Origin of the sequence: Pseudoclavibacter sp. RFBB5, assembly GCF_002931555.1 — a bacterium.
Lineage (GTDB): Bacteria > Actinomycetota > Actinomycetes > Actinomycetales > Microbacteriaceae > Pseudoclavibacter.
On sequence record NZ_PSTZ01000007.1, the window covers coordinates 1 to 56,358 of the forward strand.

Sequence of the window (56,358 nt, forward strand, 5' to 3'; positions counted from 1 at the left end):
TCACACACGACCAAGTTCCCTGCCGGCCTGCGCGACTCTCTCATTAGCGCCGGCCCGGGTGGGCTGCCGACGGCCTGCCGTCGACACCAACCCCGGGAGGGCCCTCATGAACAAGATCCAGAACCGCCTCGTGATCGTCGTCCGCGCCGATCCGGTCATCTGCGGGCACTCCGTGGAAGCCCGCAACCTCGCGGAAGCCGCACGCCTGCGCGGCTTCGACGAAGTCCGCATCGTCACCTGGCCCATCGAGCGCCTCCAAGCGGCAGGGCTGCCGCTCAAGCCGCTCGAGACCGTCATGCCATACAGCGACGGCATCTTCGTCGACCGACCAGCACCCGTCGGCGACTACAAGGTGCCAGACGGCCGCTACCTCGCCGGCCTCATCGGGCGCCTCGTCGAGCTCTTCACCGACGGAGTCCCGACCGTGTGCATGTCGCTGTACCTCAGCCCGCACACGCTCGCCGTGGCCGAGGCGCTCACCGTCGCACGCTCGACGGGCCTCCCCGTCAACGTGACCACCATCGCCGAGGCCGTCGGCTCCGACGTCACCAACGTCGTCAAGCACGCCGTCGAGGAAGGCCGCCTCGGGGCCGCCGCCCATATCCTCTCCGCCTACCTGTCGCAGGACGTCTGCGTCGCCGTCTCCGAGTACACGCGCGACCTCATCGTGGGGGAGGCGGCGAAGGTGGACGCGCAGCACGGCACCCGCTACGCGCCCCAGTGCGAAGACCGCATCGAGATCTCCTACCCGGCCATCGACTCGAGCGCCTACGTCGGCCTCGCGGACACCGACGTCACCGCGGCCGTCGAGGCGCGCGGGCTGAAGCGCGACGGCTACGTCATGTTCCTGTCGCGCCTCACCGAGGCGAAGGGCGTCGAGGACCTCATCGCGGGCTTCGAGCAGTCCCGCGTCGCCGACGACCCCGAGATCCAGCTCGTCATCGCCGGGCGCGGGCCGCAGGCCGAGGAGCTCAAGGCCATCGGGGCCGCGTCACCGCTCGCGCACCGCATCCACTTCCTCGAAGACGTCGGCGACGCGGAGAAGCCCTTCCTCATGGCGGGCTGCGCCGCGTTCGTGCTGCCGACGAAGCCGCGCCCGGAGTTCATCGAGACCTTCGGGATCGCGCTCGCGGAGAAGATGCTCGCAGGTGGAGGCCCCGTCATCACGACCGTCACGGGAGGGGTGGGGGAGGCCGTCGGTGACCACGCCATCATCGTGCCCGTCAACAGTCCGTCGTCGATCGCAGAGGCGCTCAACACGGCCGTGCTCGAGACGAGCGCCGCCGAACGCCGACTGCTCGCCGTCCAGGCGAGGGACTACGCACTGCAGTTCGACCGGCTGGCCGTCTTCGACAAGCTCTTCGATCGGCTGCCCCGGGCGGCGCTCGCGGCCTGAGCACCGCGCTTGGCCTCCTCCTCGCCTGACCAGCTTGCGTGATGAAAGCCCCGGACCCGGCACGTGGTGCTGGATCTCGGGGCTTTCAGCACGCAAACCGGCAGGGCCTGGCGTCAGATGCGCGCGTCGGGAGGGCCGTTCACGCGGCGAGGAGCGCGTCGAGCTTCTCGTAGCCGTCCCGCACGCCGTGCTCCATGCCGCTCGCGACCAGGCCGTCGCGCATCTGGAAGGACTCGAGCAGGCTCGTGCTCGTGACCCTCGTGCGGCCGCCCTCGAGTGCCTCGAAGGTGATGGTCTCGAGCAGGACGCCGTCCGGGATCATCTCGAAGGTCTGCGTCTGCACGATGCGCTCGTTCTCGCGGATCTCGTGGAACGAGCCGAAGAACCTCGCGATCTCCTCGCCGCCCTGCAGGTTCACCCAGCGGTAGGCGCCTCCCGTGACGGCGTTCCAGTGGTCGATGTTGGTGGAGACGTCGTGCGGGCCCACCCATTTGGTGAAGAGGTCGGGGTCGATGAACGCGAAGAAGACGCGCTCGGGTGTGGCGTCGAACTCGCGGACGACGGTGATGTTCGGGAGGTCCTCGCCGACGGTGACGACGGTGTCCTTGGCTGAGGTGGTGCTCATGATGGTGTTCCTTTCTCGGGTGCTGCTGCTGTGGGTGGGGTCTGGTCGGTCTGGGACTCGAGGAGCGCGTCGAGTCGGCGGAATCTGGCCTCGGCGGTCGCCTGGTAGCGCTCTATCCATGTGGTCATCAGGCTGAGGACCTCGGCTTCGAGGTGGCGGGGAGCGCGGACCGCGTCGCTCGTGCGGGAGACCAGTCCGGAATCCTCGAGAACGCGGAGATGCTTCGAGATGGCCTGCACGGAGACGTCGTAGGGGGCGGCGAGCTCGCCGACCGTCGCGTCGCCATCGGCGAGCCTGGCGATGAGGTCTCGTCGAGTCGGGTCGGCGAGTGCGGCGAAGACGGGGGAGAGCGCGTCGTGGTCCATGGCTCCTCGGGGTGTTTTGTCAACCAGATGGTTGATGGCCCAAGTCTGCGACCGAGTTGAACGCTTGTCAACCACTGAGTTGATGAATCTCAGAGAGGTCACTGGATCAGGTGCGGACGGCGGCGCGGACGGCCTCGAGTGCATCCGTCGCCGCGCGGGTGTCGACGCGCGCGATGGTCAGCACCCCGACGACCGCTGACGTCACGAGGGAGCCGGTCTCACGGGGGTGGCCAAGTGCGGCGGTGCCGCGGAGGATCGCCCGCTCGAGTGTCGCGCGATAGTCGGTGATGGTGTCGCGAACCGCGGGGTCTCGTGCAAGTGAGCTCGCGGCGGTGGCGAGGAGGAGGCAGCCGCGCACGTCGTCTCGTTGACCCTGTGCGGCGACGGCTGCCGAGAGTCTCGCGAGGTAGTCATCGAGGGCGGACGCGGAGACGGGTTCGGCGAGCAGCGGTGCGAGCAAGGGATGCACGACGTCGTCGAGGTAGCTCTGCACGGCGGCGTCGAAGAGTCCTCGCTTGCTGCCGAAGGTGTTGTAGATGCTCGACCGACTCAAGCCGGTTGCGGCCTCGATGTCGCTCGTGGATGCAGAGTCGTAGCCTTGGCGCCAGAAGAGCGTGCGCGCCCCTCGAGTTGCGTCATCCTGCTCGAAGTTCTTCGTGCGTGCCATCTGACCTCCGATACTGTAACGTTCGTTTCAGAATACACCGATCTAGGAGCATCTCGTGCTTGTCGCCGCCCTCGTCCTCGCCGCTCTCGCGGCCCTCGTGCACGTCTACATCTTCATCCTCGAATCCCTCCGATGGACGACCGAATCGACTCGGAGAACGTTCGGCATCCCGTCGCTCGAGGTCGCCGAGACCACGAAGTCGCTGGCCTTCAACCAGGGCTTCTACAACCTGTTCCTCGCGATCATGGCCGGCCTGGGGGTCGTGCTCACGGTCGCAGGTCACCCAGCGATCGGGGCGACGCTGATCTTCGCCGGCGCCGGGTCCATGCTGCTCGCCGCCCTGGTGCTCGTCACGAGCGACCGCACGAAGCTGCGCGCGGGCAGCATCCAGGGGAGCTTCCCCCTCCTCGCCGTGGTGCTCCTCGGCATCGCCGCAGCGACCGGCGCGCTCGCGGCCTGAGCAGGGCTTCCCCGCGAGCCGAGCAGGTACGCTCGACCCATGCAGGAAGCGTCCCTCGAGCGGCAAGCATCGAACGAAGAGCAGCAGGCGACGATCGCCGTCATCACGGTCTCCGACCGCTCGGCTCGGGGCGAGCGCGATGACCTCTCCGGTCCCGCGGCGGTCGACGCACTCGCGAGGCACGGCTACACCTCCGTCGCCCTCTCGGTCGTCCCGGACGGTGCGACCGTCGTGCGCGATGCCATCGCGCACGCAGCGGATGCGGGCGCGCAGCTCATCGTCACGCTCGGGGGCACCGGGCTCTCGCCGCGCGACGAGACGCCGGAGGCCACCTGGCCGCTGATCACACGTGAGCTTCCCGGCATCGCTGAAGCGCTCAGGGCCACAGCCCGCGACCGGGTGCCGACCGCGGTCCTCTCGCGGGGCCTCGCCGGCATCATCGACCGGCCTGGCCGCGGAGCGCCGAGCCTCGTCGTGAACCTCGCGGGCTCACCTGGCGCGGCCCGCGACGGCGTGGCGCTGCTGGCGCCCCTCATCCCGCACATCCTCGACCAGCTGCGTGGCGGAGACCACCCTTCGTGACCGGCACCCCCCTCGCCCGCGTGACCACCGACGAGCTCCTGCTCGCCGAGCATCTCGCCGCCGTCGACGACCCCCGAGCGGGCGCCGTCGTGACCTTCGTCGGGCAGATCCGAGACCACGACCCGGAGGCCGCCGGCCGCGTCGTCTCGCTCGACTACACCGCGCACCCAGACGCCGAGCGCGTGCTCGAGGAGCTCGTCACGGCCCATGCTCAAGACGGCGTCCGAATCGCCGTGAGTCACCGGATCGGGCACCTGAAGGTCGGCGACATCGCACTCATCGCCTGCGTCTCGAGCGCCCACCGCGGCGAGGCCTACGACGTGAGCCGCGCCCTCGTCGAAGACGTGAAGTCCGAGGTGCCGATCTGGAAGCACCAGCACGAGGCTGACGGCGCCGCATCCTGGGTCGGCCTGCCATGAGCGCAGTGCCCGTCACGATCTCGCGCAGGCCACGGCTCGTGGAGCCGCAGCTCGCAGCTGCGCCCGGGGCCCCGCTTGTCGACACGCACGGGCGCGTGCACCGCGACCTCCGCATCTCGCTGACCGACAAGTGCTCCCTGCGCTGCACGTACTGCATGCCGGCGGAGGGCAACGAGTTCCTCGAGAAGGACAGCATCCTCACGACCGACCAGATCGTGCGCATCGCGCAGCTCGCCGCCGCATCCGGAATCACGACGTTTCGACTGACCGGCGGGGAGCCGCTCCTTCGCCGCGACGCCGCCGACATCGTGCGGCGCATCTCCGCGATCGAGGGGCCGAACGGACGCGTGCAAGTGGCGATGACCACCAACGGCATCCTCCTGCCGCGGATGCTGCCGCAGCTCATCGACGCGGGTCTCGACCGTCTCAACGTGTCCATCGACACCCTGCGACGCGACCGCTTCACGTCCCTCACCCGGCGCGACAAGCTCGACGAGGTGCTCGCCGGCATCCGCGCCGCGCAGGCGTCGTCGCTGCGCCCGCTCAAGCTCAACGCCGTCGCCATGCGCGGCGTGAACGACGACGAGATCGTGGAGCTCGTGGAGTTCGCCATGGAGCACGACGCGCAGATGCGCTTCATCGAGCAGATGCCGCTCGACGCCGGCCACACCTGGGATCGCATGCAGATGGTGACCCGGGAGGAGATCCTCGAGGCCCTCGGCGCGAGATTCGAGCTCGCCCCGGTCCCCGGACGCGGCGGTGCGCCGGCCGAACGGTGGACCATCGACGGCGGGCCGCACACGGTCGGTGTCATCGCCTCCGTCACGGCGCCGTTCTGCGGGAACTGCGACCGCCTGCGGCTCACGGCTGACGGGCAGCTCCGCAACTGCCTGTTCTCGACGAGCGAGTACGACCTCATGCCGATCCTCCGCGCCGACCCGAGCTTCGCGCTCGACGCCGACGATGCCGCGCGAGCACGCCACGCGGCGGGGAACTGGACCGACTCGGAACTGGCGGTCGACGCGATGCTGCGTTCGTGCATCCACAACAAGCTGCCCGGGCACGCCATCAACGACCCCAGCTTCCTGCAGCCTGCCCGCGGCATGAACGCGATCGGCGGCTAGCGGGCGACGCGCAGTCGGCCGTTCGCGCCGCGCCTGGCGGTCGGCAGCGATCAGCCGCCAGCGAAGGGCGGGAGCACGTCGACGGATGCTCCGGGCGCGATGGTCGCGCCGGCGTCGGAGGTTCGCACCCCGTCCACGAGGAAGGAGCAGCGCGCGAGGACTTCGGCGATGTGAGCGTCAGCCGACGGGTTGAGCGCCGTCAACAGCGCGCCGATCGAGTCGACCTCGACCGCGAACTCGCTGCCGCCCACGGCCTCGGCGGCGCCGGCGAAGACGCGCACTCGCGACGCCGCGCTCATGCCTGATGCTCCCAGACGAGAGCCCGTTCGGTGACGAGCTCGGCGAGGCGCGCGAACGCCTCGGGGGAGTCTGCGGTAGAGCTCTGCCGCCCCAGCGCGAGCCCGAGCGCGAACGTCGTGAGTGGCGCCGCGGGCCGAGCGACGTTGTGGGCGACGTCCCTGGCGACATCGAGGACGACGGCGACGTCGATGTCGTCGTCGAGCTCGAGCACGCGTTTGGCTTCGGCAAGCCACGCGTCGAGCGCCTCAGGGGGCAGATGCTTGGGCTTCTCGGTCATCGCTGACGGTTCCTTCCTCGTTGTCGGCTGGTCTGTCGGCAGGCCTGGGGAGGCGGAGGCGGCGGCCAGGGCGCGTGCCGCCTCCAGCTGCTCGGGGGTATCGATGTCTGCGGCGGCGCCGGTCTCGTCGAGCACTCGCGCGAGCTCGAGGTGTTCGAGGACCCGGCGGAGAGGGAGGCCGTGCGCGCCCGATCCCGGAGAGTTCGCGAGCGCATGCTTCACCGCCTCGGCGCGGTAGAGCCCAGCGAGCCACTGCACGCGCCCATCCGAGTCGACGATCACAGCACCGTCCGGGCCGGAGGCGTTGTCCGCCTCGCACAGCCCGGCCGGCTGCGACTCGAGGCGCCCGACCAGCAGCGCGACGAGCTCTGCAGCGCGCGGGAGGTCGCAGGCGAGCAGCAGGACACGCGGTGACTCGACGCTCGGGAGAGCCGCCGCCAGCCCAGCCGCCGGCCCGCCGAACGGGTGCTCCTCGCGCACGACCACGGCAGGTGAAGCCACGGCAACCGGACCGACGACGATGATCCGTCTCGCCCCGGCATCCCTCGCGGCGACAACGGCGATGTCGACGAGGCGACGACCGCCGATCTCGAGCTCGCCCTTGCTCACGCCTCCCAGGCGCGAGCCGCGGCCACCGGCCAGGATGACGGCGTCGAACCCGACAGACGCCGTGGGCGCGCCGGGCGACTGCCCTACTGCTCGCGCTTCCACGGCCCGGACTTCCCGCCGGTCTTCGCGATGAGCTTGATGTCGCCGATGGTCACCGACTTGTCGATGCCCTTCACCATGTCGACCAGCGCGAGCGCCGCAACCGAGACGGCGGTGAAGGCCTCCATCTCGACGCCCGTGCGATCGGCCGTGCGCACGGTCGCCGTGATGAGCACGCCGTCGTCGCGCAGCTCGAGGTCGACCGCCGCGCCGTGCACGCCGATGATGTGGGCGAGCGGGAGGAGCTCGGCGCACTTCTTCGCGCCCTGGATGCCGGCGATGCGCGCCACCGCGAACGCGTCACCCTTCGGCACGGCGTCGTTCGTGAGCGCCTCCAGCACCTGCTCGCCGCAGAAGACCATGCCGGACGCCGTCGCGGCGCGCACGGTCGGCTGCTTCTCGGTGACATCGACCATGCGTGCGTGGCCGGCTGCGTCGAGGTGCGTGAAGTTCGTCATGCTCAGAGTCTTGCACCGACGTCCGACATCAGCCGAACGACGTGCACCAGGTCACCCTCCTGCACGCGCTCGACGCTCGCATCGACGATGGCGTAGCCGTTCGCGTCGGCGAGGCTGCCCACGAGGTGCGAGCCGGACCCACGGGCGGCTGCCGGGGAGACCAGGACTCCCGCATCGGTGAGGCGGATGCGTGCGGGCAGGTACTGGCGGCGCCCCGGCGGGGTGCGCCATCCGGTCTCGGCTCGCGCGCTCAGCCGCGGATCCTCGACGAGGGATGCGCCTTGCAGCGCGCGCAGACACGGCCGCACGAACACGAGGAATGAGACCCAGGCGCTCACGGGGTTGCCGGGGAGGCCGAACACGAGGGGGCCGGGCTCGCCCGCTCCGACCCAGGGGTCACCGAGGCGGCCGAAGCCCTGCGGCTTGCCCGGCTGCATGGCGACCTTCTCGAAGCTCACCTGGCCGCCGGGAGAGAGGAGCTCCTTGACGGGGTCGTAGGCGCCCATGCTCACACCACCCGTGAGCACGATGACGTCGCACCGGCCGGCGAGCCGCCGAAGCGCCGTGTCGAGGTCGGCGATGTCGTCGGAGACCCTGACGACCTCGACGAGCTCCGCACCGTGCTCGATGGCGAGCGAGGAGATGAGCAGCGAGTTGGAATCAGGGATCTGGCCGCGGTCGAGCGGCTCGCCAGGGGCGACGAGCTCGCTGCCCGTGGCGATGACGGCGACTCGAGGGCGTCGAGCCACGGCGATGCTGCCGTAGCCGGCGGATGCCAGCGCGGAGAGCACCTCGGCTCCGGCGCGTGACCCGGCCGAGACGAGCGCATCACCCGGCTGGCGGTCCTCCCCAGCCGAGCGGATGTGCACGCCGGGGGCGGCGGGGGTGGTGACGCTCACTCGACGCTCGCCTCCGTCCGTCGCCTCGACGGGCACGATCGCATCGGCGTCCGCCGGGACGGGTGCACCGGTCATGATGCGTGCGGCCTGCCCCGGCGAGAGGGCTGGGTCCGCCGACGCGCCGGCGGGCAGATCAGCGACGACCTCGAGGGTGACGGGGGTGTCCGCGCTCGCGGTGGCCACGTCGGCGGAGCGCACCGCGTAGCCGTCCATTGCGGAGTTCGTCCACGGCGGCAGCGCGTACCTCGAGGCGACGGTCTCGGCGATGACGCGCCCGTGGGCTGCCGCGAGCGCAACGGTCTCGCTCGACAGGGGCCGTGTCTCCGCGAGCACGCGAGCCAGCTGGGTCTCGACCTCGATCATGCGAGCGTCCCGGCCTGAGCTGCGTCGGCGTCCGGCAGTCCGGTTGGGGCCCGGAGCAGGCTGAGCGCCGACGGCTGGACGACGCGCACCTCGTAGCCGTGCGGGGCGAGCAGCAGCGCGGCACGTCGTGCCCGCGTCGCCGAGACGCAGTAGAGGTTGAGCGGTGTGGGGACCTCGGCCTCATCTTCACGCAGGAGGTGGCGCAGGCGAGCGGTCAGAGCCTCTGGCTCTCGCTCGAGGTGGATCAGCTCGCTGAGCGGGAGGGAATGGGCACCGGGGATCGCGTCGACCGCGTACTCGTCCGGCTCTCGCACGTCGACGAAGTGGCCGCGCGCGTCCCGGGTCGGGTCGAAATCGAGCGGGCTCGGCTGTCCTGGTGGGGACGCCGCCGGCTGATCCCGGGCAGCGGTCCGCGCCGAGGGCTGTGCGGGGAGCTGCTGGGGGACCGCGCGCAGCGGCAGCTCGGAGACGCGCATCGTGAGCGCCTCGACCACGACGAGCCTGCCGAGCAGCACCTCGCCGATGCCTGTGACGAGCTTGATCGCCTCGACCGCCATCATCGAGCCGACGATGCCGCAGAGCGCGCCGAGCACGCCGGCCTCGGCGCAGGACGGCACGGACCCGGCGGGCGGCGGCTCCGGGAAGACGTCCCGCAGCGTGACGCCGACGGCGGGGGCAGGCGGCGCCGACCAGAACACGCTGAGCTGCGCGTCGAAGCGAAGCACAGACCCCCACACGAGGGGGAGGCCGAGATGCTCGCAGGCGTCGGCGACGGCGTAGCGGGTCCCGAAGTTGTCTGCCCCGTCGAGCACCAGGTCGTAGCCGCCGAGGATGCGCGTCGCGTTGGACTCGTCGAGCCGCTCGTCATGTTCGATGACGGTGACGTCCGGCGCGAGCTCGCGGAGGCTGCGGGCAGCGCTCGCGGTCTTGCGAGCGCCGACGTCGCCGATGCCGTGGATGACCTGCCGGTGCAGGTTGCTCGGCTCGACCGCATCCGCGTCGATGATGCCGACCGTGCCGACCCCGGCGGCCGCGAGGTACTGCAGGGCGGGGGCTCCGAGGCCGCCGGCGCCGAGCACGGCGACCCTGCTCGCCGCGAGGCGACGCTGCCCGATCTCGCCGAGCTCCGGCAGGCGGCGCTGGCGTGCCGTGCGGGCGAGCTCGTCACCACCGAGTTCAGGGGAGGGGTCGACAAGCGGGGCGAGACGCATGGCGTCACCCTACCGCCGCATCCCGAGCCGCCCGGGACCGGCGTCGTTCCGGTGCAGGTCCGCGTGCGGATGCGCGGGGGCGGCTAGCATGGGCGCGTGGGTCGGATCACGGTGCGGCGAAGCGTCACGCGGCTGAGTCTCGGGAAGCCCCCGAGCCGGAAGGCCGACTTCCTCGCGGCCGAAGAGCCCCTCGAGATCCGCGTCGGAGGCCAGCAGCTCGCGATCACCATGCGCACGCCTGGCAACGACTTCGAGCTCGCGGCGGGTTTCCTCGTCTCGGAGGGGGTCATCGCCCGAGGCGATCAGTTCCGGTCAGCGATGTACTGCGCGGGCGCCGACGGCACTGCCGACGGGCTCAACACCTACAACGTGCTCGACGTGCTCCTGTCGGCGGACACCCCGCAGCCTGACCCCGACCTCGCGCGCAACTTCTACACGACCAGCTCGTGTGGGCTCTGCGGCAAGGCGAGCATCGACGCCGTCGAGCTGACCTCCAGCTACGAGGTGGCGAGCGACCCGGTGACGCTTGATGCGGGGCTGCTCGTGACGTTCCCCGACAAGCTCCGCGAGCAGCAGGCGGTGTTCGAGAAGACGGGCGGCCTGCACGCCGCCGCGCTCTTCGACGCCGCCACCGGCAGGCTGCTCGTGCTGCGCGAGGACGTCGGCCGCCACAACGCCGTCGACAAGGTCGTCGGCTGGGCCGTGCAGAACGACCGGCTGCCCCTCACTGGAACGGTGCTGCAGGTCTCAGGGCGATCGAGCTTCGAGCTCGTGCAGAAGGCCAAGATGGCGGGCATCCCCATCCTCGCCGCCGTCTCCGCGCCGTCATCGCTCGCCGCCGAGCTCGCCGAAGCCGGCGGCATGACGCTGATCGGCTTCCTCCGCGGGGAGTCGATGGTCATCTACTCGCGCCCCGACCGCATCCTGCCCACGGAAGAGGTCAAGGCATGAGCGTCGACGCCTGGGAGAGCTTCTTCGTCGCCACGGTCGGCGCTGGCGCAGCCCTGGCCGGGCTCATCATCGTGGCGATGTCGGTGAACGTCGCGATGATCATCAAGATCAAGAGCATGCCGTCGAGGGCAGGCGCGACCATCGCGTCCCTGCTGCTCATCGTCATCGTCGGAGCGGCCGGCCTCATCCCCGGCATCAGCAACATGGCGTTCGGCGGTGTGACACTCGCCGTCACGCTGGTCGTGGCGGCGCTGTACTGGCGCACGAGCGTCATCGGCTTCAGGAATCCGAACGGGCACCTGCGCGAGCACATCCTCCGTGTGGCGTTCACCGTCCTGCAGCTCCTGCCGATGCTCATCGGCGGAGTCCTCGCGTTCGGAACGTGGGAGGCGCTCTCCTGGGTGGCCGCTGGGTTCCTCCTCACCTTCGCCGGGGCGACCCTCAACGCGTGGGTGCTGCTCGTCGAGATCCTCCGGTAGCGCCGCGAGCTCGCGCTCAGCCGACGATCCTGAGCGCACCTGCGGGTCGAAAGCGGACTCGACGGACGCATCTGCGGTTCACCGTGAGAAGATGCCCCCATGCCAGAACAGCGATACCGCGTCAGCGAGGCAGCCTCGCTCCTCGGAGTCAGCGATGACACCCTGCGACGCTGGGGCGCGAGCGGCCGCCTCGACCTCGAGGGCGAGGCTGGCGCGAAGACGGTCTCCGGCGTGCAGCTCGCCTCCCTCGCGAAGGAGCTCGCGGAGAGCGACGCGCGCGGTGACCTCGTGGAGCTGCCACCCGCATCCGCTCGCAACCGGATGCGCGGCATCGTCACGAAGCTGACGCTCGACACCGTCATGGCCCAGGTCGACGTCCAGGCGGGGCCATTCAGAATCGTCTCACTGGTCTCGCGCGAGGCCGTCGACGAGCTCGGCCTCGTGGTCGGAAGCCTTGTCGTGGCGAGCGTGAAGGCCACCAACGTGGGAATCGAAGGAGTGCACAGTGCGTAAGACGCGGAGACTCGGGATGGTGCGCGCGCTCGCCGCCTCCGCTGGCGCGCTTCTGCTGGCTGCCCTGGCGGGCTGCGCGCCCGCAGGTGGTCCGGCGACACCTTCCGGCAGCGCCGACCCCATGCCATCGCCCACCGAGACAGGCCCGACCGGTACCGTCACCGTCTACGCGGCCGCCTCGCTCACCGAGACGTTCACGCAGCTGGCGGAGGAGTTCGAGGCCGACCACCCCGGCGTCACGGTGACGCTCAACTTCGGTGGCAGCCCGACGCTGGCCGAGCAGATCGTGACGGGCGGGGCGCCCGTCGACGTCTTCGCATCCGCGAACGACACGACGATGAGGACGGTCGTGGATGCGGGGCTTGTCGAGTGGACACCGGCGACGTTCACCCGCAACGCGCTGGTCATCGTGACCCCGGAAGGAAACCCGGCTGGCATCACGGGGCTGAAGGATTTCGCCGATCCCAAGCTCAAGATCGCGCTCTGCGACGAAGAGGTGCCATGCGGCGCCGCCGCGGCGAAGATCTTCGAGCAGACCGACATCGTGCCGAAGCCGGACACCCTCGAGAGCGACGTCAAGGCAGTGCTCACGAAGGTGAGTCTCGGGGAGGTCGACGCCGGCCTCGTCTACGCGACCGACGCGAAGTCGGCGGCTCTCGAGGTCGACCCGATCGAGTTCCCTGAAGCGCTCGACGCTGTCAACAACTACGGCATCGTCCCGCTCAAGGCGGCGCCGAACCCTGAGGCGGCGGCCGCGTTCACCGAGTTCATCTTGACGGCCCGCGGCGTCGAGGTCTTCGAGGAAGCCGGCTTCCTCAGCCTGACATGACCGGGATGAGCCGCCGCCCGCCTGCGGCGCTGACGCCCTTCGCGCTCGTGGCTCTGGCGCTGCTCGCGCTGCCCATCCTGGCCCTCGTCCTCCGCGTGCCGTGGGCTGAGTTCCCGGAGATCGTCGCTCAGCCGGTCGTCGGCCAGGCCCTGTGGCTCTCGCTCTCCTGCGCCGTCGTGGCGACGGCCGTCTGCCTGGTCATCGGGGTGCCGCTCGCGTGGTGGCTCGTCTCGCTCGCGGAGCTGCCAGGTCAGCGCCTCTATCGCGTGGTCCGGGTGCTGGTGCTTGTGCCGCTTGTGCTCCCGCCGGTCGTCGGTGGCCTCGCACTGCTGCTCCTCTTCGGCCGCTCCGGCCTGCTCGGCGCCCCGATCGCCCAGCTCACCGGGTTCAGCCTTCCGTTCACGAGCGCCGCGGTTGTCGTCGCCCAGACGTTCGTGGCCTTGCCGTTCCTCGTCATCGCTGTCGAGGGGGCGCTGCTCGGGGCGGACCGCCGGGTCGAGGACGCGGCGGCGACGCTCGGCGCGACCCGCTGGTTCACCTTCTCGCGGGTCACGCTGCCGATGGTCGGGCCTGCGATCGGGGCCGGTGCGGTGCTCGCCTTCGCCCGCGCCCTCGGCGAGTTCGGCGCGACCATCACCCTCGCGGGCAGCCTCCCCGGGGTCACTCGGACGATGCCGATCTCCACCTACCTCGCCATGCAGTCGGATCCGGATGCGGCGATCGCCCTCGCGCTCCTGCTCCTGCTCGTCTCGGTCGTCGTGCTCTTCGCGTTGCGGGGTCGCTGGGTGTCCGGCGTCGCAGGGACTCCAGCGGTGCTCGGCGCCTCGGCGTCGGTGCGCGCGAGGGGTTCGGGGCGGCGCGGATGAGCGCGGGGCTGGCCATCCGCGCGAGCGTCGCCGTCGGCGGCTTCCACGCGAGCTACGAGCTCGAGGTGCGGCCGGGCGAGGTGCTCGCCGTGCTCGGCCCGAACGGGGCAGGCAAGTCGACGCTCCTGCGCGCGATCGCCGGCCTCGCGGCACTCGAACGGGGAACATTGGAGCTTGGGGGCCGTCTCGCGGAGGAGGCGCCGGGGGGCGTCCGGCTCGGCGCGCGGGAGCGACAGCTCGGCGTCGTCTTCCAGGACTACGTCCTCTTCGGCCACCTCAGCGCGCTCGACAACGTCGCCTTCGGGCTGCGCGCTCGGGGAATCGGCCGCGGCGAGGCGCGCCGAGTCGCCGCCGAATGGCTGGAGCGCCTCGGCATCCACGACCTCGCGTCTCGTCGCCCTGCCCAGCTCTCGGGAGGGCAGGCGCAGAAGGTTGCGCTCGCCCGGGCGCTGGCGACCTCGCCTCGTGTCCTGCTGCTCGACGAGCCCCTCTCCGCCCTCGACGTGGAGTCTCGCTCGGAAGTTCGTGCCGAGCTGCGCCGCGTGCTCGCGGATTTCGAGGGTGCGACCCTCGTCGTCACGCACGACCCGGCGGATGCTGCTGCGCTGGCCGACAGGATCGCGATCGTCGAAGGAGGCGCGATCACGCAGCTCAGCACACCGGAAGCCATCGCCGCGGGGCCGGCGACCGCCTACGTCGCGGCGCTTGTCGGGCGAACCGGGTTCGAGGTGGAGTTGCGGGAGCCGGGGCTCGCGACGCACAGCGATCTCGGTGAGATCCGTGGCCACCTCGTCGGCCAGGCGGGCGCGCCAGGGGAGTCTGACGGGCGGGCCGGACCGGGCGAGCCGCTGTTCGCGAGCATCCGCACTGACCGTCTTGAGCTCGTCCTCCCCGGTGCGGACGATGCTCTGGGGCCTGTCGCCCAGGCCCGGCCGCTCGCCCCGAACACCTGGCACGCTGAAGTCCTGCGCCTCGAGCGCGACCTCGGCTCCGTGACGGCTACACTCCTTCTTGGCGAAGAGCAGACGACGCCCCGCCTCACGGCGCGGCTTCCGCTCGACACCGGCTCGCGCATTCCAGGGGGACTGCGAGAACGCCAGTCGGTGATCGTCCACCTTCCACCCGCTCACGTCGCCTTCGCCGCGACCCGCTGAGCGACGCGCCGGGGAATGCCGCGCGCGCTTTCAGCGTTAGGAGCGAACGTGCGGGCGTGCCCGCACGCCAAGATCTGAACCTCTCAAGGAGTACTGTGACCGACTCGCGCACCGCGACACGCGACGCCGAACCGACCCCAGCCGAGTCCGCATCCGCGGGCTCAGCCGTATCCGCGAGCGAGCCGGGCACCGACCCGCGCACTCGCTTCGTCATCCCGCTCCTCCTCGTCTCGGCGTTCGTCGTCATCCTGAACGAGACGATCATGGGTGTGGCGCTGCCCGCCCTGAACCAGGACCTCGGCATCCCGCTGGCGACTGGTCAGTGGCTCACGACGGCGTTCATGCTCGTCATGGCCGTCGTCATCCCGATCACGGGCTTCCTGCTGCAGCGCTTCCACGTGCGCCAGGTGTTCATGGCCGCGATGATCCTCTTCTCGCTCGGAACGCTGCTCTGCTTCCTGGCCCCGGGCTTCGAGATCCTGCTGCTCGGCCGCATCGTGCAGGCCTCCGGCACGGCCATCATGATGCCGCTGCTCATGACGACGGTGCTCAACATGGTGCCGCCGGAGCGCCGCGGGCGCACGATGGGCAACATCTCCATCGTCATCTCCGTGGCCCCGGCCATCGGGCCGACCGTCTCCGGCCTCATCCTGCAGGTCTTCGAATGGCGCTGGATGTTCGGCTTCGTCCTGCCCATCGCCCTCGTCGCGCTTGTGCTCGGCGCGCTGTTCATCAAGAACGTCACCGAGCCGCGCCAGGCGAAGATCGACGTGCTCTCCGTCATCCTCTCCGCGTTCGCGTTCGGTGGCCTCGTCTACGGGTTCTCGGGCCTCGGCGAGAGCTCGGCAACCGCCGTCATGCCGGCCTTCGTTCCGATCCTCGTCGGCGTGCTCGCGCTCGCCGCGTTCATCTGGCGTCAGATCTCCCGCCAGAAGACCGACTCGGCTCTGCTCGACCTCCGCGTCTTCACGAGCCGCCAGTTCACGGTGTCGCTCGTCCTGCTCGCGGTGAGCTTCATGTCGCTCTTCGGCACGATCATCCTGCTGCCCATCTACATGCAGGAGGTGCTCGGCTACGACACGCTCCGCGCCGGCCTGACCCTGCTGCCTGGTGGTCTCACGATGGGGCTGCTCGCGCCGTTCGTCGGCCGTCTCTTCGACAAGCTCGGCACGAAGCCGCTCATCATCCCCGGTTCCATCATCGTCAGCGCCGCCATCTGGGGCATGACGATGCTCACCGAGAACTCCGAGCAGTGGATGGTCATCGCCGCACACGTCACGCTCTCGGTGGGCCTGGCGCTCATGTTCACGCCGCTCATGACAAGCGCGCTCGGCGACCTGCCCCGCTCGCGGTACTCCCACGGCTCGGCGGTCGTCTCGACGGCCCAGCAGCTCGCGGGAGCCGCAGGAACGGCGATGTTCGTCGTGGTCATGGCGAACTCGACGGTCGCTGCCGCAGGTGAGGGCTTCGGTCCGATCGCGGCGGAGGCGCAGGGCATCCACGCCGCGTTCCTCGTTGGCGCATGCATCTCGATCGTCACCATCGTCGGCGCGTTCTTCGTGAAGGCGACACCGAAGCGTGAAGGCGCCGAAGCGCCGGCCATGCACTAGGCGCATCCGGCGATCGCTGAGCTCAGCGCTTCGCATCAGAAGGGCCCGACATCAGATCGCCTCTGGTGCCGGGCCCTTCTGCGTGCCCGCTCGGGCGCACCTCCCGGCGAGGTTTGCGAAGATGGGGCGTCGAGCATCCACCGCGCTGAGGAGCGACCATGGCTGAAGCCCCAGAGATCGTCGAGAAGTCCGTCACCTTCGAGGCCGCGCCGGAGCGGCTCTGGAGCATGCTCACGGAGCAGGAGTCGTTCGCCAGCTGGTACGCGTTCGGCGGCGCCACGATCGAGGCCGAGCCTGGCGGCGTGCTCGCCGTCCACTGGCCCGAGCACGGGACGTTCCGCGGCGAGGTGATGCTCGTGGAGTCGCCGCGCCGCTTCGGTTACCGGCTCGCGGCCGTGCCGGAGGAGGACCCGCAGCCGCAGAACAGCACGGTCGTGGAGTTCACGATCGAACCGGCCGACGGCGGCTCCGCGCTGACGGTGCGCCACTCGGGCTTCGAGGGTCTCGAGGGTCTTGCCGCCGACTCGACGTCGGCGGAGATCGAGACGATGGCGTGGACCGCGGCGCTGCCGCTGCTGCGCGAGGCGCTCGGCGAGGCACCAGCGGAGGACCTGCCGCTGCCCTAGACGGACGCGTCAGGCGGTGGCCGCCGCCTCGAGTCGCGTGAGGCCGCGCTCGAAGTCGGGGCCGATGAGCTTGTCCATCGACATGAACCGGAAGACGATGGCCGCGACGCCACTGTGCTCGCCCGTCATGAGCCATCGAACGTGCGTGCCGCCGTCGACGGGCTCGAGGATGAACGACGTCGGGTTGTGCGCCTTGAAGGGCTTGTCGAAGTCGATGACGAGGTCGATCCGCTGCGGCGCGGAGGCGACGATCGTCATCGAGCCCTTGCCGGCTTTGCGGTTGCCCTCCCACGCGTAGTGGGCGCCGGGCCCAGCCTGCGGTCCGGAGTGCTCGCGTCGCATCGTCGGGTCGACGTCCTCCCAGGGCGACCATGAGCTCCAGTTGTGGAAGGAGTCGATGAGCGCGTGCACACGCTCGATGTCCGCGGGGATCACGGCCTCGCGCTGCACTTCGTACGTGGTCATGCGTGCATAGTGACAGAAACGTGGCTATGCGTGGACTCAGCAGAAGTTACGGGCCGGAAACATGGGCGTGACGCGCTCGGAAAACAGCGGCCGTAGTTTCGCACTAGACAACGCATGATGTCGTGAGCGAAACTCTTGGAGTCGCAACGACGCGACCACGAAAGGTTTTCACATGACCGACGTCGACCCCACTCTCGAGATGTCAGACGGCGCCTTCCACCGCCTCCTCGGCCCAGAATCAGAGCCGGGCTTCCTCGCCGACTCAGAGCTGCCCGCATACTGGGGTCGCAAATGGGGCGCGCAGGATGAGGTCGGACGGCTCCGCACCATCATGATGCGCCGCCCGAGCGCGGGCCTCGAAGCCGTCGAGAAGGCCGGAGAGTCGACCTGGATGCCGGAGATCGGCGCCTACGTCGACCCGGACCGCCGCTGGTACTGGTCAGGTCGCGAGTTCCCCGACCTCGAGAAGCTGCACTCCGAGTTCGACAGCTTCGTCACGGTGCTCGAGGACAACGACGTCGAGGTGGTCATGGCCCCCGACCTCGCGCCCAGCTTCACCAAGTCGGTGTTCACGCGCGACCCCCTCGTCACCATCCCGGGCGGCGCGATCATCGGACGACTCGCCCCGCGCATGCGCCGCGGCGAGGAGCAGTCCATCACGCAGACGGTCGCGGCCCAGGGCATGCCGATCCTCGGCACCATCACCGGCACCGGCCTCGTCGAGGGCGGCAGCTTCATCAAGGTGCGCCCCGACCTCGCGTTCTTCGGCACGTCGGTGCGCTGCAACGTCGAAGGCTACCGCCAGCTGCGCAACATCCTCGAAGAGCAGGGCATCCAGCTCATCCACTCGCAGATGCCCGGCTACCAGATCCACCTCGATCTGTGCTGCGCCATGCTCGACGACGACCTCGCGCTCGTGAACTCGCGCATCGCGCCGTACGACTTCCTCGACGCGCTCTGGAAGCTGGGCATCGAGACGGTGGATGTCGCGCCGCAGGAGGACTGGGCGTGCAACCTGCTCACCCTCGACCGCCGCAAGCTGCTCTTCCCGTCGCACCTGCCGCGCACAGCCGAGCTCCTCAACTCGAAGTACGGGGTCGAGATCATCCCCGTCACGTACCGGGAGATCAACAAGAACGGCGGCGGGCTGCACTGCTCGACGATGGAACTGCAGAGGGACTGGTAAGCGATGTCAGAGAACGTCACCGGCGGAGAACTCGTCATCCGAACGCTCGAGGCGCTCGGCGCCGAACGGGTCGTCGGGCTCCCAGGGCAGCACGCGCTGCCCATGTTCGACGCGCTCGGCGACAGCTCGCTCGACTACCTCGGCGCGCGCGTCGAGAACAACGCCGCGTTCATGGCCGACGGGCACGCCCGCGTGTCCGGGACCGTGACCCCGCTGCTCCTCTCCGCCGGGCCGGGTGCGCTCACCGCGCTGCCTGGCATGCAGGAAGCGGCAACGGCGAGCTCGCCCGTGCTCCTCATCTCCGCGCAGGTCCCGACCCCGGGGATCGGCGGCCAGGCGCACGGCTACCTGCACGAGCTGCGCGACCAGGAGGCGCACTTCCGCGGCATCGCGAAAGCCACCTGGAGCATCCGCTCGGTCGACCAGATCGTGCCGATGCTCGTCGACGCGTGGCGCACCGCGCAGAGCGCGCCGGCCGGTCCCGTCTACGTGGAGGTGCCGCACGACGTGCAGCAGGCGAGCATCGAGCTCGTCGACGGGCAGCTCGGCGGCATCGCGGCCGAGGCCTACGCGCTCGCGCCGGAGGCATCGGACACGCAGCTCGCCTCCGTCGCGAAGCTGCTGGCCGCGTCGAGCTCACCCCGCGTCTACGCGGGCGGCGGTGTCGTCCGCTCCGGCGCGGGGGAGCTGCTCGAGCAGCTCGCGGAGCAGCTGCAGGCACCGGTCGTCACCACGTACGGCGGGCGCAGCGCGTTCCCGTGGGCGCACCCGCTGTCGGCCGAGGGCTGGATCGAGGACATCGCGACCACCGAGTTCCTCGAGGCTGCCGATGTGCTGCTGGTGATCGGCACGGGCCTCAGCGAGCTCTCCTCGAACTACTTCCGCCTGGCGCCCAAAGGCACCGTCATCCACATCGACGCCGACGCGCGGGTGCTCGGCGCCAACCACGACGGCACGATCACGCTGCGCTCGGATGCAGGCTTGGCGCTGCAGGGCATCCTCGACCGCCTCCGCACGATGGGTGTCGGCGAGCGAGCGGATGCGCGCCCCGCCATCGAGGAGCTGCTCGCCACCGTCCGCACGCGGTTGGATGCGCAGCCCCTCGCCAAGGAACGCGAGCTGCTGGACACGCTCCGCTCGGCGATCCCGGACGACGTCGCGACCTTCTGGGACATGACGATCAGCGCCTACTGGGCATGGTCGGCGTGGGATGCTCGCGGCGGCGTGTACGAGAACGGGCAGTGCGGCGGCCTCGGCTTCGGCCTGCCTGGTGCCATCGGCGCGTCCTTCGCCTCGCGCTCGCGCGAGAACCCCAACGGTGCGCCCGTCGTCGCGATCTCCGGAGACGGCGGCGGCCTGTACGGCGTCGCCGAGCTGTCGACGCTCGCGCAGTCGCAGCTCAGCGTCACCTGGCTGGTCGTCGACGACGGCGGCTACGGCGTGCTGCGCGGCTACATGAACGAGGCGTACGGGCGAGCGACGGCCACCGAGCTCACCGGGCCGGACTACCTCGCCGTCGCCCGAGCCTTCGGCGTCGAGTCGCGGGCCGTGGAGATGGAGACGCTCGCCGAGGAGCTCGCCGACAGCATCCGCACCCCCGGCCCACGAGTGCTCGTGCTGCCCGCCACCCTCGAGCTGTTCGAGGCGACCCACACGCATCGGCCCGCGGTGCACCGATGAGGGCGCTGCCCGTCGTTCCCCGCAACGAGCCGGCCGCCATCGGCGGCAGGCTCCGATCGGTGCGCCAGCTGCGGCAGATGACGATCGAGCAGCTCGCCAGCGCGACGGGGCTCAGCAAGAGCTTCCTGAGCCGCGTCGAACGCGACCAGACGTCGCCGAGCGTGTCGACGCTCGTGCTGCTCTGCGACGTGCTCAACATCGAGGTCGGCGAGCTGTTCAGCGCGCCTGATGCGCAGCTCGTGCGCTTCGAGGACGCGCCGCAGATCAACCTCGGCGGCACGAACGTGTACGAGCGGCTCCTCAGCCCCCGCAACGATCCGCGCTTCCAGGTGGTGCGCTCGCGAGTCGACGCCGGCATGTCGGGCACCGGGGGAGCGGAGCTCTACTCCGTGAACTGCGAGGTCGACTTCCTGCACGTCCTGCGCGGATCGATCACCGTGGTCCTCGCCTCCGAGACGTGGGAGCTCGAGTCCGGAGACTCGATCACCCTCGACGGGCGCGAACCGCACACGTGGCACACACGCGACTCGACTGAGGGGGTCGAGCTCCTCTGGGTGCTCGCTCCCGCAGCGTGGGGAGGCACCACCTGAGCTCCATCCACGCAGTACTGTCGGTTCCCTGGCAGACCGAACGTTCGCTCGGCACGTAACACCCTTGTAAACCCTGCGTGACTTGGCCCATCCAGCGGCAAGTTGCCTCCTAGATTACGCATGTTGCCTACAGATGATCACCGCTGGTGATCGAGAGAAGGAGAAATTCACATGGCATCCAAGAAGCTCATGAAGGCGGGCCTGGCTGGCGCCTCGTTCGTCGCCCTCACCGCACTGCTCGCAGGATGCTCGTCAGGCGATGCACCGGAGGCGGACGTCTCCGAGGTCGCCGTGGACGAGGCCGCAGTCGCGCTCCTCCCGCAGGAGATCGCTGACGCCGGCACCCTCACGGTCGGCACCGAGGCGTACTACCCGCCCTACGAGTACCTCGACGCTGACGGCGCGACCGTCATCGGCCTCGACATGGACCTCATCAAGGCAGTCGGCCAGAAGCTCGGCCTCGAGGTGCAGATCGAGAACGTCGCCTTCGACACGCTCCTCCCGTCGCTCGACACGGCCCGCTACGACGTCGTCGTGGCAGCCATGACCGACACCCCGGAGCGCCAGGAGAACTACGACTTCGTCGACTACTTCAACGCGGGCCAGGGCATCGTCGTCGCAGAAGGCAACCCCGAGGGCATCACCGCAGAGGCCGACCTCTGCGGCAAGGCGGTCTCCGTGCTCCGCGACTCCGCTCAGCAGGGCATCCTCGAAGCCTTCAACAGCGACATCTGCGCCTCCAGCCCCATCGAGATCTCGGCGCAGGCCACCGACAACGACGCCCTCATCCAGGTGCAGTCCGGCCGCGCGGCAGCGTCGGTCAGCCAGTACCCGGTCGCGAGCTACAACGTCGAGCAGGCCGGCGGCTTCGAGCTGGCCAACGAGGAGCCCTTCCAGCCTGAGCCCCTCGGCATGGCAGTCGCGAAGGACAACGAGCTGAGCGCAGCCATCCAGGCCGCACTGCAGTCCCTGGTCGCCGACGGCACCTACACCGACATCCTCGCCGCCCACGGCCAGGAAGGCGGAGCCGTCGAAGAAGTCACCATCAACGGCGCCGAATAGCGCCCGCGGAGCTGACGAACAACAACGGAGCTGAAGAACAGTGAACACCTCGACCGGCCCCTCCACGGGCGCGACGGGAGCGGTCACCACCGCCCCCGCCGCGCCCGCGGCCGACGCCCCCAAGATCGTCCCGCTACGGCACTACGGCCAATGGATCTTCGCCGCCATCGTGCTCCTCTTCCTCGCGAAGCTCGTCTACGACGTCGCGACGGGATCGAGCATCCGCTGGGAGAAGGTCGGCTCGAGAGTCTTCGCAGAGGCCATCATGCAGGGCCTCCTCATCACCATCATGCTGACCGTGGTCAGCATGATCCTCGGCATCATCGGCGGCATCACGCTCGCCGTGATGCGCATCTCCAGCAACGCCGTGCTCCGCGCCATCTCGAGCGGCTTCGTGTGGATCTTCCGCGGGACGCCGATCCTGGTGCAGATCCTCATCTGGTTCAACCTGGCGCTGTTCTTCCCGCAGATCGACCTCGTGTTCGTGCAGCTCGACACCAACGCGCTCATCCTGCCGCTCACCGCGGCCGTGCTGGGGCTCGCGGCCAACGAGTCCGCCTACATGTCGGAGATCATCCGAGGCGGCATCATCTCCATCGACCCAGGTCAGAAGGAGGCGGCTGAGGCGCTCGGCATGACGCAGGGCAAGATCATGTTCCGCATCATCCTGCCCCAGGCGCTTCGCTCGATCGTTCCCCCCATGGGCAACGAGCTCGTCACGCTCCTGAAGGAGACCTCGCTGGTGTCCGTCATCGGCGCAGGCGACCTCCTCACCAGGGCGCAGCAGATCGGCGCCGCCGACTTCAGCCGCATGGAGATGCTGCTCGTCGCGAGCATCTGGTACCTGATCCTCACCTCGATCGCGAGCATCGGCCAGGGCTTCCTCGAGCGCAAGCTCGGCAAGTCCCGCGGCTTCGCGACCCCCGAACCCGTGTGGAAGCGAGTGCTCAACTCGATTCTGCCCAACCGCAGGTCTGTAGGAACAAGCAGAGAGGGACTCCGCTGATGCCCGTATCCACTGGGTCCGCCCCGATGATCGAGCTGCGCAACGTCGCCAAGTCGTTCGGCAGCGTCGAGGTGCTCAAGGACATCTCCCTCGACGTCCACGCGGGCGAGGTCGTGAGCATCCTCGGCCCCTCCGGTTCAGGGAAGTCGACGCTGCTCCGCTGCCTCAACCACCTCGAGACCGCCGACCGCGGCGTCATCCGGGTGGCGGGGGAGCCCGTCGGCTACAAGGAGAAGAACGGCAAGCTCTACGAGCTTCGTCCGAACGAGATCGCCAAGCGTCGGCGCGACATCGGCATGGTGTTCCAGCGCTTCAACCTCTTCCCGCACATGACGGCCATCGAGAACATCATCGAGTCGCCCGTGCAGATCCTCGGCCACAAGAAGTCGGCGGCCATCGCCGACGCGAAGGTGCTGCTCGAGCAGGTCGGCCTCGGAGACAAGGGCGACAACTACCCGTCGCAGCTCTCCGGCGGACAGCAGCAGCGCGTGGCGATCGCCCGCGCGCTCGCCATGAAGCCGAGCGTGCTGCTCTTCGACGAGCCGACGTCCGCGCTCGACCCGGAGCTCGTCGGCGAGGTGCTGCAGGTCATGACGAAGCTCGCGAAGGAGGGCATGACCATGGTCGTCGTCACCCACGAGATCGGCTTCGCACGCGACGTCTGCGACCGCGTCGTGTTCATGGACGGCGGCGTCATCGTCGAGGAGGGTGCCCCGGAGGACGTCATCCAGAACCCGCAGCACGAGCGCACGAAGCGCTTCCTCGCACGCGTCCTCAAGTGAGAGAGCTGACATGACACGTCCCCTCGTCATCTTCACCGACACCACCGACCTCTCGCAGGAGCCTGCAGTCAGGCTCCTGCGAGAGGCGGGGTACGCAACCGCGCACCTCGAGCTGCCGACCTCGCCCGGACTCGACGCGGTCGTGCCGCGCGAGCACCTCGACGCGGTCGCGGCCATCGTCGGCTACGCGCGCATCACGGCGGATGTGCTCGCGCAGCTCCCGTCGCTGCACCTGCTCGCGACGAGCTCCGTCGGCACCGACATGATCGACGCGGATGCGGCTGCCGCCCGAGGCGTGAAGGTCGTGACCCTCGCCGGGGTCGCGACCGAGGAGGTCGCGGCGCACGCGCTGACCCTGCTGCTCGCCGCCGAGCGCTCGCTGCTCCGCAGCCTGCAGCTCGTGCGCAGCGGCGAGTGGACCGACGAGGCCACGGCCCGCCTCCAGGTTCCGCGCCGCCTCAGCTCCCTCACCCTCGGACTCGTCGGCCTCGGTCGCATCGGCGGCAGGCTCGCCGAGATCGCTCGACCCAGCTTCGGGCGCGTGCTCGCCTTCGACCCCTACGCCAAGGGGGCACCGGCGGGTGTCGAGCTCGTCGACTCGCTCGAAGACCTGCTGCGGGAATCCGACTCGCTCAGCCTCCACCTGCCGCTCACCGCCGAAGCGCGTGGCATCCTCGACGCAGCCGCCCTCGCCCTGCTCCCGCACGGCGCGGTGGTCGTGAACGTCTCACGGGCGGGCCTCGTCGACGAGGCCGCCATCCAGGCTGCCCTCGCGAGCGGTGCGCTGCGCACCTACGCGGCCGACGTCCTCGACGGCGAGCCGCCGCATCCGAGCGACGCCATGCGCACCGACCCCGGCACCCTCATCACCCCGCACACCGCCTGGTGGTCGGATGCGGCCCTCGCCGGCTACGAGGCCCAGCCGGCACTCAACATCATCGCCGAGCTCGGCGCACCCGCCGACCCCACCTGGAGTCCCTCATGACAGACAGCAGCATCCTCCTCTCCGACGCGCACGAGCGCTTCCTGCGCGACTTCGACACGATGGGTGACTTCGGGGCCACCGGGCACGGGGGCGTCGACCGGCAGGCCGCGAGCGACGCCGACAACGAGCAGCGCCGCTGGTTCCAGGGCCTGCTCGAGGGCCACGGCTTCACGGTCGAGTACGACCGGATCGGCAACCAGTTCGGGCTGCTCGAGCTGGTGCCCGGTGCGCCATACGTGCTCATCGGCTCGCACATGGACTCGCAGCCCACGGCAGGCAAGTACGACGGCGCCTACGGCGTGCTCGCCGCGGCCCACGCGGCATTCCGGATCGCGGATGAGGCTGTCTCCGGCGGGGTCGCCGGCGCCAGGTACAACGTCGCCGTCGTGAACTGGTTCAACGAGGAGGGGTCGCGCTTCGTGCCCTCCATGATGGGGTCCTCCGTGTACACGGGCGTGCTGCCGCTCGAGGATGCCCTCGCCGTGCGCGACAAGGCGGGCATCAGCGTCCAGCAGGCGCTGCGCCCGACCGGATTCCTCGGCGAGGGCAACGGCCCCGTCGCCGCGCTCTGCGCCGAGATCCACATCGAGCAGGGGCGCCTGCTCGAGAACGCCGGCACGACCATCGGCCTCGTCACTGCGACCTGGGCCGCGAGCAAGTACCGCGTCGTCGTCAAGGGCGAGCAGGCGCACTCCGGCGCGACCGTCATGGAAGACCGCCAGGATGCGCTCTACGGCGCCTCGCTGCTCGTCGTCTTCGCGCGGGAGCTCACCGACCGCTTCCCCGGCAAGCTGCACACGGCCGTCGGGCAGCTCGACGTGTACCCGAACTCGCCCGTCGTCGTCGCCAGCGAGGTCACGCTGCTGCTCGACCTGCGCAGCGACGACGAGGAGCTGCTCGCCGAGGCCAACGCCCTCCTGGACGCGCGCTTCGCGGAGATCGAGGCCAAGGCCCGCGTCGAGATCGACCGCACCCTCTCGCACTCGTGGGACGTCAACCCGTACCAGCCCGCCGGCGTTGAGCTGGCGCGCTCGGTCGCCGAGGAGCTCGGGCTCTCGAACGACGAGATCATGACCGTCGCCGGCCACGACTCGACGAACATGAAGGAGCTCGTGCCCACGGTCATGCTCTTCGTGCCCTCCGTCGACGGCATCTCGCACAACGAAGGCGAGTACACGAAGCCCGACGACCTCGTCTCAGGGCTCGACGTGCTCACCGAAGTCGTCCGGCGCCTCGTTCGGGGCGAGCTCTCCTAGGACGCTGATCGCTGCCAGCCGGTTGGCCGCATCCGCTGCCGGTGTGGGCGCATCCGTTGCCAGTGCGGCCGCATCCGCTGCCGACGGGCCGAATCGCTGCCAGCCAGATGGCCCCTTCGGCTGGCTCTGCCACGATCGCTGCCAGTCAAATGGCCCTTTTCGGCGGTTCTGAAGGGCGCTTCGGCTGGCAGTGATCGCGATTGTTTGGGTGAGACCCGTGCATGAGCGGGCCGTGCTCGCTGGTCGCCGCCGGCCAGGTGGATGCATCCGCTCGCACATCGCCCATCACTGCCAGCCAATTGGCCGCTCCGGCTGACTCTGCGACGATCGCTGCCACCCAATTGGCCCTATACGGCGGTTCTGAAGGGCGCTTCGGCTGGCAGCGATCGCGGTCGCGAGCGACACAGCCCGGGCATTGCTGGTCTCTGCTGGTCCTGGCTGGGCTTGGTCGGGCGCGGGGGTGGATGCGCAGAATCACGGCCGTCGGCACCGGTCGGGACGAGATCGCCCGGACGGGTGCGCTTTGCACCGGCAGTTGTAGGCGACGGTGCAAAGCGCGCGCATCACGACAGGCCACCTTCGCTAGCTTCGACTGAGAAGCACGCGGCAAGGAGGCCCCACAGTGAGCAACGATTTCTTCTGGACGAACCCGCCTCGGGTGACGCAGAACGGCAACATCGGACCGACGGACTCGGCGCAGGTTCCGCGCTTCGCGGGCCCCGCGACGTTCGCGTTGCTGCCGCGTGTCGACGAGGTCGAGCAGCTCGACGTCGCGATCCTCGGCGTTCCCTTCGACAGTGGCGTCTCGTACCGCCCCGGAGCCCGCTTCGGTCCGGCGCACGTGCGCCAGTCGAGCCGCCTCCTCCGGCCGTACCACCCGACGCTCGATGTGTCCCCGTTCGCCGCCCAGCAGGTCGCGGACGCGGGCGACGTGCCCGTCAACCCGTTCGACATCGAGGAGGCGCTCGGCACGGTCGAGGCAGCAGCCAAGGCGTTGAGCGACACGGGCGCGAAGATCGTCACCATCGGCGGCGACCACACGATCGCGCTGCCGCTGCTGCGCAACATGGCGCGCATCCACGGCCCCGTCGCGATGCTGCACTTCGACGCGCACCTCGACACGTGGGACACCTACTTCGGGGCTGCCTACACGCACGGCACGCCGTTCCGTCGCGCGTTCGAGGAGGGGCTGCTGGACACGGATGCGCTCAGCCACGTCGGCACGCGCGGGCCGCTCTACGGGAAGCAGGACCTCGAGGACGACGAGCGCTTCGGCTTCGGCATCGTCAGCTCGGCCGACATCTACCGCCGTGGAGCTGACGCCGTCGTGCAGCAGCTGCGCGAGCGCATCGGCGACCGCCCCCTCTACATCTCGATCGACATCGACGTGCTCGACCCGGCGCATGCGCCGGGCACAGGAACGCCGGAGGCAGGCGGCATGACGAGCCGCGAGCTCCTCGAGATCCTGCGCGGACTCGCTGACCTCAACGTTGTCGGCGCCGACGTCGTCGAGGTGTCGCCGGCCTACGACCACGCGGAACTCACCGGCGTCGCCGCGGCCCACGTCGTGTACGAACTCGTGTCGATGTTCGCAGTGCGCAGCTAGCGCGTCCACCGGCGCGCGCTCGCCGCGTTCGCTGTCCAACATCAGTGCAATATCGGGCCCGATCGACGTTCTGGAGGCGGTTTCGGCCGATTTCGCACTGATGTTGGACACGAGGCGCGGCAGGGCGCGGCGGGTTGCCGTTCCGAGCCGCCCGGACGCCCCCGGTGAGCCAGAGGCTGCGACGTCCTAGGCTTCAGGCATGGGAAGCACTGCGTGCGGCATCGTGTCCGACCTGGTGAACGAGCGATGAGCAGCTCCGGGGTCGTAGCCAGCAGCGCACTGCAGGAAGCGGCCTGGAACGCGGGAGCCGTCGCGCCGCTCGAACTCGTCCGGGACGGAATCTGGACCGTGGGCATTCCCATGCCACCGGGGCCGACGCCGGGCGGGCGCATCCCGTGCACGATCGCATCGGTCGTCGCCGATGATGCGGGCGGGGTGCACGTCGTCGATCCAGGCTCAGACTCCGATGAGAACCTCGGCGTCCTCACCACGGCCATCGCGGCCACCGGACACCGGCTCGACCAGGTGCGATCGATCATCGTCACGCACCTGCACCACGATCACCTCGGCTTGGCCGAACGGCTTCGGAATGCGACGGGGGCGCCGATCGTGCTGCACCGGGCCGAACAGGCGGCACTCGACCGGCTCGCGGCCGACCGCCCGAACGTCGCCGCCGAACGCACGCGGCTCACCGCGTGGGGAGTGCCGGTTGAACGCCACCCCGAGATCCTCACGCTCGTGGGGCGGTCGGCGACGCCCGTGTCGTTGCAGGCCGACGTGCTCGTCGATGATGCTCAGCTGCTCGACGTCCCTGGGCGGCGGATGCGCGCCGTCCACACGCCGGGACACACGCCGGGCCACCTCTCGCTCGTCGACGACGACGCTCGCCTGGTCTTCACCGGCGACCACGTCTCGCCGGTGCTGCACCCCGGGCTTGGTCTCGGCGGTGACGACGGCACCAACCCGGTGCTGCAGTACCAGCGCTCGCTGCGGCGCCTCGGCGGCCTCGGCGTCGACGAGGCTGTGCCGGGCCACGGCTACCGGTTCACGGGTCTCGCGCAGCGGTGCGTCGAGCATGCGCGCCACCACCAGCAGCGCACCGATGAGGTGCTGGACGCCCTCGCCGCCCTGCCGGAAGCCTCGATCTTCGAGATCGCCTCGCGCCTTACGTGGTCGGCCGGCTGGGAGAAGCTCGCCGGTTTCTCGCTGCGCTCGGCGCTCCAGCAGACGGCGATGCACTCTGACACGGTGCGAACCGGCTCGGCGTGAGCGCAGCCTTGCCCGGGCTTCCGTCGGCGGTGCGCCGGACCGCCGGTACGCCGGACTGCTGGAGCGTCACCGTATGGCCATACCAACGTTCCTGACAGATGCGCGGGAGCGTGCGGAGCGAACGCGGAGCGACGACTGGTTGGCTGGGTCGCGAGCGCTTTCACGGGAGCGCGACCGGAACGCGAGCCACAATGTCGAACACCGGAGGTCGATATGAACACCAGGACCGAACGCCGCTGGATTCTCGCGGGCCTCGTGCTGCTGTCTGTACTCGTCGTCGCCGCGTCCTTCCAGACCGGGGACCTGTTCCATCGCATCTTGCTGATCCTGCCGACGACGCTCCTCTGGGTCGTCTACCGTGAGGCGGCCCGCCGGCGACGCGACGCACAGGTCTCGTCGGGTGAGGGCGGCGACCAGGACACCGGCCGCCGCTGATCGCGGAGGGATGCACCGCCAGCGCTGGCGCGCAACCCCTCGGGGCCACAGATCTTCGTCGCGTAGCGTCCGGGCCATGACCAATGAGCCAGCAGGTGCCGACACGTCCGACGAGGGTCCAAGCGCAGCGGAGGCGGCCGAAGCTGCCGAGCGCGACGCGCTGAGAAGCGTCCGCGCCGTGGGCGAGGACCGCGGCGACCCGGACGCGGCCCGAAACGAGAGCGTGCCCACCCCGCCGAGCGAGGTAAACCCTGAAGCCGGCACGGATGCCGACGGCTTCCCGGTGGAGAATCCCTCCGGCTGAGGCCTCGTCGCTCGCGCTCCGGCTGAAGCCCACCCGCTCCGGTTGAGGTCCACGCCTCCGGGTGAAGCCGACCCCTCCGTCTGAGCCCCACCGCTCGCCCTCCGGGGCCGCTCAGGTCGTCTGCCAGAACACCATCGGCTGACCAGGGGCCCCGCAGGCCTCGGGCGCATCAGCCGGCGCGCTCCCGTACCCGTCGCCTCCGTCGATGGTGTCGCCGGCGCCGACGGTTCCGAAGCCCGGCACGTCGATGCTCTGCCCGCCGGGCGCGAGCACCGAGCCGAAGGGGAACTGCACGAAGGTCTGCTCATCGCCCGTGCCCACGACCCAGCATCCGCCCTCGCTGAGCGCGAGCGTGCCCGTGACTCTCGCCTCCATGACGGACGTCGGTTCGCGGCCAGCCGCGTAGAGGATGGTCGTGTCGGTGGTGTTCGTGCTCGCGGGCCCCGGCGCTGGCCAGATCGTCTCGCCCGGTTCCGATGGCTGCGCGGTCGGCGCACACGCGGTGAGTGCCCCTCCGAAGGTGATCGCGACGCCGAGCGCGACGCCGAGCACGACGCTGACCCCGCGGCGTCGTCTCGCCGCCGGCGCCCGGCCTGCCTCGGTTCGTCGTGCCCTCACGCGCGCTTCGCTCATGAGCGCGATGCTACTGAACGTGAGGATCACCTCCGAGAAGCCTCTCGACCGCGCCTGACCAGCAGGGACCTAGGTCCCTTCCGCGCCCCGCACTCGTCCGCGAGTCTGTTTCCTGAGACGCCACACGCCCCCGACGCGTCTCAGGGAACCTCGACGAATGAGGAATCATGCCGACGCACCAGGCTCCACACCGAACCTCCCGAATCCTGCCGCTCGCGGCGCTGACGACCGTCCTCGGCCTGCTGGTGAGCGGATGCACGAGTGCCGGCGGTGACGGCGGCGGCAGTTCCGCAGACCCGGCCTCGCCGCAGGTGACCAGGTCGGGCGCCCCGGAGGGCGAGCTGCCCGCTGAGCTCCAGGACGAGCTGCGGGCAGCGCTCGACGAGGTCATGGCCGAGTACGACGTTCCGGGCGCTGCTGTCGGTGTGTGGATTCCGGGCCAGGGCTCGTGGACGACCGCTGCCGGCCTCGCGAACGTGGAGGCGAACACACCGACGACAACCGACATGTCGTGGCCCATCCGAAGCATCACGAAGTCGTACACGGTCTCGATGATCCTGCAGCTCGCCGACGAGGGCGAGCTGAGCCTTGACGACACGATCGACCAGTACGTCGATGGCGTCACGAACGGCGACAAGATCACGCTGCTGCAGCTGGCGAACATGTCGAGCGGCAACGCCGACTACGTCACCGAAGCCTTCCAGGACAAGTTCCTGGCCGACCCGACGAAGGTCTACACGCTCGAGGAGCTCAACAGCTTCGTCCTCGACCAGCCAGCTCAGTTCGAGCCCGGCACCGAGTACGTGTACACGAACGCCAACACGAACCTGCTCGGCGCGGTCGTCGAGAAGGTCACCGGCGCGGCCTACGCTGACGCCATCCAGGAGCGCATCCTGACCCCGCTCGGGCAGACCGGCACGACGTACATCACGGACGTCGACGACTGGGCGCAGCCACATCCCACCGGGTACGTCATCGACGGCGAGCCGATGCCGATGGAGGAGAACTCCTCGATCCTCGGGCCGGCCGGTTCGCTGTTCTCGACCCTCGAAGACGGCAGGGCGTGGGCCGAGACGCTCGGCACGGGCGCGCTGCTGAAGCCGGAGACGCAGGAGCTGCGGGAGATCGGGCACAAGATCCCGAGCCCGCCCTACGACCTGTACGCGGTCGGCATGGGGGAGACGAACGGCTGGTTCGGGCACAACGGGGAGGGCCTCGGCTTCACGGCCGCGACCTTCCACGACCCGGCGACCGGGGCGAGCATCGTCGTCTACATGAACGTCTCGAACAACCCGGATGCGCATCCAGCGGATCAGGGCTTCCGCGCGCTCGCCGAGGTTCTCGCGAACGGAACGGGCGCATGATCTTCGGCACAGCGAACCCAGGCGAGCGCGCCGGGCGGATGCGCCGACCAGAGTTCGGCCGCGGCGCAAGCGTTCTGACGGCGGGGGCCGTCGCGATGCTGCTGCTCACGGGGTGCGTCGCGGCCGACGCGAACGACGCGGAGGTCCCGGTGTGGGACGGGACGACGCTCGTCTCGGTTCCCGGGCTCCCGGATGAGGCGCTGGAAGTGATGAACCAGCCGCAGTTCGCGAGCGGTCGCTGGTCGATCTCGGTCGAGGACCTCGACACGGGGGAGACGCTCATCGATCTCGACGGTGGGAAGCTCGCCGAGCCTGGCTCGTTCGTGAAGACGTACAGCGCAGGAGCTGCGTGGGTGAAGTGGGGGCCGGACCACACGGTCACGACGCCAGTGAAGCAGTCCGGTGAGGTCTCGGCGGGCACCCTCGATGGCGACCTCGTGCTCGTCGGGCAGGGAGACCTGACGATGGGCGGGCGCACGAAGGACGACGGCACGGTCAGCTTCGCGAACCTCGATCACAACGACGCCAACCCGCTGCCGGGCGCGACGCTCACCCCGGAGGACCCGCTCACGGGCCTCGACGAGCTGGCCGGGCAGGTGAAGGCGTCCGGCATCACGACGGTGAACGGCGACGTGATCATCGACGACCGCCTGTTTGAGGGGACGCTCGCCGAGCAGCCCATCACCCCGATCGTCATCAACCAGAACCTCCTCGACGTGCTCGTCACGCCGGGCGAGGCGGGCCAGCCTGCGACTGCCGCGCTGACGCCAGCCGTCGGCAAGTGGACGCTGGACCTGCAGGTGGAGACGGTGCCTGCGGGCGAGGAGTCCAAGGTCTCCGCGCCGAAGGTATCGGCGAGCGACCCCAACACGCTTGTCGTGTCCGGCACGATCGCCGCGGATGCTGACCCCGTGCTGCGCGTTTTCGAGTTCGACGACCCGTCGACGTTCGCCCGTACGGCCTTCATCGAGGCGCTCGAACGCGCGGGAGTGACGGTCAGTGCGGACCCGTTCGCGGAAAACCCGACGTCGGCGCTCCCCGAGTGGGATGCCGTCGAGGCGCTGCCCGCGGTCGCCGAGCTCGAGTCGCTCCCACTCGCCGAAGAGATCACCTACGTCATGAAGGTCAGCTACAACCGCGGCGCTCAGACCCTCATCTGCCGCCTCGCGGTCGACGCAGGCAAGAACGACTGCGACGAGGATGGCATGGGCGTCGCGCAGGCGATCTGGGCCGAGGCCGGCCTCGATACGACTGGCGCCTCGCTCGTCGACGGCTCCGGCCTCGAGGGCAACTACATCACGCCGAAGAACGCCGTGCAGATCCAGTCGCTCATGGCCGAGCGGCCGGATGCCGAGCGGTGGCGCGACACGATGCCCATCCTGGGCGTCGACGGGTCGCTCGCCGACGTGCAGAAGGACAGCCCCGCCGCGGGCAGGGTGTACGCGAAGACGGGCACGCTCGTGGGCGGCGACGCCTTCAACGATCGGCTCCGCCTCGCAACCAAGACCCTCGGCGGCGTCATGCAGACCGAGTCCGGCCGCAACCTGGCCTTCACGATCATCGTGAACCAGGGCTTCTACGAGGGCATGCCGGGCGTCTTCGAGGCGAACGACAACGTCGGCCAGGTCGCGGCGATCATCCAACAGGCCTACTGACCGACCAGGATGCACGCGCACGAACCAGATGAGGAGACAGGACATGTCCACGATCGCGAAGCGCACGACGGTGACCGCCGCAGCACTGGTGGCCCTTCTGGGGCTGGCGTCCTGCGCGGCTGAGACGCCGGCAGCCTCGGCACCCGCATCCACGCTCAAGCCGTTCGACGAAGCCGCGGTCACGGCCGTCTTCGAGGAGACCGCGGAGGCGCTCGGGCAGCCGGGCGCCGTGATGCTGCTGCGCACGCCGGAGGGGGAGTTCACGGCGACCTACGGTGTGACGAAGCCGGGCGGCAGCACGCCCGTCTCGGTCGCCGACCACATCCGCATCGGCTCCAACACGAAGACGTGGACGGGCACCGTCATCCTGCAGCTCGTGCAGGAGGGCAAGATCGCGCTCGAGGACCCGGTGTCGAAGTACCGCCCAGACGTGCCGAACGGCGACAGCATCACGATCGAGCAGATGCTGCTCATGCGCAGCGGGCTCGCCAACTACACGGAGACGCTCGAGCTCAACACGGCACTGGATGAGGAACCCGACCGGGTGTGGCAGCCGGAGGAGCTCATCAAGTTGGCGTTGCCGTTGCCCGTGGACTTCGAGCCGGGCACTGACTACCACTACTCGAACACCAACACGATCCTGCTCGGCCTCATCGCCCAGGACCTCGACGGGAAGCCCCTCGCCGAGATCTACCAGGACCGCATCTTCACGCCGCTTGGCCTCGACGAGACGTCGTTCCCCGAGATCGGCGACAGCAGCATCCCGTCACCGCATTCGGACGGCTACTTCTGGTGGACGAACGTCAACACGCTCGGCTCGTCGAAGCTGCCGCCGGACCTCATGAAGCAGGTCGAGGAGGGCACGTTCACGCCCAACGACGGCACCCTCGACAACCCGTCGTGGGCGTGGTCGGCTGGCGCCGGCCTCTCGACCGCGGGCGACCTCGCCGACTGGGTGGAAGCGCTCGGCGGGAAGAGCGGCGACATCCTCGAACCGGACATGCAGCAGGCGCGGATGGACAGCTTCCAGCCGACCAGCAAGAACCCGGCCGACCCGTCGTACGGCTACAACATCGCGCACTTCGGCCAGTTCTACGGCCACACGGGCGAGCTTCCCGGCTTCAACTCCTTCATGGGCTACGACCCGGAGGCCGACGTCACGCTGGTGGTGTGGGCGAACCTCGCCCCGGCGGCGAACGGCGCGGGGCCGGCCACCGAGATCGCGAAGGCGCTCATCGGGGCGCTCTACAGCAAGCCGGTGGAGGGCTAGCGTCCGCACGCGCACGCGCCCGCGCCCGCGCCCCCGCAATTGGGTCGTTTTCACCCCTCTTGGGGCGGTCGAATGGGGTGAAAACGACCTATGGCACCGGACGTGTCGGCGTCTTGAAGAGGTTGGGGCCGGCGCGTCACGAGGTCACGTGCCAGAACGCCATCGGCTGCGCCGGTCCGCCGCAGCTCTCCGGGGTATCAGACGGGGCCGATCCGACTTCACCGGTCCCATCGATCGCGACGCCTGCGCGCACGGTGCCGAGCCCTGGAACGTCGACGCTCTGGCCGTCGTCGCTCAGGACGGAACCGAACGGGAACTGCAGCAGCGCCCGGCTCCGGCCATCGACGAGGTACCAGCAGCCGGTGTCACTCAACTCGAGTGTCCCCATCACCTGGTTGTACATCGGGCGCGTGGGCGAGTGCTCCGGTGTGAGCAGCACGGTCTCACCGGTGGTTGTCGCCAGGAGTGACGGGAGCGTCGGCCAATCCTCGTAGCCGTTGGTGAACGTCGTCACGACCTCGCCAAACGAGTTGCAGAAGAGGTTCCATTCGGCCTCAACTTGCCGCGTTGGAACGAGGGTGATCTGCCATTCGCCGTCCACGACGTTCGCGATGGCCTTGTCGTTCACGTAGGTGGCGTTGTACCGCTCTGGTGACTGGATGGACGGATCTGGTCGCCACGCCTCGACGCATCCGGCAACAGCCTCGGCTTCGGTCAGCTGCGGCTGTTCTGCGGGCGCGGGCGTCGACGGTGACGGCTCACTCGTCGCGTCCGGCGTGGTGCCGACGACGGGGCCCGGGGCGCCGAGATAGGTGGTCGCGGCGAACACGAGTGCTGCCACGGCTGCGCCCGTCACCGCGACGAGGCCGACGCTCCACGCGAGGCGCGAGCGAGTGCGTGCGCGGCCTCTGCGAGAACGGGCGGAGGGGACCGGCTGCGCTTCACTCTCGAGAGGGGTGGCGAGGATGCTCGCCTTGCCCGTCGCGGCTCGTGCCCGCTGGTTCTCGGTCAGGGTCGTGAACGGTGCAGCGTCGAGCTTGCGCAGCTGCTTCAGGGTTTCGTCGTCGACGTTCATGCCTGGTGCTCCGTGACGGTCGAGGGGGAATGCGGTGGTGGTGTCGGCTCTTCGAGGTGCTGACGCAGCGCGGCTCTGGCGCGGTGCAGGCGGACGCGGTAGCTCTGTGCGCTGATGCCGAGCACCGTCCCGGCGAGGGAGGAGGGGAGCTGCTCCCAGATCGCGAGCGAGAGGACCTCCTGGTGGCTCGGGTCGAGTCGGCTCCACGCGGTGGCGAGGTCGAGGCGGGTGTCAGCTGCCCGCGCCTCGTCGCTGAACGGCAGCGTCTGCTCGGCGTCCGCGATCCGCACGCTGAGGTCGTTCCGCTTGCCCCTCTCGCGCCACTCGCGCAGCAGGCAGTTGCGCGCCGTGCCGAACAGCCAGGCGCGCGCCTCGTCGCGCAGTGGCGGCACGTCGTCGAGGCGGCGCCACGCGGTCAGGAAGACCTCGTGAGCGACGTCCTCGGCCGCGTGGAGAGACGTGCGGCGGGCGAGGAATCGCAGCACGTCGACGTAGCTGTCGTCGTACAGCGCGGAGAATCGCTCCGCGCGGTGGTTCTCGAGTCTGTTCGGGCTCACATCTCCTACATGCCCAGAAACGCGCGACTGTTACAAATCCGCGCAGATCGCGGTCGACGGACACGCGGGTGCGTTCAGTGGATGCCGGCTCCGCCATCCAGGTCGCCCGCCGCCGCCAGGTAGCGGACGACCGCGAGCACGCGGCGGTGGTCGTCGGCGGCGACGGGAAGGCCGAAGGTGTCGTAGATGTTCGAGGTGTGGTGCACCACCGCTTTCTCGGACGACCCGAGGCGCGCGGCGATGTGGCTGTTGCTGCGCCCTTCGGCCATGAGGCCGAGCACCTCGAGCTGCCGGGGCGTGAGGTCTCCGACGGGCCCGCTGAGCTTGCTCGCGCGCGCGACGAGCACGGCGACCACGTCGGGGTCGAGAACCGTGCCGCCGGCCTGCACGTGGCGCAGGTCCGCGGTGAACGCGCGCACATCCGCGATGCGCTGCTTGAGGAGGTAGCCGACGCCCCCGTCGCGCTGCCCGATGAGCTCGCTCGCGTATCGCCGCTGCACGTGCTGCGAGAGCACGACGACCGCCACCTCGGGGTGGGCTTGGCGGATGCGGAGCGCCGCGACGAGACCCTCGTCGGTGTAGCTCGGCGGCATCCGGATGTCGGTGATCACCAGGTCGGGGACGTGCCGCTCGACCTCGACCTCCAGCTCGACCGCCGTCCCGACCGAGGCGACCACCTCCAAGCCGTCGTTGGTGAGGACATGCCCGAGCCCCTCCCGCAGCAGCACCTCATCCTCACCGATCACGACTCGCATGGCAGCTCCACTCGTACTTCCGTTCCCGACCCGACGGGGGAGATCAAGGCGAAGGACCCGCCGAGGGTGTCGATGCGGTCGACGAGCCCCTTCAGCCCGGAGCCGCCCTCGAGGCGCGCGCCGCCGCGTCCGTCGTCGCGCACCGAGACGCTCAGCAGGCTTCCCGTCTGCGTGATGCGCACCTCCACTGAGCGCGCCTCCGAATGCTTGACGGCGTTGGTGAGGGCCTCGGCGACGATAAGGTACGCCGACTGCGAGGTGGCGGAGGGCAGAGCGGCGTCGTCGGCGTCGCTCACGAGCCTGGCGGGGATCTCCAGCCGGTCGACGAGGTCTTCCGCGGCCGCGGTCAGGCCGCGTTCCACGAGCGCCGACGGCAGTACGGCGTGCACGAGGCTGCGCAGGTCGGCGGCGGCGACGTCGATGCGGTGCCGCAAGGCGGTCGCCTCGGTCACGGTCGACGGATGCGCGTCGGCGGAGTTCGCGATCTGCTGCGCTTCGAGGGCGAGCAGCACGAGCTGCACCTGGAGCCCGTCGTGCAGGTCACGGGCGATGCGGCCGCGCTCGCGGTCGGCGGTCTCGACGATGCGGAGCCTCGACTGCTGCAGCGCTTCGTTGCTGGCGAGGAGCGCCGCGGTGAGTCGTTCGCGGTCGAGTGCGATGGCGAGCACGCGACCGGCCCGGCGCACGCTCTCCGGGTCGGCGATCATCCGCCCGTCGTAGCTGATGGCACCGACCAGTCGGGACTCGACGTGCACCTCCTGCCAGCGGCGCGGCTCGGACTGGGCGCGCACATCCACGTCGAGCCCGTCCTCGTCGACGAACGCCTCCCGCTCGTCCGCCCAGTACGCGACACGCAGCGAGTCGTCACCGAGGGAACGGGCGAGCGCCGGGCCGACGACCGTGCGCGCGGAGCCGGCGAGGCTGAACCAGGCGCTGAGCGCCTCCGCCTCCACTGTCTGCGCGTAACCGCCGATGAGCACACCGAGGAGGAATGCGACGGGGATGCCCGCGATGACGACCAGTTGGATGGAGCCGATCACCTCGCCCGGAGCGCCGAGGACACGCAGCACGTTGGCGGAGAGGGGAATGCTCAGCACCGCCAGGATCCCGTACAGGTACAGGGGGAGCAGCACCCGCAGGTTCTTCGGGTCGGCGGAGCGGAGGCGGCGGATGAGCAGCGCGGCGGTGACGCCCATGACGCTGAGTCCGACGGCCGCCTGCACCCAGACGGCGATGACGTGCGAGGTGGAGTCGGGCGGCAGCGCGTAGAGCGGGATCTGCAGCAGGAGCGTCACCCCGTAGCCGACGGACACCGTGGCGATGCAGAGCCGCCCCTGGAGCCGTCCGGAAGGAAACGCGAGCAGCAGGTGCACGGTCACCGAGAGGATGAGGGTGGCGAAGACGGTGCTCAGCTCGACGAGCACGGGCAGGCCGAGGTTGCCGACCCCGCCAAGGAACATCGCGATCGCGCCGACGAGCAGCAGACCGCCGACCATGCTCAGCGGCCGCCGCCACCACGCGATGACGCCGGCGGCGGTCCAGACGAAGAAGACGACGGTGAACGCGACCGGCACCCAGAACGGGGCGGGCGCATCCACGCCGACGGCGAGCTGCATGCCGCCGAGGGCGATCGCGAGCACGGCGATGAGCAGCAAGGCTGGGCGCAGGGCATCGCCTCGCGTCGCACGGAGGGGGACTCGTGCTGCTCGGGCATCGGTGGATCGGGTCACGTCGAGCTCACCTCGGCTCAGGCCACGAAATGCAACGGTGCGTCCCGCGAGCGCTCGTCTCGCGGAGATGCGGTGCTGCGCGCTGGGGGAGCGTGGACGAAGCTTATCCCCGCGGTGTCGCGCGGGCTACCCTGGTGGTTTGCTCGTGCGGGCGGCTGCTCGCCGTGGGCGCGGGTGACGGAGTGGACCGGTGCTGGGCACTCGCGGCGGGTTGGGCGGAGGAGACGCGTGTCGGTACGGGCTGGGCGGTGGTTTCTGGTGGTGGCGGCCGTCGCGTTTATCGCCGGCCTCGCGTGGTTCGCGCTCGTCGAGGCTGTCGCGGGGCCGTGGGCGAAGGGTTCGACGGGTGGCGCGGTGCTGGCGCTGCTCGGGGCCGTGGCGCTCAGCGCGGGCGCGGTGCTCTTCGGTCGGTTCGTCGAGGCGAGGGTCGAGGGGGCCGGTCTCGTGATCAGGTCCGTGCGGCGAAGGGAGCGGGTCATCCCTGTCGACGTCATCGACGAGGTCGTCGTCGTCGAGCGCCTGCTGCTTCCGACGAGGACGGGCCCGGGGACTGCCGCGCGAGTGATTCTGCGGCGCGGTGACGACACGATCGCGGCGTTCACGCCGCATGGTCTCCGGGTCGTGGACGCGCTCTTGGCGGCGGGGTGCAGCGTCACGCGCATCAGCGAACCGCTCTCGCCGATGCGCGTGCGGCGCCGGTACCGGGGCGGGGCGAGCGTCGGCGAGGTTCTCGTGGCGGGAGCGCCGGCGTTCGCGATCGTCGTCGCAGCGCTGGTGCTGCTCTGGGCCTTGACCGACTTGCTCGCCGGCTAGCTATTCGACGTAGTCGAGGGCGATGACGAGTTCGGCGCGCACGCGCGCGTCGTCGAGGTCGAGACCGAGCAGCCCCCGCAGCTGATCGATGCCGCGGCGCACGCTGTTGCGGTGGATCCCGAGTTCGCGACCGGTCGCGTCCCAGTGCCCGTTGGCGTGCAGCCAGGCTCGGAGCAGCGCGAGCTTCGCATCCCGCGCGACGGCGTCGAGGGCGAGCAACGGTTCGAGGCGCCGGTCGGCGAGCGCCCGGCCTGAGGCTGTGCCGATGAAGGAGTGCACGGGGGCGAGGTCGGCGCCGACGCGCACCACTCCACCGTCTTCGCGCGCGCGACGCTCGAGGGCGCGGACTTCGGCGGCGGATGCGCGCAGCTGCTCGGGTGCGACGGGCCGCCCGACGACGAAGCTCCAGCCTTCGTCGACGAGGGATGAGAGTCGTCGTTCGGTGACGTCGAGGCGCGTGATGAGCGTCACGGTGGCGTGCTCGGCGGAGATCGTGACGAGCTTCGTGTCGAAGAGGCTCCGCCAGCGGTGCAGCTCGCTGGTGCCTTTCGCGGCGGATGGTGCGCAGGCGACGACGACCCGAAGCGTCCGGGCACGCGCATCACCGCCTGCGGCCTGCGCGAGCAGCTCGCGCCAGAGCTCGCCGTCCTGGCCGACGTTCGAGCGCGCGAAGACGTCACCTTCTTCGAGGAGCAGCGGCACGAGCAGCTGCCCGGGCGCGACGCTGCCGGAGGTGCGCTGTCGGGCGATGAGCTCGAGCATGCCGTGGGCCGTCGTGAGGAACGCGTGGGCTGTCGAGCCGGCCGGGGGAGCGGCCTCGACGAGCAGGGTGCCGAGGGACGCGCCGCCAAGGCTGCGCAGCGGGTAGATGGCGTGTCCGCTCTTGGTCGGGTCGGCGGCCTCCGCGAGGGCGCCGAGCACGGGCGCCGGCGGCACCTGTCCCGCCCGGGCGCGCACGGTTCCGCCCTGGCCGACGACGGCGGCCCACGAGTGGAGGCGTTCGGCGAGGGCCGCTGCGACGGCGGTCTCCGGCTGGTCGGCGGATGCGGCGCGCAGGAGCCTGCGGGTGGCGTCGGCGAGCGTGCGCAGCGCATCCACTCGCCGCAGCTCGGTCATCTCGGCGAAGGTGCGGGTGACCGCGACGAACGGGGTGTCGCTCGGGATGCGGATGAGGGTGAGGGCGTGCGCCCGGCACGCGTCGACGAGCGCGGGGGGAACTTCGGTGAAGACGGGGTCGATGCCGAAGCCGATCGCCACGACGCCGACCCGGACGGCCCGCTCGATGTAGCGGGCCAGGCCGGCTTCGTCGAGGCCGCGCAGGCCCACGCCGGCGGTCAGCAGGAACTCTCCGCCGAGAAGGTACGGGGTCGGGTCGGGGAGGTCGCTCGAGGCGACCCAGCGGATGCTCGTGTCGAGGGACCCGTCGACGAGCGCCTCGAGGTGCAGCTCGGGGCGTGCGAGCAGCTGGGCGATGGTGACCTGGCCGTGCGGTGACGAGGGTGATGGCATGCGAGCTCCCGTGCATTCTGTCGCATCTTCGCGACGAACCGAGCATATCGCCCGTGTCTGCGCTGCTCGGTGCGACCATACGATGGCCACGCTCAACAGAGCTGATCGATCCCTGATCAAGAACGGAACCGTCAATGGCGACATCACCCACCACGACCGGCAGGTCCCGCACGCCGCTCGGCGCGCAGCTCCTGCGCCGCAAGCCGCTGGAGCAGCTCACCGACGAGTCGCTGACCGAGTCTGGCGAGGGCGGCCTGAAGCGCACGCTCGGCATGTGGCAGCTGACGATGATCAGCGTCGGGGCGACGCTCGGCACGGGTATCTTCGTGATCCTCGGCACCGCGGTCCCGCTAGCGGGCCCCGCCGTCTGGATCGCGTTCGCGGTCGCCGGTCTCGCGGCGCTCCTCTCCGCCCTCTCCTACGCCGAGATGGCGAGTTCCGTTCCCGTGTCTGGCTCGAGCTACTCCTACTCGTACGCGACGATGGGCGAGGGAGTCGCCTGGGTGTGCGGCTGGTGTCTCGTGCTCGAGTACGGCGTGTCCGTCGCGGCCGTCGCGGTCGGCGCTGGCCAGTACGTCAACGAGACCCTCGGTGTCTTCGGCCTCGCCCTGCCGCCGGCCCTCGCGAACCCGATCGGCCTCGACGGCGGCTTCTTCAACCTGCCGGCCGCGGCCCTCGTGATCGTCGCGATGCTGCTGCTCGTGCGCGGCGCGAAGGAGAGCGCCTGGGTGAACACGGTCATGGTCGCCATCAAGGTCATCGTGCTGCTCATCTTCGTGTTCATCGCCTTCACGGCGTTCACGACGCAGAACTTCGAGCCGCTCGCCCCCATGGGCGCCGCCGGTGTCGCGGCCGCCTCGAGCCGCCTCTTCTTCTCGTACATCGGCTTCGACGCCGCCTCCACGGCGGGTGACGAGGCGAAGAACCCGCAGAAGGACCTGCCGCGCGCCATCATCCTGTCGATGATCATCGTCACGGTCGTCTACATCCTCGTCGCGGTCGCCGCCATCGGCGCGCTCCCGTGGACCGAGTTCAACGACGGGGAGGCCGCGTTCGTGCGCATCCTCACCGACATCACGGGCCAGCCGGCGCTCGCCCTCATGTTCTCGGTGGGTGCCGTCATCGCCATCGCGAGCGTCGTGCTGACCGTCTACTACGGGCAGACGCGCATCCTGTTCCGCATGTCGCGCGACGGCATGGTGCCGAAGATCTTCGGCCGCGTGCGCCCCTCGACCGGCACCCCGGTCGCCGGCACGGTCATCGTCGGGACGATCATCGCGATCGTGGCCGCTTTCATCCCGCTCGGCGAGCTGGCGGATGCGACGAGCATCGGCACCCTGTTCGCGTTCGCGCTCGTGAACCTCTCGGTCATCTACCTGCGCCGGGCACGCCCCGAGCTGCCACGCAGCTACAAGGTGCCGTTCTTCCCCGTCGTTCCCATCCTCGGCATCGTCATGTGCCTCGGCCTCATGGTCACCCTGGGCGGCACCACGTGGATGGTGTTCGGTCTGTGGATGGTCGTGGGCGTCGCCCTGTACTTCGCGTACGGTCGGAAGCACTCCATCGTCGGCGCCATGAGCGAGAACGACTACGTCAACGCGGCAACGGCCGCGACCCCCGTCATCATGAAGGAGCACAAGTGACCATCGCGACCCCGATGCCGAGCGGCCCCCAGCGCGCTGAAGGCGCATCCACGCCGCAGGACCCGCAGCCGGTGACCATGCTCAACCCGGACTTCCCGTTCAGCTACGACGAGTTCCTCGCGCACCCGGCTGGCCTCGGCTCGGTGCCGGAGCACCGCCACGGCACCGAGGTGGCCGTGGTCGGCGCCGGAGTCGCAGGTGTCGTCGCCGCGTACGAGCTCATGAAGATGGGGCTCAAGCCCGTCATCTTCGAGGCTGACAGCATCGGTGGGCGCCTGAAGACGCGCTCGTTCGACGCCGCTCCGAGCGTCATCGCCGACCTGGGTGGGATGCGCTTCCCCGAGTCGGGGCGCGCGTTCTACCACTACGTCGATCTGCTCGGGCTCGAGACGCAGGCGTTCCCCAACCCGCTCGCGGAGGTGACCCCGTCGACCGTCATCGAGCTCGCCGGGAGGTCGTTCTACGCGGAGACTCCCGCCGATCTGCCCCCGTTCTTCACGGAGGTGGCGGAGGCGTGGAAGCGCGCGCTGACGGAGGAGGCTGACCTGGTTCGCATCCAGGACGCCATCCGGGCGCGTGACACCGAGACCCTGAAGGCCGCCTGGAACGAGCTGGTGGGGAAGTTCGACAACCGCTCGTTCTACGGTTTCGTGGCAGAGAGCGCGGCCTTCAGGGATCTCAGCTTCGAGCACATCGAGGCCTTCGGGCAGGTGGGCTTCGGCACGGGTGGATGGGACACCGACTTCGGCAACTCGATCCTCGAGATCCTGCGGGTCGTGTTCACGAACGCCGACGACGCGCACCGCCGCATCGTGGGTGGTGCGCAGAAGCTGCCCGTCGACCTCTGGCACCACGAGCCGACCGAGCTCGAGCACTGGCCGGAGGGTACGAGCCTCGCGAGCCTTCACGGCGGCGTGCCGCGCGGCGCGGTCGCCGCGATCAGGCGCGGCGCGAACGGCGGGGTCAGCATCACGGAGAAGTGGGGGCGCACCCAGGAGTTCGCGTCCGCCATCGTGACGTGCCAGTCGTGGCTGCTCTCGGCCCGCATCGACACCGACGAGGCGCTGTTCACGCCGGAGATGTGGACGGCCATCGAGAAGAGCCACTACATGCTCTCGTCGAAGACGTTTGTCATGGTCGACCGCCCGTTCTGGCGCGACCTCGACCCGGCGACGGGCAAGCCCGTCATGAGCATGACCCTCACCGACCGTCTGCCCCGCGCCACCTATCTGATCGACGAGGGGCCAGACAAGCCGGCGGTCATCCTGCTCTCCTACACGTGGAACGACGACGCCCTCAAGTGGCTGGCCCTCGACGCGTCGGAGCGCACGCGGCTCATGCTGCACTCACTCGACAAGATCTACCCAGGGCTCGATATCGGCGCGCACATCGTGGGCGAGCCGATCACCGTGTCGTGGGAGGCCGACCCCAACTACATGGGCGCCTTCAAGAACAACCTGCCAGGCCACTACCGGTACCAGGAGCGCCTCTTCGGGCACTTCGTGCAGGACGAGCTCGCCGCCGAGCAGCGAGGCATCTTCCTCGCCGGCGACGACATCTCCTTCACGGCGGGCTGGGCGGAGGGCGCCGTCACGACGGCACTCAACGCCGTGTGGGGCGTCGCGAAGCACCTGGGCGGCGCATCCGCTGCCGAGAACCCTGGACCGGGGGACGTGTGGGCGGAGCTTGCTCCGGTGCGCCTCGACTAGCCTTCCCGTGTGACTGACACTGGGAACGGCTCCATAGACGCAACGCACATGTTCGGCGACGAGCCGGAGATGGTGCACTCGAGCCGCTCGGCGATCTCGACGGGCCAGCTGCCCGACTCCGACGACGTGAAGACGGCGATCGACGAGACGTACGAGCAGTTCTCGTCGGTCGACGACGGCGAGGTGCCCGACTACATTCCTGCGCTGGCGGATGCGGATCCTGACCTGTTCGGGATCTGCATCGTCTCGACGGAGGGGCAGAGCTACAGTCGCGGCGACGCGGAGCTGCTCTTCACGATCCAGTCGATCTCGAAGGCGTTCGTGTTCGCGCTCGTGCGCGAGGAGGTCGGGCACACGAAGGCGCGCGAGCTGGTGGGCGTCAACAACACGGGCCTGCCGTTCGATTCGGTCATGGCGATCGAGCTCAACGGCGGCCGCACCATGAACCCGCTGGTCAACGCGGGCGCGCTCGCGACCTCGGCGCTCGCGCCGGGGGAGACGTGGGAGGAGAAGTGGGACTTCATCCTCCGCGGCCTCTCCGGCTTCGCGGGGCGTGACCTCGAGATCGACGAGGACGCGTTCGAATCGGAGCGCAAGAACAACATCCGCAACCAGGGCATCGCGCGCCTGCTGCAGAGCTACGGGCACATCACGCTCGACCCGCACGAGGTGACGGAGCTGTACACGCGGCAGTGCGCGCTGCTCGTCACCACGGAGGACCTCGCCGTCATGGGGGCGACGCTCGCCGACGGCGGCAGGAACCCGAAGACGGGCGAGCAGGTCATCGGGCAGGGCGCATCCAGGGACGCGCTCGCCGTCATGGCCGCGAACGGGCTCTACGAGGCGAGCGGCGAGTGGCTGTACGAGATCGGGATGCCCGCAAAGAGCGGTGTCTCGGGCGGTCTCGTGACGATCGCCCCCGGCAAGGGCGGGTTCGCGAGCTACTCGCCGCGCCTCGACGACGCCGGCAACAGCGTGCGCGGCATCAAGGCGGCCAGGCACCTGTCGAACGAGCTCGGCATGAACCTCTTCGCGTCAGGCACCGTTCAAGACTAGATTCGGGGTCGTGACGACTCTCCCCGAACAGACACTCCTGCCGGAACACCCGACCGCGTTCCCCAGCGAGCCGGACCTCGTGCATCCAGACACCCGCGTGGTGTCGACCGGCAGTCTGCCGGATGCCGAGCATGTGCGGGAGATGCTCTCCGAGACGTATGAGCGGTACCGCCACGTGCAGGACGGCGCCGTCGCCGACTACATCCCTGCGCTCGCGGAGGCCGACTCGTCCTGGTTCGGGCTGAGCCTCACCTCGGCGACGGGGCACCGATTCTCGTTCGGGGACGCGCAGCTCAAGTTCTCGATCCAGTCGATCTCGAAGGCGTTCGTCTACGCGCTGGTCGTGCAGGAGCTGGGGCATGAGGAGGTGCGCGAGCGCATCGGCGTCAACAACACGGGGCTGCCGTTCAACTCGGTCATGGCGATCGAGCTCAACGGCGGACGCACCATGAACCCGCTCGTCAACGCGGGGGCGATCGCGACGACGTCGCTCGTGCCCGGGAAGACGTGGGATGAGAAGTGGGACTTCATCCACGCGGGGCTGTCGAACTTCGTCGGCCACCCGCTCGAGATCGACGAGCGCGTCTACGAGTCGGAGATGCAGACCAACACGCGCAACCGCAGCATCGCGAGGCTGCTCGAGAGCTACGGGCACATCTCGCTCGACCCGACGCAGGTGACCGAGCTGTACACGCGGCAGTGCTCGCTGCTCGTGACCGCCGAGGACCTCGCGACGATGGGAGCGACGCTCGCCGACGGCGGCGACTGCCCGATCTCCGGCGTCGATGTCGTCGATCCGTCGGTGAGCCGCGACGTGCTGTCGGTGATGGCGACGAACGGCATGTACGAGGCGAGCGGCGACTGGCTGTTCGAGGTGGGCATGCCGGGCAAGAGCGGCGTCTCGGGCGGCATCGTCACGATCGCGCCCGGCAAGGGGTCGCTCGCGACCTTCTCACCGCCACTGGATGCGGCCGGCAACAGCGTGCGCGGCATCCGCGCGACCAGGCACCTCTCGAACAAGCTCGGCCTGAACATGTTCGCGTCGACCGTGCAGTAGGCGCGGGTGCTCAGTCGTTGCGGTCGCGCCGCAGTGACGGAGCGAAGATGACGACGATCAGCAGCATCGCGCCGGCGGTGAGCCACGGGCCGAACTGGCTCGGGTCTCCCGCGATCACCACGACGGAGCCGATGAGGAGGAGGCTGGCGGCGATGACCATAGTCAATGCGAACGGTCTCGGGTATCGGTTCACGCCGAAAGCCTACGCGGCTCCCGCTATCGGATGTCCGATCGTCGGGGGCCTCTGAATCCTAGGGGCGTTCTCTCGCTGCCTGAGTTCCCAACCTCTGAGCCTGACTCGGCGATTGAAAACACAGGCGGTGATCGCGGCTGCGTGGCCGCTTTCTCGGAGTTCCGAGGCTGGCGCACCTATGTGGACTCGCTGGCGCCCGGCAGGGGCTGGGTGTCTCTGGCCGGTGCTACATTCGGGCGCGGGGGATGGGGGTCTTCATGGGGGTTCGTGGGTTGCTTTTTCGGCCGGCTCTTGCCTGGTACGCGTCGAGTCTCGGAGCGCAGCTGCTGGCGTTTGTGGTGACGTTCGCGGTGTCGGTGCTGTGGGGCGTGTGGGGGACGACACCGGAGGAGGGGATCCGCCCGGTCGCTGGTGGCGAGTTCCTGCTGCCGGTGCTTGCGGTGATCTTCGCGGAGGCTGCCGCGTGGGTGGTCGGCGGGGCCAGGGACGCGCGCTGGGCGGTCGTGTTCGCGGCCGTCGGCTCACTGGTGAGCTCTGTGGTCGTGGCGGTGGGGATGTTCGTGGCCGAGTTCGGTGTGACGCTCGAGGTGCTGAGCGTGCCGGCGACGAGTGCGCTCGCGTGGGTGTGGCTCTGCGTCCCGCTGTGGTGCGCGGTGACGGCGCTCAGCGTGGAAGCCCTAGTCGGTTTCGGCTGGCTGTCGCGGCCGAGCTACGTCGGCTTCCTGCCGCGGCTCCGCAAGCGTGCGGAGGCGACAGCGTAGCGAGGCAGGCCGCTGGCCCGGCTAGGCTCCGACGTCGGCGCGCTCGGCGGCGGGGATCGTGCGGAGCCCGGTGGTGTCGAGCGAGTGGCGCTTGTCGCGGCGTTCGACGGAGACGCCGAGTGCGGTGAGGCCCATGCCGAGGACGGCGAGGACGACGCCGACCCAGCCGGGGGCGAGGTAGCCGAGGCCGCCGGCGATGACCATGCCGCCGAGCCACGCGCCGAGGCTGTTGCCGACGTTGAAGGCGGCGTGGTTGATGGCCGCGCCGAGGAGGGCGGCTTCGTCGGCGATGCGCACGAGGCGCGACTGGATGGCCGGCAGCAGCGACGACGAGGTGAGGCCGAGGAAGAACACGGCGATGAACAGGCCGATCGGGTTCGAGGCGATGAGGCTGTAGAAGACGAGCGAGGCGATGAACGAGCCGAAGCCGATGAACATCGTGCGGGTCAGGTTGCGGTCGGCTGCCCATCCGCCGATGAGGTTGCCGAGCGTCATGCCGACGCCGAGGGTGGCGAGCACCCAGGGCACGATGCCGGGGCCGAGGCCCGTCTCGCGGGTGGTGACTTCGGCGATGTACGAGTAGACGGCGAAGAACCCGCCGAAGCCGATGGCGCCGACGGCGACCATGATCCAGAGGCGAGGGTTCTTGAAGGCGATGAGCTCTTTCATGGCGCTGCGCTCGGGGTTGCCGGGGTAGCGGGGCACGAAGAAGAAGACGAGCAGGAAGGTGACGAAGAAGATGGCGGCGACGAGGATGTACGCGTAGCGCCAGCCGCTGGCCTGGCCGAGCCAGGTTGCGAGCGGCACGCCGAAGATGTTGGCGATGGTGAGGCCGGAGAGGGCGAGGGCGACGCCCTGGCCCTGCTTGCCTGGGCCCATGATGCGGGCGGCGAGCAGCGAGGCGACGCCGAAGTAGGCGCCGTGGGGGAGCGCCGCGATGAAGCGCATGATCGCGGTCGTGCCGAAGTCGGGCATGAGGGCGGATGCGGCCGAGGCGACGATAAAGATGCCGAGGAGCCAGAAGGCGAGCTTCGTCTGCGACATGCGGGCCGCGAGCACCGCGAACACGGGGGCACCGACCACAACTCCGAGGGCGTAGGCGGAGATGAGGATGCCGGCCTGCGCGATCACCGCATCCGGGTTCTGTTCGAAGCCGGGGAGCAGCTCGCGGGCGATGTCGGGCAGCAGGCCCATGGTGGCGAACTCGGTGACGCCGATGCCGAACCCTCCGAGCGCGAGCGCGAAGAGGGCGATTCCTCGCCGGAAGGGGGTGAGTTCGGGCATGACCTGCATGTTGCGGACCTCTGGTTCTGAGTTCGGGGACTGGGTTCGCAACGCTGCGCAGGTACCAGGCTATTCCCAGGCAGCCGAATGTGCGAACAATCGGGCAAGTGGATGCGGTGGGCTGGTTGTCGCGACACGTTCGACACGGTGGTGCGCAGAGCGCTCCAGGTTCCGCTAGGATGGTCGAGTTGTCCTCGCGGAGAACGAAAGCCACGGGCTGTGGCGCAGCTTGGTAGCGCACCTGACTGGGGGTCAGGGGGTCGCAAGTTCAAATCTTGTCAGCCCGACGGTGAGATGTCGCAAGACGCCGAAATGGCTCGAACCTGCAGTTGCGGGTTCGAGCCATTTCGTTTTTCGGGTGGGTCCTCCGGAGTTGCCGGTGGGTTGGTAGTCCTCGCTGAGTTCGGTGGTGAGCTCGCGGAGGACTTCCCCGGTGGTGGCGTTGATGACGGTCACATCGCAGACTTGGATGAGGTGTTTGACATGGGTTCGTCCGATACCCATGTGATGGAATTTGCTGTCGTGAGCTAGGCAGGCAGGCGCCAGCAGTCACTCCCGATGATGATTCCGCGATGGAAGTCGATGGCGCCTACGAGACAAGCCAACGCCGAGCATAGGTGTAGCGCCGTGCCGGTCATATGCCTGGCAGGAACGAGCAGCAGTGGGAACGGCGAGCGGACCGTCCGGCAGGACCACCCCGAAACCGCACCGTACAGGCGGGGCGTCGCGCTTCCCACGTTCACGTCCAACGTTGGCTGCCTCGAGCTGAGCTCCCTGCTGTTCCGGTCGCGCGACGGTATGCCGCTAAGAGCCGTGAACGTGCGCCGCGAGTTGCCACGAATACTCTGGTGAGCGGTGGGCGACGCTGTGGTTTTACACATGTTCCGCCGCACGTGAGGTCCACGTCAACGCCAGCGTCGAGCTCGCGGCAGAACCTCCCGGCCAGACGGACACGGTGACGCCCCACATCCATCGAAAAGGGTGAACACGGAAACGGCTTCGCTGCTTGACTGGGCGTTCAGTTGGCACGAGAAGTGAGGGCGGTGCTGTCACGGTGGCAGCACCGTCGCACCTACGAGATCGCTACTTCTCTGGGCTGAGCTCGCCGCACAACTTCAAGGCTGCTGGGCGCCTGAATTCCTTCTCGTTCTACAGGCGACTGCTGAGTACCTGAAAAGCTCTCAATCAGAATCTTTCAACTTCATGCCCTCTTCTCACCGTTGACCTGCGAGGATAAGGATTGCGCAGTGAAGATGCGGTCGAGGGTTTCTGCTGTCGACTCAACGGTATCCACTGAAATGCGCGCCTCAAATGGAGTGACCCGCCGACGACTCATCAGTGTAGCCCGAATGTGATCTGCGCGATTTGCGTTGTCTAGGACGGGCCGTGCGTCGCTCAGGTGCACCACATGGTTAACTGTTCATTCGCTATGAAACCTGATTCCCGAGGGATTGGTCTATTGGGGATAATCGTGATTCCCGGGCGAGATTGGCGTCAATGTGAACTGAGGCTAATCGGCGAACACTGTGGCAAATATCTCTTCAAGCTCGCGGAGTATCGAAGCCGCTTCGTCCCCGAGTCGTCTCGCATATTCATCCTTCGTTGTGACTTCCCGGCAAAATTGGATGGAAGCCTCGACTTTGTCAGAGGTGGTCACCGAGCCGCAGTACGCCTCGAGATCTCCGTGTCTTAGGACGTGCACACGCTCCCGAGCAAGCCCCTGCACGAGGGCGTCTCGTTTTTCCTTGATTGGGCCGGTAGGTGGCGAAGCTAAGATGCTCTCCCTATAGGCGCCTCGACCGAGGTCAAAGAGTTCGGATAGGGCTTCTTCAAGAGCCCGGGCGGGCTCTTCTTGACGCGACTCGCGCCATTCAGTCAGATAGCCTTGCGCTGCTTTCCACAGTTCAGCAGCATTGCGTCGTGTGGCTATGGCCTTCACCGTCTTTGCATTCGGGGTGCTCTCCGAAGGGAGGTGTTTGTGCACAGCTGACATGAGGTCGGAGTGCTGTAGCTTTAATTCGCTGTCAGACGTCAGGTGGTTGAATCCGTCGACCAAAGAGTCAAGGTCAGTGATAACGTAGACGGGAACCTCAAACTTAGCAAAGAAGTCGCGGTACCGTGTGATGTTCCCCTTGCCCCCAATCTTGACGAACATCACATTTCGGTCGTATTGGTCCCACTTCGCGGAGAGTATCCTCGCTAGATGTGGGAAGATGATGGTGTCACTATCTCCCTCGACGAGGACAACCTTTCTAGCGAAAAAGCCGGCCTCGTTGTTCTCGTGATGGATCAGTTGATAAGCGTCACGAGCTTGCATGGATATCTCGACAGGGTAAGCAGACACGCCACTATCCGTTTTCTGGAGCTTTGCGAAACCGCTGGTTGTGGGAGTGAAGAAACCGGGTGAATGAGTCGTAACGAGGACCTGATGGTCGAGGGCGAAAATTTCGAGTGCGGCCATCAGTTGTCTTTGCGCGCGCGGGTGTAGGTAAAGTTCAGGTTCCTCGAAAAGAAGAATGTAGGCATGTCGTTTCGAGGCAGTTGCGGGCTCGGCGCCAAGGCCACGTCCCCGAAGCTCGGTATACGCGCGCAAGATGGCGAAAAGGACCGTTCTCTTCAGTCCGTCCCCTTTGCTCGCGAGCATTCCGCGATGACCGTCGTCGACGGTTAACTCAGTGCCACTCAGAATTGTGGCCAGAGTCGGGGCAGGCACGTTCATGCGTAGTGTGACGTCGGGGAAGCTGTTTTGGACGAACCGCTCGATTGTCGTTTCGATGAGCTTCACGGCGGGGAGTCGCTCATCGGATTCTTTGCCGTCGGCTACCAGGACCCGACTCAGTTTGGAGTGGATCCCCGCAAACTGTGTCTCAATGTTTCCCAGCTGGTCCTCCACCTCAGTGAACAGCAGCTCGAGCAACCTGCTAAACGTGGCTGTCCCAGTCGGCCTGGCCTCGGAAGTTGCGTCCTTGACCGCCTCGATGTAGATGACACTGGGCAGAAGAGGCTTGAGGCCGGCGCTTATGCCAGTGGCGAATTTTGCTGGCACCGCTACTAGCTGCTCGGCCGGCAGCTCCCGTTTAAGCCTTTTCCATTGCTCTCGAACTTCACCGATTTTTGGAGCATCGCCCAGTACATCTTTGAAGCGCGGTTGAAGCTCGATGGCAGCAGTTCGAAGCCCGGCCCCCTTCTTCCCTCCAATCGCTTCCTCTAGCCGGGCGTCATCCCAGTCGGCGGACTTCGGTTCGAAGTCCCAGTAACGGGACTCGGCGGTCGTTGTCTTGCCCTGAGTGCGAACAAGTGTCAGGGAGCCATCTCGGATCATGCTCGCAACCCGCTCTCGATGAGCCTCGGCAACCCTGGACAGATCATCGGCGTCGATGTCGTCTATCCGGAGGGTGACAGAGACTGTTTCGTCGGGGGCCCGGAAGTCGTTTGGGGTGAGCTTTCTCTCTTCGAGTACGAATTGCAGGGCGTGGAGCACGGAAGATTTGCCAGCGTTGTTTTCGCCAATCAAGCATCCAAGTTGTGTCAGGGGGATAGTTGTGTCCGCGTGAGCTCGAAAATTCTCAATACGGATGTTCGTCAGTTTCATGGTTCTCCGGTTGTCGGCTTCTTTGCTGGCGGAACTTTACCAACAATGCGAGGTCCGTCATCTTCGAGCCGATTGCTAGGTTGGCGTAGTACGTCTCTTCGGTCGTAATAGCGCCCGGGCGTGTGTGGCTCCAGCCAGTTACGTGCTGCTCAGGGCTGCCGCCACCACTGCATCCGAGGCTGCCGATCTCGCGGCGATTTTCGATATCGGTGTGATGCGGGCCTGACGGTTCTAGGGGTGAAATGAAGGTAAGGGCGACAAGCGCTGAGTCGATATGCTCCTATGTTCCTCGCCTGACGGCAACGTCTAAAACGGTGCGGCGGTAAACAAGCGTACCGAGCCGGGAAAGCCAGGTGTCTTCGTCTGCGAGCAGGTCCCGCGCGATCGACCATGGGGTCGCGAAGATGTTGTTGAAGGTGTTGTCCATTGCTGGATCTGTGCCGAGGGCGACCGCTGCGAGCCGATGCCGCATGCCACGTGCCATTAGTTCTCGCGCGGCCGATGTGGATACCCCGAAGCGTAGGAAGTCAGGCAAGGCAGCGATGACCGGGGCAAGAGCTTCGTCGCCTGTCACAGCGAGATGCTCCTGGATGAGCGCGATCGCCTGCTCCACGAGAGTGACGAAGTTGTACATCACTACTTTCGCGTGAATTCGTAGAAGCGTGTCTGCGCTGACGCCCACCCGCTCAGCGATGTGCTCGTATGAGCGGCCCTCCAGCCAGGCGAGCACCAGGGTGGTCAGCGATCCGCCGAGGTCCGTAATTTCGGTTCGGCGGTACTCGGTCTCAGCGTCGCTCGTGAACCCGGGCTGCTGCAGCGCCCAATCCACGAGAACACGGATGAGTTCTACGTCCACGGCTGAGTCCGTGGTTCTCCAGCGTTCATAGCGTGGAAGCAAATCATTGATCACCCGGTCAACCAGTCGTGGCCGGGCAGAGCTGGTGCGCGTAAGGGCGAGACGCCCTGTCGAGCGCATCTCGACCATGCGCCGTGCGCGCAGTTCAAACACGGTGTTCAGCACTGCACGCTCGTTGTTGTTTGCCTTCGCGGACGCGAACGTCTCATCGGCGAGATTCTCCGCTATCTGTATGAACTCGTCCTCACCTAGCTCGTCTCTAATTAGTTCGATGAGTGCCGCGTCAACACCATCTACGAGCGGTAACAAGGGCGCATTCGCTTCTAGCACCCCATTGGTCAGCTGTCGCTCACTGTGGGCCAATGCTCGTGCGAGACGACGGATCAGTTCAATGACGGCACCCTCCACCGGCTCACCGGGCTGTCCTTCAGCAACCGGGCTGACCACTTTCCAGTCGTCAGGGTTGGCACAAATCACTAGCCCCCGAGTGGAGCTTCCAGCCCGGCCAGCACGCCCAACGAGGTTCTTGATGTCTCGCGCCAGCATTGCCTCGGGTGCCCTCCCGTCCGAGCTGCGCTTCACTGAGTACAACACCATCGTCCGGAGTGGAAGATTGACTCCCTCGGCCAGGGTGCTGGTGCACAACACCATAGAGACATGACGGTTCGAGACCAACTCTTCAAGCACCTCGCGGGTCTCTTGTGGGATATCGCCGTGGTGCACGATCGCTCCAGCGTGAAGCGCCCGGGTGCCAATCCAGCCGTCCCCGAACTCGTGAGACAGGTAGGCCACGACTGACTCAACTATCTGCGTGTCGTTCACGTAGCTCGAGGGGGCGGGTAAGGCGAGACCGGAGTCGATCTGCTTGAGAAGCTCGTTCGCCAATCCCACGACACCCCTGTTTCCTCCCTTCTCGGTCGCGAAGACTGCAACCGGTCCGAGTGCGAGCGCTTTCCGCGCAGCGGCTACAGCTCTGGTCTTCGTTGATGAGTGGGCGTAGCTGTTACGTCTACGCGTGATCGGATTCGTGTCTTGAAAGTCGGTGGGTCGCAGGAACTCCGGTAACGTGTGCGACGGGACCGACGTGACTGGCTCGTGAAGTTCTAACCCAATAGTCGCCGTCCGACCAGAGCCGAACGGACGCAGCACCGCGAACTCGGCGATGGACGGTCGGTAGTCGCTTCTCACCACGGTCGCGTCGGATCCACCGAGCCAGCTGTTGATCTCCTCGACGTTGGGGACGATTGCTGATATGAACACGATCCGCGGGCTCGGGTTCCGAGCCTTCAGACGCGCGAGCAGAAGCTCAAGCCCTACGCCGCGCGCTCCGCTGTCCAGGAGGTGTCCTTCGTCGCACACCACCAGCGAGATGGTCTGTAAAAGTTCCGGGTGCGCTCCGATGAGGCCGGTGAGGGCCTCGGGCGTCGCGATGATGACGCGAACATCGACCAGCTCCTCACGTTCCTCAATTCCAGGCACGGTGCCTCCGTAAACCGTCCGAGAACGTAGCCCCATGGAGGTCAGATACCGGCCGACGCTTCCGCGCAACTCCCGAGCCAGCGCACGATAAGGCACGAGCAGAACTGCTTTGCTGTGGGGTGAGCGCGTGAGGTGGTCGAAGATGAGGGTTTCGGTAAGCGCAGTCTTCCCTGTTCCGGTGGGCATCTGTAGCGAGTAGGACTGGGAACTCGTCAGGAGACCCGCATTGATCGCCTCAATCTGGGAAGGGAAGAAGTCCCAGACTGGCTGCTGTCTGTCGAGGAACGACTCAACGAGAGGATCCCACCTCTTGATCACGCCATCCGGAAGCACTGCGCGCAAGTTGGTCTGCTGGAACCGCTGCAAGAGCGCCAAGTACAGCCGGTGCGCCACCCATTCTTCGGGTCCGGTATCGAGGGCCTGGGCAACACTGGCCTCCGCCGTGGCAACCGCGGCGTTAACTACCTGGAGGTCACCGGTCCGCACCGACCGCAGGAGAGCACCCGTTAGGGACGAGCCTGAATTCATGCCACGAGTCAGAAGCTCATACGCCGCCGCCTCAACGCTGGTCTCCCAATACTCTGGATCAGCCCGACGCATCGTCATGACGGCTGACGCAGGAAAGCCACCCAAGTAGAACGCGATCGAAGAGAAAAACAAGGCATCCGCTCCGGCGCCCTGCTGAAGCTCATGGCTCACAGAGTCGAGACCGCGACCGACCGACGCCCAGTCTGCCGGATCAGCGGCTCCGTCCCTCACCATGTCGAACAGCTCACCGACAAGCGAGTAATACAGGTCCTTGTTGCGATCCACGAGGTAGTCGAGCTGAGCCAGGCGCGTGTTAAGCCGAAAATCATCAATCGCTTGGTTGGTCTCCGCATCCGCGATCCAACGTCTCAAGGTCTCCCTCATGCGACAGCCTGGGACTCCTCAGCGCTGACCAACGCCGCGTCATACACCGACTCGTAGATCGCCTTCAGATCGGGCACGGAGATCACAATCAACACCCTCTCGTCCCCAGGCGGGGCCTCGACACCTTCCAACTCTGACTCAACCAGTGCGGAAGAAATCACCGCGACGGCTCGGAACTCGCGTTTAGCCGCCGGATAGTCGACCGCGTGAATGAACCGATCGAGTTGATCCACGGAGACAGTGGAGAGGCCGGTGTCCAGTGCGCGCTCCTTCAACCAGTTCAACGTTTTCACGAAGCGTCGCGAGCTGTCCTTTCTCGAATCCTCGATGGCACTCGCAACTGGCTTCGAGTTCCCCCGAGTCGACTTCGTCTTCACCTCGGAACAGATGACACGGTCCTCATCGGATGGATTTGGCCAGTGCGGAAGGATCAACTGAACGACATCGGAACCAGGCGCCGGCTTCGTGCGGTCCTGCTTCAGCCGCCATTTTTTCGGATCAAACACCTCTCCCGGATACTCGCGAGCGGCCTGAAACACGGCAGCAAGAATCTCCCCGAAGTCGCCAGCCATCGTTGACCCCCGGTCGGGCAGCTTAGCGCCGATGATTGCCCCCGCAGAGGACCCAGTCATGGCCGTGCGCTCGTGAAGGGCTCCGTCTCCGATGTAGCAGCGGCGAACGGGAACACCGAGCTTCCCGGCGAGCGCTGCTGCCTGCTCCGCATCAATCTCGACGAGGGCGAAAGGACTGCTCTGAATCGTCGCGAAGAGATCTCCGAACGCTTTGAGGTCGATCTCAAGTTCCTGCACGGCGGCCCACCTACCCCTTTTCAACGCTGACGTCACATTCAAAGCCCATCATGACGCCTCGAAGACAAGGCGCCGCGTACCACGCTTCGCGGCGAGTCACGAACAGCGGCATGGGCCACGATCAAAGTTCACTACAAG

55 protein-coding genes and 1 tRNA gene are annotated in these 56,358 nt (G+C 68.3%); 35 read left to right on the forward strand and 21 right to left on the reverse strand.

Annotated elements, in window-relative coordinates; translation table 11 throughout:
* Positions 1-106: 106 nt before the first annotated feature.
* Entirely contained in the window at positions 107-1,396 is a 1,290-nt protein-coding gene (locus C5B97_RS07935) for a glycosyltransferase (RefSeq protein WP_104311575.1), read from the forward strand.
* Between the two features lie 139 nt (positions 1,397-1,535).
* On the opposite strand, the gene C5B97_RS07940 is transcribed toward C5B97_RS07935, so the two are convergent.
* The 3 genes from C5B97_RS07940 to C5B97_RS07950 all read right to left on the reverse strand — a co-directional run bounded on the left by C5B97_RS07940 (position 1,536) and on the right by C5B97_RS07950 (position 3,053).
* Positions 1,536-2,021: an SRPBCC family protein gene (locus C5B97_RS07940; protein ID WP_104311576.1), complete on the reverse strand. Its 486-nt coding sequence runs from the start codon at positions 2,019-2,021 to the stop codon at positions 1,536-1,538.
* Positions 2,018-2,386 carry a helix-turn-helix transcriptional regulator gene (locus C5B97_RS07945; protein WP_104311577.1) on the reverse strand — a complete coding sequence of 123 codons (369 nt, stop codon included), beginning with the start codon at positions 2,384-2,386 and terminating at the stop codon, positions 2,018-2,020. The genes C5B97_RS07940 and C5B97_RS07945 overlap by 4 nt, the downstream gene beginning before the upstream one ends.
* Before the next feature lie 106 nt (positions 2,387-2,492).
* Positions 2,493-3,053, reverse strand: a complete 561-nt coding sequence (locus C5B97_RS07950; RefSeq protein WP_104311578.1) for a TetR/AcrR family transcriptional regulator — start codon at positions 3,051-3,053, stop codon at positions 2,493-2,495.
* Between the two features lie 55 nt (positions 3,054-3,108).
* On the opposite strand from C5B97_RS07950, the gene C5B97_RS07955 reads away from it, so the two are divergent.
* The 4 genes from C5B97_RS07955 to moaA are packed head-to-tail and all read left to right on the forward strand — an operon-like array spanning position 3,109 to position 5,638.
* Positions 3,109-3,513, forward strand: a complete 405-nt coding sequence (locus C5B97_RS07955; RefSeq protein WP_104311579.1) for a DUF1304 domain-containing protein — start codon at positions 3,109-3,111, stop codon at positions 3,511-3,513.
* A 39-nt stretch (positions 3,514-3,552) separates the two neighbouring features.
* A complete protein-coding gene (locus tag C5B97_RS07960; protein ID WP_104311580.1) occupies positions 3,553-4,095 on the forward strand; it encodes a molybdenum cofactor biosynthesis protein B in 543 nt (180 codons plus the stop codon).
* Positions 4,092-4,514, forward strand: a complete 423-nt coding sequence (locus tag C5B97_RS07965) for a molybdenum cofactor biosynthesis protein MoaE (RefSeq protein WP_104311581.1) — start codon at positions 4,092-4,094, stop codon at positions 4,512-4,514. Before C5B97_RS07960 ends, C5B97_RS07965 begins: the two co-directional genes overlap by 4 nt.
* Complete coding sequence (moaA, locus tag C5B97_RS07970) at positions 4,511-5,638, forward strand: GTP 3',8-cyclase MoaA (protein WP_104311582.1); 1,128 nt, start codon at positions 4,511-4,513, stop codon at positions 5,636-5,638. The genes C5B97_RS07965 and moaA overlap by 4 nt, the downstream gene beginning before the upstream one ends.
* A 50-nt stretch (positions 5,639-5,688) precedes the next feature.
* Here the strand turns inward: moaA and C5B97_RS07975 are convergent, their stop codons facing one another.
* From C5B97_RS07975 to C5B97_RS07995, 5 genes are read right to left on the reverse strand one after another with little or no spacing between them, the layout of a single operon-like run.
* Positions 5,689-5,937, reverse strand: a complete 249-nt coding sequence (locus C5B97_RS07975; RefSeq protein WP_104311583.1) for a MoaD/ThiS family protein — start codon at positions 5,935-5,937, stop codon at positions 5,689-5,691.
* Complete coding sequence (locus C5B97_RS07980) at positions 5,934-6,926, reverse strand: NTP transferase domain-containing protein (RefSeq protein ID WP_104311584.1); 993 nt, start codon at positions 6,924-6,926, stop codon at positions 5,934-5,936. The genes C5B97_RS07975 and C5B97_RS07980 overlap by 4 nt, the downstream gene beginning before the upstream one ends.
* A complete protein-coding gene (gene moaC, locus C5B97_RS07985; RefSeq protein WP_104311585.1) occupies positions 6,908-7,381 on the reverse strand; it encodes a cyclic pyranopterin monophosphate synthase MoaC in 474 nt (157 codons plus the stop codon). The genes C5B97_RS07980 and moaC overlap by 19 nt, the downstream gene beginning before the upstream one ends.
* 2 nt (positions 7,382-7,383) lie before the next feature.
* On the reverse strand, positions 7,384-8,643 hold the full coding sequence (glp, locus tag C5B97_RS07990; protein WP_104311586.1) for a gephyrin-like molybdotransferase Glp: 1,260 nt from the start codon (positions 8,641-8,643) through the stop codon (positions 7,384-7,386).
* Positions 8,640-9,854: a ThiF family adenylyltransferase gene (locus C5B97_RS07995; RefSeq protein WP_104311587.1), complete on the reverse strand. Its 1,215-nt coding sequence runs from the start codon at positions 9,852-9,854 to the stop codon at positions 8,640-8,642. The genes glp and C5B97_RS07995 overlap by 4 nt, the downstream gene beginning before the upstream one ends.
* Positions 9,855-9,950: 96 nt before the next feature.
* On the opposite strand from C5B97_RS07995, the gene fdhD reads away from it, so the two are divergent.
* The 8 genes from fdhD (at position 9,951) to C5B97_RS08035 (ending at position 16,882) form a co-directional block, all read left to right on the forward strand.
* Positions 9,951-10,805, forward strand: coding sequence for a formate dehydrogenase accessory sulfurtransferase FdhD (gene fdhD, locus C5B97_RS08000; RefSeq protein ID WP_104311588.1), 855 nt, complete (start codon positions 9,951-9,953; stop codon positions 10,803-10,805).
* Complete coding sequence (locus C5B97_RS08005) at positions 10,802-11,284, forward strand: hypothetical protein (protein ID WP_104311589.1); 483 nt, start codon at positions 10,802-10,804, stop codon at positions 11,282-11,284. Before fdhD ends, C5B97_RS08005 begins: the two co-directional genes overlap by 4 nt.
* Before the next feature lie 99 nt (positions 11,285-11,383).
* Complete coding sequence (locus C5B97_RS08010; RefSeq protein ID WP_104311590.1) at positions 11,384-11,797, forward strand: molybdopterin-binding protein; 414 nt, start codon at positions 11,384-11,386, stop codon at positions 11,795-11,797.
* Positions 11,790-12,626, forward strand: a complete 837-nt coding sequence (modA, locus tag C5B97_RS08015; protein WP_258068072.1) for a molybdate ABC transporter substrate-binding protein — start codon at positions 11,790-11,792, stop codon at positions 12,624-12,626. Before C5B97_RS08010 ends, modA begins: the two co-directional genes overlap by 8 nt.
* 5 nt (positions 12,627-12,631) lie before the next feature.
* Positions 12,632-13,492: an ABC transporter permease gene (locus C5B97_RS08020; protein ID WP_219819785.1), complete on the forward strand. Its 861-nt coding sequence runs from the start codon at positions 12,632-12,634 to the stop codon at positions 13,490-13,492.
* Positions 13,489-14,646 carry an ABC transporter ATP-binding protein gene (locus C5B97_RS08025; RefSeq protein WP_104311593.1) on the forward strand — a complete coding sequence of 386 codons (1,158 nt, stop codon included), beginning with the start codon at positions 13,489-13,491 and terminating at the stop codon, positions 14,644-14,646. The genes C5B97_RS08020 and C5B97_RS08025 overlap by 4 nt, the downstream gene beginning before the upstream one ends.
* Positions 14,647-14,741: 95 nt before the next feature.
* On the forward strand, positions 14,742-16,256 hold the full coding sequence (locus C5B97_RS08030) for an MDR family MFS transporter (RefSeq protein WP_104311594.1): 1,515 nt from the start codon (positions 14,742-14,744) through the stop codon (positions 16,254-16,256).
* Between the two features lie 158 nt (positions 16,257-16,414).
* Positions 16,415-16,882 carry an SRPBCC domain-containing protein gene (locus C5B97_RS08035; protein WP_104311595.1) on the forward strand — a complete coding sequence of 156 codons (468 nt, stop codon included), beginning with the start codon at positions 16,415-16,417 and terminating at the stop codon, positions 16,880-16,882.
* A 9-nt stretch (positions 16,883-16,891) separates the two neighbouring features.
* Here C5B97_RS08035 and C5B97_RS08040 read toward each other — a convergent pair whose 3' ends face one another.
* The gene (locus C5B97_RS08040) at positions 16,892-17,347 is read right to left on the reverse strand and encodes an SRPBCC family protein (RefSeq protein WP_104311596.1); all 456 of its coding nucleotides are present in this window, start codon (positions 17,345-17,347) and stop codon (positions 16,892-16,894) included.
* Positions 17,348-17,519: 172 nt separating this feature from the next.
* Here C5B97_RS08040 and C5B97_RS08045 point away from each other — a divergent pair, with 172 nt between their 5' ends.
* The 12 genes from C5B97_RS08045 (at position 17,520) to C5B97_RS08100 (ending at position 29,508) form a co-directional block, all read left to right on the forward strand.
* Positions 17,520-18,533 (forward strand): dimethylarginine dimethylaminohydrolase family protein, encoded by a 1,014-nt coding sequence (locus C5B97_RS08045; protein ID WP_104311597.1) that lies wholly within the window; start codon positions 17,520-17,522, stop codon positions 18,531-18,533.
* Positions 18,534-18,536: 3 nt separating this feature from the next.
* Positions 18,537-20,213 (forward strand): thiamine pyrophosphate-binding protein, encoded by a 1,677-nt coding sequence (locus tag C5B97_RS08050; RefSeq protein WP_104311598.1) that lies wholly within the window; start codon positions 18,537-18,539, stop codon positions 20,211-20,213.
* The gene (locus C5B97_RS08055) at positions 20,210-20,803 is read left to right on the forward strand and encodes a helix-turn-helix transcriptional regulator (protein WP_104252584.1); all 594 of its coding nucleotides are present in this window, start codon (positions 20,210-20,212) and stop codon (positions 20,801-20,803) included. The genes C5B97_RS08050 and C5B97_RS08055 overlap by 4 nt, the downstream gene beginning before the upstream one ends.
* A gap of 171 nt (positions 20,804-20,974) precedes the next feature.
* On the forward strand, positions 20,975-21,865 hold the full coding sequence (locus tag C5B97_RS08060; protein ID WP_104311599.1) for an ABC transporter substrate-binding protein: 891 nt from the start codon (positions 20,975-20,977) through the stop codon (positions 21,863-21,865).
* Positions 21,866-21,905: 40 nt separating this feature from the next.
* Positions 21,906-22,871 carry an amino acid ABC transporter permease gene (locus C5B97_RS08065; protein ID WP_104311600.1) on the forward strand — a complete coding sequence of 322 codons (966 nt, stop codon included), beginning with the start codon at positions 21,906-21,908 and terminating at the stop codon, positions 22,869-22,871.
* Positions 22,871-23,653: an amino acid ABC transporter ATP-binding protein gene (locus tag C5B97_RS08070; RefSeq protein ID WP_271982391.1), complete on the forward strand. Its 783-nt coding sequence runs from the start codon at positions 22,871-22,873 to the stop codon at positions 23,651-23,653. Before C5B97_RS08065 ends, C5B97_RS08070 begins: the two co-directional genes overlap by 1 nt.
* A gap of 10 nt (positions 23,654-23,663) precedes the next feature.
* Positions 23,664-24,638, forward strand: coding sequence for an NAD(P)-dependent oxidoreductase (locus C5B97_RS08075; RefSeq protein ID WP_104311601.1), 975 nt, complete (start codon positions 23,664-23,666; stop codon positions 24,636-24,638).
* Positions 24,635-25,894, forward strand: coding sequence for a M20 family metallo-hydrolase (locus tag C5B97_RS08080; RefSeq protein WP_104311602.1), 1,260 nt, complete (start codon positions 24,635-24,637; stop codon positions 25,892-25,894). Before C5B97_RS08075 ends, C5B97_RS08080 begins: the two co-directional genes overlap by 4 nt.
* Positions 25,895-26,516: 622 nt before the next feature.
* On the forward strand, positions 26,517-27,500 hold the full coding sequence (speB, locus tag C5B97_RS08085) for an agmatinase (protein WP_244295994.1): 984 nt from the start codon (positions 26,517-26,519) through the stop codon (positions 27,498-27,500).
* Between the two features lie 246 nt (positions 27,501-27,746).
* On the forward strand, positions 27,747-28,769 hold the full coding sequence (locus tag C5B97_RS08090; RefSeq protein WP_104311603.1) for an MBL fold metallo-hydrolase: 1,023 nt from the start codon (positions 27,747-27,749) through the stop codon (positions 28,767-28,769).
* Positions 28,770-28,982: 213 nt separating this feature from the next.
* Complete coding sequence (locus C5B97_RS08095) at positions 28,983-29,204, forward strand: hypothetical protein (RefSeq protein ID WP_104311604.1); 222 nt, start codon at positions 28,983-28,985, stop codon at positions 29,202-29,204.
* 76 nt (positions 29,205-29,280) lie between these two features.
* A complete protein-coding gene (locus C5B97_RS08100) occupies positions 29,281-29,508 on the forward strand; it encodes a hypothetical protein (RefSeq protein WP_104311605.1) in 228 nt (75 codons plus the stop codon).
* Between the two features lie 111 nt (positions 29,509-29,619).
* On the opposite strand, the gene C5B97_RS08105 is transcribed toward C5B97_RS08100, so the two are convergent.
* Positions 29,620-30,141 carry a hypothetical protein gene (locus C5B97_RS08105; protein ID WP_146080760.1) on the reverse strand — a complete coding sequence of 174 codons (522 nt, stop codon included), beginning with the start codon at positions 30,139-30,141 and terminating at the stop codon, positions 29,620-29,622.
* A gap of 167 nt (positions 30,142-30,308) precedes the next feature.
* Here C5B97_RS08105 and C5B97_RS08110 point away from each other — a divergent pair, with 167 nt between their 5' ends.
* From C5B97_RS08110 to C5B97_RS08120, 3 genes are read left to right on the forward strand one after another with little or no spacing between them, the layout of a single operon-like run.
* Positions 30,309-31,505 (forward strand): serine hydrolase, encoded by a 1,197-nt coding sequence (locus tag C5B97_RS08110; protein ID WP_104311607.1) that lies wholly within the window; start codon positions 30,309-30,311, stop codon positions 31,503-31,505.
* On the forward strand, positions 31,502-33,160 hold the full coding sequence (dacB, locus tag C5B97_RS08115; protein ID WP_104311608.1) for a D-alanyl-D-alanine carboxypeptidase/D-alanyl-D-alanine-endopeptidase: 1,659 nt from the start codon (positions 31,502-31,504) through the stop codon (positions 33,158-33,160). The genes C5B97_RS08110 and dacB overlap by 4 nt, the downstream gene beginning before the upstream one ends.
* A gap of 43 nt (positions 33,161-33,203) precedes the next feature.
* On the forward strand, positions 33,204-34,430 hold the full coding sequence (locus C5B97_RS08120; RefSeq protein WP_104311609.1) for a serine hydrolase: 1,227 nt from the start codon (positions 33,204-33,206) through the stop codon (positions 34,428-34,430).
* Positions 34,431-34,566: 136 nt separating this feature from the next.
* Here C5B97_RS08120 and C5B97_RS08125 read toward each other — a convergent pair whose 3' ends face one another.
* The 4 genes from C5B97_RS08125 to C5B97_RS08140 all read right to left on the reverse strand — a co-directional run bounded on the left by C5B97_RS08125 (position 34,567) and on the right by C5B97_RS08140 (position 38,547).
* On the reverse strand, positions 34,567-35,505 hold the full coding sequence (locus C5B97_RS08125) for a hypothetical protein (protein WP_104311610.1): 939 nt from the start codon (positions 35,503-35,505) through the stop codon (positions 34,567-34,569).
* Positions 35,502-36,062, reverse strand: coding sequence for an RNA polymerase sigma factor (locus tag C5B97_RS08130; RefSeq protein ID WP_104311611.1), 561 nt, complete (start codon positions 36,060-36,062; stop codon positions 35,502-35,504). The genes C5B97_RS08125 and C5B97_RS08130 overlap by 4 nt, the downstream gene beginning before the upstream one ends.
* Before the next feature lie 74 nt (positions 36,063-36,136).
* Positions 36,137-36,817 carry a response regulator transcription factor gene (locus tag C5B97_RS08135; RefSeq protein ID WP_104311612.1) on the reverse strand — a complete coding sequence of 227 codons (681 nt, stop codon included), beginning with the start codon at positions 36,815-36,817 and terminating at the stop codon, positions 36,137-36,139.
* Positions 36,805-38,547, reverse strand: coding sequence for a sensor histidine kinase (locus C5B97_RS08140; RefSeq protein ID WP_146080761.1), 1,743 nt, complete (start codon positions 38,545-38,547; stop codon positions 36,805-36,807). Before C5B97_RS08140 ends, C5B97_RS08135 begins: the two co-directional genes overlap by 13 nt.
* Positions 38,548-38,775: 228 nt before the next feature.
* Here C5B97_RS08140 and C5B97_RS08145 point away from each other — a divergent pair, with 228 nt between their 5' ends.
* The gene (locus tag C5B97_RS08145) at positions 38,776-39,360 is read left to right on the forward strand and encodes a hypothetical protein (RefSeq protein WP_146080762.1); all 585 of its coding nucleotides are present in this window, start codon (positions 38,776-38,778) and stop codon (positions 39,358-39,360) included.
* Here C5B97_RS08145 and C5B97_RS08150 read toward each other — a convergent pair whose 3' ends face one another.
* Positions 39,361-40,869: a PucR family transcriptional regulator ligand-binding domain-containing protein gene (locus C5B97_RS08150; RefSeq protein WP_181026949.1), complete on the reverse strand. Its 1,509-nt coding sequence runs from the start codon at positions 40,867-40,869 to the stop codon at positions 39,361-39,363.
* Positions 40,870-41,003: 134 nt separating this feature from the next.
* Here C5B97_RS08150 and C5B97_RS08155 point away from each other — a divergent pair, with 134 nt between their 5' ends.
* From C5B97_RS08155 to glsA (C5B97_RS08170), 4 genes are read left to right on the forward strand one after another with little or no spacing between them, the layout of a single operon-like run.
* Positions 41,004-42,512 (forward strand): amino acid permease, encoded by a 1,509-nt coding sequence (locus C5B97_RS08155; protein ID WP_104311616.1) that lies wholly within the window; start codon positions 41,004-41,006, stop codon positions 42,510-42,512.
* A 14-nt stretch (positions 42,513-42,526) separates the two neighbouring features.
* Positions 42,527-44,221, forward strand: a complete 1,695-nt coding sequence (locus C5B97_RS08160) for an NAD(P)/FAD-dependent oxidoreductase (protein ID WP_104312535.1) — start codon at positions 42,527-42,529, stop codon at positions 44,219-44,221.
* Between the two features lie 9 nt (positions 44,222-44,230).
* Complete coding sequence (glsA, locus tag C5B97_RS08165; RefSeq protein WP_258068073.1) at positions 44,231-45,277, forward strand: glutaminase A; 1,047 nt, start codon at positions 44,231-44,233, stop codon at positions 45,275-45,277.
* A 10-nt stretch (positions 45,278-45,287) separates the two neighbouring features.
* A complete protein-coding gene (glsA, locus tag C5B97_RS08170) occupies positions 45,288-46,334 on the forward strand; it encodes a glutaminase A (protein ID WP_307852768.1) in 1,047 nt (348 codons plus the stop codon).
* A gap of 10 nt (positions 46,335-46,344) precedes the next feature.
* On the opposite strand, the gene C5B97_RS17740 is transcribed toward glsA (C5B97_RS08170), so the two are convergent.
* Entirely contained in the window at positions 46,345-46,527 is a 183-nt protein-coding gene (locus C5B97_RS17740) for a hypothetical protein (protein ID WP_146080763.1), read from the reverse strand.
* 272 nt (positions 46,528-46,799) lie between these two features.
* On the opposite strand from C5B97_RS17740, the gene C5B97_RS08175 reads away from it, so the two are divergent.
* The gene (locus C5B97_RS08175) at positions 46,800-47,288 is read left to right on the forward strand and encodes a hypothetical protein (protein WP_146080764.1); all 489 of its coding nucleotides are present in this window, start codon (positions 46,800-46,802) and stop codon (positions 47,286-47,288) included.
* 21 nt (positions 47,289-47,309) lie between these two features.
* Here C5B97_RS08175 and C5B97_RS08180 read toward each other — a convergent pair whose 3' ends face one another.
* Positions 47,310-48,572, reverse strand: a complete 1,263-nt coding sequence (locus C5B97_RS08180; protein ID WP_104312538.1) for an MFS transporter — start codon at positions 48,570-48,572, stop codon at positions 47,310-47,312.
* A gap of 213 nt (positions 48,573-48,785) precedes the next feature.
* On the opposite strand from C5B97_RS08180, the gene C5B97_RS08185 reads away from it, so the two are divergent.
* Positions 48,786-48,859: transfer RNA gene (locus tag C5B97_RS08185), tRNA-Pro, on the forward strand.
* On the opposite strand, the gene C5B97_RS17925 is transcribed toward C5B97_RS08185, so the two are convergent.
* The 4 genes from C5B97_RS17925 to C5B97_RS08200 all read right to left on the reverse strand — a co-directional run bounded on the left by C5B97_RS17925 (position 48,825) and on the right by C5B97_RS08200 (position 56,220).
* Positions 48,825-49,028, reverse strand: a complete 204-nt coding sequence (locus C5B97_RS17925) for a hypothetical protein (protein ID WP_181026950.1) — start codon at positions 49,026-49,028, stop codon at positions 48,825-48,827. The genes C5B97_RS08185 and C5B97_RS17925 overlap by 35 nt on opposite strands.
* Before the next feature lie 1,054 nt (positions 49,029-50,082).
* Positions 50,083-52,164 (reverse strand): AAA family ATPase, encoded by a 2,082-nt coding sequence (locus tag C5B97_RS08190; protein WP_104311618.1) that lies wholly within the window; start codon positions 52,162-52,164, stop codon positions 50,083-50,085.
* A gap of 280 nt (positions 52,165-52,444) precedes the next feature.
* Entirely contained in the window at positions 52,445-55,411 is a 2,967-nt protein-coding gene (locus C5B97_RS08195; protein ID WP_104311619.1) for a DEAD/DEAH box helicase, read from the reverse strand.
* Complete coding sequence (locus tag C5B97_RS08200) at positions 55,408-56,220, reverse strand: Hachiman antiphage defense system protein HamA (RefSeq protein WP_104311620.1); 813 nt, start codon at positions 56,218-56,220, stop codon at positions 55,408-55,410. Before C5B97_RS08200 ends, C5B97_RS08195 begins: the two co-directional genes overlap by 4 nt.
* Positions 56,221-56,358 lie beyond the last annotated feature (138 nt).

Coding starts and splice junctions, on each gene's coding strand:
- C5B97_RS07935 (WP_104311575.1), top strand. CDS start 107: ATGAACAAGATCCAGAACCGCCTCGTGATCGTCGTCCGCGCCGATCCG.
- C5B97_RS07940 (WP_104311576.1), bottom strand. CDS start 2,021: ATGAGCACCACCTCAGCCAAGGACACCGTCGTCACCGTCGGCGAGGAC.
- C5B97_RS07945 (WP_104311577.1), bottom strand. CDS start 2,386: ATGGACCACGACGCGCTCTCCCCCGTCTTCGCCGCACTCGCCGACCCG.
- C5B97_RS07950 (WP_104311578.1), bottom strand. CDS start 3,053: ATGGCACGCACGAAGAACTTCGAGCAGGATGACGCAACTCGAGGGGCG.
- C5B97_RS07960 (WP_104311580.1), top strand. CDS start 3,553: ATGCAGGAAGCGTCCCTCGAGCGGCAAGCATCGAACGAAGAGCAGCAG.
- moaA (WP_104311582.1), top strand. CDS start 4,511: ATGAGCGCAGTGCCCGTCACGATCTCGCGCAGGCCACGGCTCGTGGAG.
- C5B97_RS07975 (WP_104311583.1), bottom strand. CDS start 5,937: ATGAGCGCGGCGTCGCGAGTGCGCGTCTTCGCCGGCGCCGCCGAGGCC.
- moaC (WP_104311585.1), bottom strand. CDS start 7,381: ATGACGAACTTCACGCACCTCGACGCAGCCGGCCACGCACGCATGGTC.
- glp (WP_104311586.1), bottom strand. CDS start 8,643: ATGATCGAGGTCGAGACCCAGCTGGCTCGCGTGCTCGCGGAGACACGG.
- C5B97_RS07995 (WP_104311587.1), bottom strand. CDS start 9,854: ATGCGTCTCGCCCCGCTTGTCGACCCCTCCCCTGAACTCGGTGGTGAC.
- C5B97_RS08005 (WP_104311589.1), top strand. CDS start 10,802: ATGAGCGTCGACGCCTGGGAGAGCTTCTTCGTCGCCACGGTCGGCGCT.
- C5B97_RS08010 (WP_104311590.1), top strand. CDS start 11,384: ATGCCAGAACAGCGATACCGCGTCAGCGAGGCAGCCTCGCTCCTCGGA.
- C5B97_RS08020 (WP_219819785.1), top strand. CDS start 12,632: ATGAGCCGCCGCCCGCCTGCGGCGCTGACGCCCTTCGCGCTCGTGGCT.
- C5B97_RS08025 (WP_104311593.1), top strand. CDS start 13,489: ATGAGCGCGGGGCTGGCCATCCGCGCGAGCGTCGCCGTCGGCGGCTTC.
- C5B97_RS08035 (WP_104311595.1), top strand. CDS start 16,415: ATGGCTGAAGCCCCAGAGATCGTCGAGAAGTCCGTCACCTTCGAGGCC.
- C5B97_RS08040 (WP_104311596.1), bottom strand. CDS start 17,347: ATGACCACGTACGAAGTGCAGCGCGAGGCCGTGATCCCCGCGGACATC.
- C5B97_RS08045 (WP_104311597.1), top strand. CDS start 17,520: ATGACCGACGTCGACCCCACTCTCGAGATGTCAGACGGCGCCTTCCAC.
- C5B97_RS08050 (WP_104311598.1), top strand. CDS start 18,537: ATGTCAGAGAACGTCACCGGCGGAGAACTCGTCATCCGAACGCTCGAG.
- C5B97_RS08055 (WP_104252584.1), top strand. CDS start 20,210: ATGAGGGCGCTGCCCGTCGTTCCCCGCAACGAGCCGGCCGCCATCGGC.
- C5B97_RS08060 (WP_104311599.1), top strand. CDS start 20,975: ATGGCATCCAAGAAGCTCATGAAGGCGGGCCTGGCTGGCGCCTCGTTC.
- C5B97_RS08070 (WP_271982391.1), top strand. CDS start 22,871: ATGCCCGTATCCACTGGGTCCGCCCCGATGATCGAGCTGCGCAACGTC.
- C5B97_RS08075 (WP_104311601.1), top strand. CDS start 23,664: ATGACACGTCCCCTCGTCATCTTCACCGACACCACCGACCTCTCGCAG.
- C5B97_RS08080 (WP_104311602.1), top strand. CDS start 24,635: ATGACAGACAGCAGCATCCTCCTCTCCGACGCGCACGAGCGCTTCCTG.
- C5B97_RS08090 (WP_104311603.1), top strand. CDS start 27,747: ATGAGCAGCTCCGGGGTCGTAGCCAGCAGCGCACTGCAGGAAGCGGCC.
- C5B97_RS08095 (WP_104311604.1), top strand. CDS start 28,983: ATGAACACCAGGACCGAACGCCGCTGGATTCTCGCGGGCCTCGTGCTG.
- C5B97_RS08100 (WP_104311605.1), top strand. CDS start 29,281: ATGACCAATGAGCCAGCAGGTGCCGACACGTCCGACGAGGGTCCAAGC.
- C5B97_RS08105 (WP_146080760.1), bottom strand. CDS start 30,141: ATGAGCGAAGCGCGCGTGAGGGCACGACGAACCGAGGCAGGCCGGGCG.
- C5B97_RS08110 (WP_104311607.1), top strand. CDS start 30,309: ATGCCGACGCACCAGGCTCCACACCGAACCTCCCGAATCCTGCCGCTC.
- dacB (WP_104311608.1), top strand. CDS start 31,502: ATGATCTTCGGCACAGCGAACCCAGGCGAGCGCGCCGGGCGGATGCGC.
- C5B97_RS08120 (WP_104311609.1), top strand. CDS start 33,204: ATGTCCACGATCGCGAAGCGCACGACGGTGACCGCCGCAGCACTGGTG.
- C5B97_RS08125 (WP_104311610.1), bottom strand. CDS start 35,505: ATGAACGTCGACGACGAAACCCTGAAGCAGCTGCGCAAGCTCGACGCT.
- C5B97_RS08135 (WP_104311612.1), bottom strand. CDS start 36,817: ATGCGAGTCGTGATCGGTGAGGATGAGGTGCTGCTGCGGGAGGGGCTC.
- C5B97_RS08150 (WP_181026949.1), bottom strand. CDS start 40,869: ATGCCATCACCCTCGTCACCGCACGGCCAGGTCACCATCGCCCAGCTG.
- C5B97_RS08155 (WP_104311616.1), top strand. CDS start 41,004: ATGGCGACATCACCCACCACGACCGGCAGGTCCCGCACGCCGCTCGGC.
- C5B97_RS08160 (WP_104312535.1), top strand. CDS start 42,527: ATGCCGAGCGGCCCCCAGCGCGCTGAAGGCGCATCCACGCCGCAGGAC.
- C5B97_RS08180 (WP_104312538.1), bottom strand. CDS start 48,572: ATGCCCGAACTCACCCCCTTCCGGCGAGGAATCGCCCTCTTCGCGCTC.
- C5B97_RS08190 (WP_104311618.1), bottom strand. CDS start 52,164: ATGAAACTGACGAACATCCGTATTGAGAATTTTCGAGCTCACGCGGAC.
- C5B97_RS08195 (WP_104311619.1), bottom strand. CDS start 55,411: ATGAGGGAGACCTTGAGACGTTGGATCGCGGATGCGGAGACCAACCAA.